This is a genomic window from Paenarthrobacter ureafaciens, assembly GCF_004028095.1.
In the GTDB taxonomy this organism is placed as follows: Bacteria; Actinomycetota; Actinomycetes; order Actinomycetales; family Micrococcaceae; genus Arthrobacter; species Arthrobacter ureafaciens.
This window is the reverse complement of record NZ_SBHM01000007.1, coordinates 2219384-2275902: the sequence shown is the minus strand read 5'-3', so window position 1 is coordinate 2275902 and position 56519 is coordinate 2219384. Positions and strand designations below refer to the sequence as shown.

Annotated in this window: 60 protein-coding genes and 1 riboswitch (2 of these 61 running past the window's edge); of the genes, 11 read left to right on the top strand and 49 right to left on the bottom strand. The window is 63.0% G+C overall.

The window, feature by feature from the left end; all coding sequences use genetic code 11:
* Nucleotides 1-199, top strand: partial view of a WXG100 family type VII secretion target gene (locus tag AUR_RS14935; protein WP_021473671.1) — the 3' portion only. Its footprint begins 92 nt before the window's first position; the window shows 199 of its 291 coding nt (coding positions 93-291); the start codon falls outside the window, past its left edge; it ends in the stop codon at nt 197-199.
* Nucleotides 200-404: 205 nt separating this feature from the next.
* On the opposite strand, the gene AUR_RS14930 is transcribed toward AUR_RS14935, so the two are convergent.
* Together AUR_RS14930 and groL are read right to left on the bottom strand one after the other, a co-directional pair.
* Nucleotides 405-1445 (bottom strand): ribonuclease HI family protein, encoded by a 1041-nt coding sequence (locus AUR_RS14930; RefSeq protein ID WP_021473672.1) that lies wholly within the window; start codon nt 1443-1445, stop codon nt 405-407.
* 230 nt (nt 1446-1675) lie between these two features.
* Complete coding sequence (gene groL / locus AUR_RS14925; RefSeq protein WP_021473673.1) at nt 1676-3301, bottom strand: chaperonin GroEL; 1626 nt, start codon at nt 3299-3301, stop codon at nt 1676-1678.
* A gap of 408 nt (nt 3302-3709) precedes the next feature.
* Here groL and AUR_RS14920 point away from each other — a divergent pair, with 408 nt between their 5' ends.
* Complete coding sequence (locus AUR_RS14920; protein WP_062095396.1) at nt 3710-4687, top strand: IS481 family transposase; 978 nt, start codon at nt 3710-3712, stop codon at nt 4685-4687.
* Here AUR_RS14920 and AUR_RS14915 read toward each other — a convergent pair.
* From AUR_RS14915 to AUR_RS14905, 3 genes are all read right to left on the bottom strand, one after another.
* On the bottom strand, nt 4684-4887 hold the full coding sequence (locus AUR_RS14915) for a cold-shock protein (protein WP_031216907.1): 204 nt from the start codon (nt 4885-4887) through the stop codon (nt 4684-4686). The genes AUR_RS14920 and AUR_RS14915 overlap by 4 nt on opposite strands.
* Before the next feature lie 178 nt (nt 4888-5065).
* Nucleotides 5066-5686 carry a LytR C-terminal domain-containing protein gene (locus tag AUR_RS14910; protein WP_062095394.1) on the bottom strand — a complete coding sequence of 207 codons (621 nt, stop codon included), beginning with the start codon at nt 5684-5686 and terminating at the stop codon, nt 5066-5068.
* A 49-nt stretch (nt 5687-5735) separates the two neighbouring features.
* Nucleotides 5736-6071: a DUF3263 domain-containing protein gene (locus tag AUR_RS14905; RefSeq protein ID WP_021473676.1), complete on the bottom strand. Its 336-nt coding sequence runs from the start codon at nt 6069-6071 to the stop codon at nt 5736-5738.
* Nucleotides 6072-6179: 108 nt separating this feature from the next.
* Here AUR_RS14905 and AUR_RS14900 point away from each other — a divergent pair, with 108 nt between their 5' ends.
* Together AUR_RS14900 and AUR_RS14895 are read left to right on the top strand one after the other, a co-directional pair.
* Entirely contained in the window at nt 6180-6947 is a 768-nt protein-coding gene (locus AUR_RS14900; RefSeq protein ID WP_021473677.1) for a uracil-DNA glycosylase, read from the top strand.
* A 364-nt stretch (nt 6948-7311) separates the two neighbouring features.
* Nucleotides 7312-8154, top strand: coding sequence for a siderophore-interacting protein (locus AUR_RS14895; RefSeq protein WP_021473678.1), 843 nt, complete (start codon nt 7312-7314; stop codon nt 8152-8154).
* A 27-nt stretch (nt 8155-8181) separates the two neighbouring features.
* Here AUR_RS14895 and AUR_RS14890 read toward each other — a convergent pair whose 3' ends face one another.
* The 13 genes from AUR_RS14890 to AUR_RS14835 all read right to left on the bottom strand — a co-directional run bounded on the left by AUR_RS14890 (nt 8182) and on the right by AUR_RS14835 (nt 25056).
* Nucleotides 8182-9669 (bottom strand): threonine/serine exporter family protein, encoded by a 1488-nt coding sequence (locus AUR_RS14890; protein ID WP_062095392.1) that lies wholly within the window; start codon nt 9667-9669, stop codon nt 8182-8184.
* A 19-nt stretch (nt 9670-9688) separates the two neighbouring features.
* On the bottom strand, nt 9689-11008 hold the full coding sequence (locus AUR_RS14885; protein WP_021473680.1) for a peptidoglycan bridge formation glycyltransferase FemA/FemB family protein: 1320 nt from the start codon (nt 11006-11008) through the stop codon (nt 9689-9691).
* A 124-nt stretch (nt 11009-11132) separates the two neighbouring features.
* The gene (locus AUR_RS14880; protein WP_082694508.1) at nt 11133-12221 is read right to left on the bottom strand and encodes a lipid II:glycine glycyltransferase FemX; all 1089 of its coding nucleotides are present in this window, start codon (nt 12219-12221) and stop codon (nt 11133-11135) included.
* 213 nt (nt 12222-12434) lie between these two features.
* Nucleotides 12435-14342: an ABC transporter ATP-binding protein/permease gene (locus AUR_RS14875; protein ID WP_241650934.1), complete on the bottom strand. Its 1908-nt coding sequence runs from the start codon at nt 14340-14342 to the stop codon at nt 12435-12437.
* A gap of 92 nt (nt 14343-14434) precedes the next feature.
* A complete protein-coding gene (locus AUR_RS14870) occupies nt 14435-15454 on the bottom strand; it encodes a peptidoglycan-binding protein (protein WP_164888688.1) in 1020 nt (339 codons plus the stop codon).
* A gap of 119 nt (nt 15455-15573) precedes the next feature.
* Nucleotides 15574-16452: a hypothetical protein gene (locus tag AUR_RS20325; protein WP_062159995.1), complete on the bottom strand. Its 879-nt coding sequence runs from the start codon at nt 16450-16452 to the stop codon at nt 15574-15576.
* Between the two features lie 34 nt (nt 16453-16486).
* A complete protein-coding gene (locus AUR_RS14865) occupies nt 16487-16879 on the bottom strand; it encodes a hypothetical protein (protein WP_128397200.1) in 393 nt (130 codons plus the stop codon).
* Between the two features lie 274 nt (nt 16880-17153).
* Complete coding sequence (locus AUR_RS14860; RefSeq protein WP_062095382.1) at nt 17154-17975, bottom strand: DNA/RNA non-specific endonuclease; 822 nt, start codon at nt 17973-17975, stop codon at nt 17154-17156.
* Nucleotides 17976-18013: 38 nt separating this feature from the next.
* Nucleotides 18014-19426: an L-serine ammonia-lyase gene (locus AUR_RS14855; RefSeq protein WP_062095380.1), complete on the bottom strand. Its 1413-nt coding sequence runs from the start codon at nt 19424-19426 to the stop codon at nt 18014-18016.
* 310 nt (nt 19427-19736) lie between these two features.
* Entirely contained in the window at nt 19737-20123 is a 387-nt protein-coding gene (gene gcvH, locus AUR_RS14850; protein WP_021473686.1) for a glycine cleavage system protein GcvH, read from the bottom strand.
* 31 nt (nt 20124-20154) lie between these two features.
* Nucleotides 20155-21288 carry a glycine cleavage system aminomethyltransferase GcvT gene (gcvT, locus tag AUR_RS14845; protein WP_021473687.1) on the bottom strand — a complete coding sequence of 378 codons (1134 nt, stop codon included), beginning with the start codon at nt 21286-21288 and terminating at the stop codon, nt 20155-20157.
* A 13-nt stretch (nt 21289-21301) separates the two neighbouring features.
* Complete coding sequence (gene gcvP / locus AUR_RS14840; RefSeq protein WP_128397199.1) at nt 21302-24148, bottom strand: aminomethyl-transferring glycine dehydrogenase; 2847 nt, start codon at nt 24146-24148, stop codon at nt 21302-21304.
* A gap of 177 nt (nt 24149-24325) precedes the next feature.
* A riboswitch (glycine riboswitch) is annotated at nt 24326-24424 on the bottom strand.
* A 92-nt stretch (nt 24425-24516) separates the two neighbouring features.
* Nucleotides 24517-25056 carry a TetR/AcrR family transcriptional regulator gene (locus tag AUR_RS14835; protein ID WP_021473689.1) on the bottom strand — a complete coding sequence of 180 codons (540 nt, stop codon included), beginning with the start codon at nt 25054-25056 and terminating at the stop codon, nt 24517-24519.
* A gap of 73 nt (nt 25057-25129) precedes the next feature.
* Here AUR_RS14835 and AUR_RS14830 point away from each other — a divergent pair, with 73 nt between their 5' ends.
* Nucleotides 25130-26683, top strand: a complete 1554-nt coding sequence (locus AUR_RS14830) for an MFS transporter (RefSeq protein WP_021473690.1) — start codon at nt 25130-25132, stop codon at nt 26681-26683.
* 11 nt (nt 26684-26694) lie between these two features.
* Here AUR_RS14830 and AUR_RS14825 read toward each other — a convergent pair whose 3' ends face one another.
* Nucleotides 26695-27510: a sigma-70 family RNA polymerase sigma factor gene (locus AUR_RS14825; RefSeq protein WP_021473691.1), complete on the bottom strand. Its 816-nt coding sequence runs from the start codon at nt 27508-27510 to the stop codon at nt 26695-26697.
* Nucleotides 27511-27734: 224 nt separating this feature from the next.
* Between AUR_RS14825 and AUR_RS14820 the strand changes: the two genes are divergently transcribed.
* On the top strand, nt 27735-28232 hold the full coding sequence (locus AUR_RS14820) for a flagellar protein FlgN (protein WP_128397198.1): 498 nt from the start codon (nt 27735-27737) through the stop codon (nt 28230-28232).
* A gap of 50 nt (nt 28233-28282) precedes the next feature.
* Here AUR_RS14820 and csrA read toward each other — a convergent pair whose 3' ends face one another.
* The 13 genes from csrA to AUR_RS14755 all read right to left on the bottom strand — a co-directional run bounded on the left by csrA (nt 28283) and on the right by AUR_RS14755 (nt 38612).
* Entirely contained in the window at nt 28283-28525 is a 243-nt protein-coding gene (gene csrA, locus AUR_RS14815) for a carbon storage regulator CsrA (protein ID WP_021473693.1), read from the bottom strand.
* Between the two features lie 4 nt (nt 28526-28529).
* On the bottom strand, nt 28530-29510 hold the full coding sequence (locus tag AUR_RS14810; RefSeq protein ID WP_062095375.1) for a hypothetical protein: 981 nt from the start codon (nt 29508-29510) through the stop codon (nt 28530-28532).
* Nucleotides 29488-31536, bottom strand: a complete 2049-nt coding sequence (locus AUR_RS14805; protein ID WP_021473695.1) for a flagellar biosynthesis protein FlhA — start codon at nt 31534-31536, stop codon at nt 29488-29490. Before AUR_RS14805 ends, AUR_RS14810 begins: the two co-directional genes overlap by 23 nt.
* Nucleotides 31533-32618 (bottom strand): EscU/YscU/HrcU family type III secretion system export apparatus switch protein, encoded by a 1086-nt coding sequence (locus AUR_RS14800; protein WP_062095371.1) that lies wholly within the window; start codon nt 32616-32618, stop codon nt 31533-31535. Before AUR_RS14800 ends, AUR_RS14805 begins: the two co-directional genes overlap by 4 nt.
* Nucleotides 32618-33376 (bottom strand): flagellar biosynthetic protein FliR, encoded by a 759-nt coding sequence (locus AUR_RS14795; protein ID WP_031216913.1) that lies wholly within the window; start codon nt 33374-33376, stop codon nt 32618-32620. Before AUR_RS14795 ends, AUR_RS14800 begins: the two co-directional genes overlap by 1 nt.
* A 1-nt stretch (nt 33377) precedes the next feature.
* Nucleotides 33378-33653 carry a flagellar biosynthesis protein FliQ gene (gene fliQ / locus AUR_RS14790; RefSeq protein WP_021473698.1) on the bottom strand — a complete coding sequence of 92 codons (276 nt, stop codon included), beginning with the start codon at nt 33651-33653 and terminating at the stop codon, nt 33378-33380.
* Nucleotides 33653-34411 (bottom strand): flagellar type III secretion system pore protein FliP, encoded by a 759-nt coding sequence (gene fliP / locus AUR_RS14785; protein WP_079941265.1) that lies wholly within the window; start codon nt 34409-34411, stop codon nt 33653-33655. Before fliP ends, fliQ begins: the two co-directional genes overlap by 1 nt.
* A 98-nt stretch (nt 34412-34509) precedes the next feature.
* Nucleotides 34510-35013, bottom strand: a complete 504-nt coding sequence (gene fliO / locus AUR_RS14780; protein ID WP_062095369.1) for a flagellar biosynthetic protein FliO — start codon at nt 35011-35013, stop codon at nt 34510-34512.
* The gene (fliN, locus tag AUR_RS14775) at nt 35014-35721 is read right to left on the bottom strand and encodes a flagellar motor switch protein FliN (RefSeq protein WP_062095368.1); all 708 of its coding nucleotides are present in this window, start codon (nt 35719-35721) and stop codon (nt 35014-35016) included.
* Nucleotides 35718-36602 carry a flagellar motor switch protein FliM gene (locus AUR_RS14770; RefSeq protein WP_062095366.1) on the bottom strand — a complete coding sequence of 295 codons (885 nt, stop codon included), beginning with the start codon at nt 36600-36602 and terminating at the stop codon, nt 35718-35720. Before AUR_RS14770 ends, fliN begins: the two co-directional genes overlap by 4 nt.
* Nucleotides 36603-36668: 66 nt before the next feature.
* Nucleotides 36669-37487, bottom strand: a complete 819-nt coding sequence (locus AUR_RS14765) for an OmpA/MotB family protein (RefSeq protein ID WP_031216916.1) — start codon at nt 37485-37487, stop codon at nt 36669-36671.
* A complete protein-coding gene (locus AUR_RS14760; RefSeq protein ID WP_062099038.1) occupies nt 37484-38251 on the bottom strand; it encodes a motility protein A in 768 nt (255 codons plus the stop codon). The genes AUR_RS14765 and AUR_RS14760 overlap by 4 nt, the downstream gene beginning before the upstream one ends.
* Nucleotides 38252-38300: 49 nt before the next feature.
* On the bottom strand, nt 38301-38612 hold the full coding sequence (locus AUR_RS14755; RefSeq protein ID WP_082694511.1) for a flagellar FlbD family protein: 312 nt from the start codon (nt 38610-38612) through the stop codon (nt 38301-38303).
* Between the two features lie 207 nt (nt 38613-38819).
* Here AUR_RS14755 and AUR_RS14750 point away from each other — a divergent pair, with 207 nt between their 5' ends.
* Together AUR_RS14750 and AUR_RS14745 are read left to right on the top strand one after the other, a co-directional pair.
* Nucleotides 38820-39068, top strand: a complete 249-nt coding sequence (locus tag AUR_RS14750; protein WP_021473706.1) for a helix-turn-helix transcriptional regulator — start codon at nt 38820-38822, stop codon at nt 39066-39068.
* Nucleotides 39065-40339, top strand: coding sequence for a type II toxin-antitoxin system HipA family toxin (locus AUR_RS14745; RefSeq protein WP_062095364.1), 1275 nt, complete (start codon nt 39065-39067; stop codon nt 40337-40339). The genes AUR_RS14750 and AUR_RS14745 overlap by 4 nt, the downstream gene beginning before the upstream one ends.
* A 102-nt stretch (nt 40340-40441) precedes the next feature.
* On the opposite strand, the gene AUR_RS14740 is transcribed toward AUR_RS14745, so the two are convergent.
* The 13 genes from AUR_RS14740 to AUR_RS14680 all read right to left on the bottom strand — a co-directional run bounded on the left by AUR_RS14740 (nt 40442) and on the right by AUR_RS14680 (nt 50854).
* Nucleotides 40442-41614: a flagellar hook protein FlgE gene (locus AUR_RS14740; RefSeq protein ID WP_062095363.1), complete on the bottom strand. Its 1173-nt coding sequence runs from the start codon at nt 41612-41614 to the stop codon at nt 40442-40444.
* A gap of 39 nt (nt 41615-41653) precedes the next feature.
* Nucleotides 41654-42076, bottom strand: a complete 423-nt coding sequence (locus tag AUR_RS14735; RefSeq protein ID WP_021473709.1) for a flagellar hook assembly protein FlgD — start codon at nt 42074-42076, stop codon at nt 41654-41656.
* 18 nt (nt 42077-42094) lie between these two features.
* On the bottom strand, nt 42095-43264 hold the full coding sequence (locus AUR_RS14730; RefSeq protein WP_164888687.1) for a flagellar hook-length control protein FliK: 1170 nt from the start codon (nt 43262-43264) through the stop codon (nt 42095-42097).
* A gap of 110 nt (nt 43265-43374) precedes the next feature.
* The gene (locus AUR_RS20745; protein ID WP_062095361.1) at nt 43375-43998 is read right to left on the bottom strand and encodes a C40 family peptidase; all 624 of its coding nucleotides are present in this window, start codon (nt 43996-43998) and stop codon (nt 43375-43377) included.
* Nucleotides 43995-44420 (bottom strand): flagellar FliJ family protein, encoded by a 426-nt coding sequence (locus AUR_RS14720; RefSeq protein WP_062095360.1) that lies wholly within the window; start codon nt 44418-44420, stop codon nt 43995-43997. Before AUR_RS14720 ends, AUR_RS20745 begins: the two co-directional genes overlap by 4 nt.
* Entirely contained in the window at nt 44417-45730 is a 1314-nt protein-coding gene (locus AUR_RS14715; protein ID WP_062095359.1) for a FliI/YscN family ATPase, read from the bottom strand. Before AUR_RS14715 ends, AUR_RS14720 begins: the two co-directional genes overlap by 4 nt.
* Entirely contained in the window at nt 45727-46326 is a 600-nt protein-coding gene (locus tag AUR_RS14710; protein WP_062095358.1) for a FliH/SctL family protein, read from the bottom strand. Before AUR_RS14710 ends, AUR_RS14715 begins: the two co-directional genes overlap by 4 nt.
* Nucleotides 46316-47332: a flagellar motor switch protein FliG gene (gene fliG / locus AUR_RS14705; protein WP_276562218.1), complete on the bottom strand. Its 1017-nt coding sequence runs from the start codon at nt 47330-47332 to the stop codon at nt 46316-46318. Before fliG ends, AUR_RS14710 begins: the two co-directional genes overlap by 11 nt.
* Before the next feature lie 2 nt (nt 47333-47334).
* Complete coding sequence (fliF, locus tag AUR_RS14700) at nt 47335-48969, bottom strand: flagellar basal-body MS-ring/collar protein FliF (protein ID WP_062095357.1); 1635 nt, start codon at nt 48967-48969, stop codon at nt 47335-47337.
* Nucleotides 48969-49271, bottom strand: a complete 303-nt coding sequence (fliE, locus tag AUR_RS14695; protein ID WP_062095355.1) for a flagellar hook-basal body complex protein FliE — start codon at nt 49269-49271, stop codon at nt 48969-48971. The genes fliF and fliE overlap by 1 nt, the downstream gene beginning before the upstream one ends.
* Nucleotides 49271-49663: a flagellar basal body rod protein FlgC gene (locus tag AUR_RS14690; RefSeq protein ID WP_021473718.1), complete on the bottom strand. Its 393-nt coding sequence runs from the start codon at nt 49661-49663 to the stop codon at nt 49271-49273. Before AUR_RS14690 ends, fliE begins: the two co-directional genes overlap by 1 nt.
* Nucleotides 49663-50004: a flagellar basal body rod protein FlgB gene (flgB, locus tag AUR_RS14685; RefSeq protein WP_021473719.1), complete on the bottom strand. Its 342-nt coding sequence runs from the start codon at nt 50002-50004 to the stop codon at nt 49663-49665. The genes AUR_RS14690 and flgB overlap by 1 nt, the downstream gene beginning before the upstream one ends.
* Nucleotides 50005-50212: 208 nt before the next feature.
* Nucleotides 50213-50854 carry a cyclodeaminase/cyclohydrolase family protein gene (locus AUR_RS14680; protein WP_062095353.1) on the bottom strand — a complete coding sequence of 214 codons (642 nt, stop codon included), beginning with the start codon at nt 50852-50854 and terminating at the stop codon, nt 50213-50215.
* Between the two features lie 92 nt (nt 50855-50946).
* On the opposite strand from AUR_RS14680, the gene AUR_RS14675 reads away from it, so the two are divergent.
* Nucleotides 50947-52161 carry an amidohydrolase gene (locus AUR_RS14675; protein WP_206616257.1) on the top strand — a complete coding sequence of 405 codons (1215 nt, stop codon included), beginning with the start codon at nt 50947-50949 and terminating at the stop codon, nt 52159-52161.
* 92 nt (nt 52162-52253) lie between these two features.
* Here the strand turns inward: AUR_RS14675 and AUR_RS14670 are convergent, their stop codons facing one another.
* The 4 genes from AUR_RS14670 to AUR_RS14655 all read right to left on the bottom strand — a co-directional run bounded on the left by AUR_RS14670 (nt 52254) and on the right by AUR_RS14655 (nt 55301).
* Complete coding sequence (locus AUR_RS14670) at nt 52254-52538, bottom strand: hypothetical protein (protein WP_062095351.1); 285 nt, start codon at nt 52536-52538, stop codon at nt 52254-52256.
* On the bottom strand, nt 52525-52965 hold the full coding sequence (gene fliS, locus AUR_RS14665; RefSeq protein WP_021473723.1) for a flagellar export chaperone FliS: 441 nt from the start codon (nt 52963-52965) through the stop codon (nt 52525-52527). Before fliS ends, AUR_RS14670 begins: the two co-directional genes overlap by 14 nt.
* Nucleotides 52966-52967: 2 nt before the next feature.
* Nucleotides 52968-54350 (bottom strand): flagellar filament capping protein FliD, encoded by a 1383-nt coding sequence (gene fliD / locus AUR_RS14660; protein ID WP_128397196.1) that lies wholly within the window; start codon nt 54348-54350, stop codon nt 52968-52970.
* Nucleotides 54351-54464: 114 nt separating this feature from the next.
* Nucleotides 54465-55301, bottom strand: coding sequence for a flagellin N-terminal helical domain-containing protein (locus tag AUR_RS14655; RefSeq protein WP_276522952.1), 837 nt, complete (start codon nt 55299-55301; stop codon nt 54465-54467).
* 225 nt (nt 55302-55526) lie between these two features.
* Here AUR_RS14655 and AUR_RS14650 point away from each other — a divergent pair, with 225 nt between their 5' ends.
* Both AUR_RS14650 and flgK read left to right on the top strand, forming a co-directional pair.
* Nucleotides 55527-56009, top strand: a complete 483-nt coding sequence (locus AUR_RS14650; protein ID WP_062095344.1) for a flagellar protein FlgN — start codon at nt 55527-55529, stop codon at nt 56007-56009.
* A gap of 12 nt (nt 56010-56021) precedes the next feature.
* A protein-coding gene (flgK, locus tag AUR_RS14645) for a flagellar hook-associated protein FlgK (RefSeq protein ID WP_062095342.1) crosses the window boundary here: on the top strand, nt 56022-56519 show its beginning. 924 nt of this gene lie beyond the right edge of the window; 498 of the gene's 1422 nt are visible here — the first part of the coding sequence; its start codon is at nt 56022-56024; its stop codon lies beyond the right edge, outside the window.

The window sequence follows — 56519 nt, the reverse complement described above, 5'->3', positions numbered from 1 at the left end:
CATGAAGATGGGCCTTGAAGAGCTGCAAGCCACGTGGCGCGGTTCGGCTGCCAGCAACTTCCACGCACTCGTCCTTGAGTGGGCGTTGACCCAGGGCAAGGTGGAGGCATCCCTCGCATCCATCAACGTGGCCTTGGCTTCGGCGGCAACCAGCTATGCCGAGGTGGAACAGGGCAATACCCAGCGCTTCGCCTACTAGGAGCGCTCCTTCCACTGTGCCCGGATCCGTTATCCGGGACATGACCCCTGCGGGGCCGGCCGATGTCCCCCTTTCGGCCGGTCCCGCAGGCTACTTCCCCCAGGTTACTTTCCACGGTCTGCTTCTCGTCGCCTGTTCCCCTCCGGTTGCCCCCCGCAGGTTCCGCCGGAATATCTTCAGGGTTTGCAGCCAGCAACGGTACCGCTCAGCTCTCCGGCGTCCCCTGATGGAAGCGGAGCCTCCACTGTCCGCGTTCCAACAGCCAGACCGAGCTTCGGAGCGCCGAACCCGAGTGCGCGAGGCTCCTGTAGTTGAGCAGGATCGTGTTTTCACTCAGACGGTCCGCGCTGAGCAGTTCCAGTTCCACGTGCTCGCCGGGATCTTCCTCCAGTGCCACCATCATCGCGTCGCGGGTCCAGAACCTGCCTGACTGGCCGATCTCCGCGAAGTCCGGATGAAGCAGGACGCCTATCCGCCCGATGTCAGCACGCACATCAGGGCGGAGGAGCTCCCGTTCCAGTGCCACGACCAGTTCTTCCGGTGTCAGCTCCGGGGCAGCGGCATCTTCCAGCTCACTGAACAGGTCCGCTTGGCCGAAAATACCGGATTCACCGAACAAAGTGGGCTCCGAATGCAGCCGTGGAGCCCGGTCCAGCTTCGAGGCAGGCAGGGGGCTGGAGGGGGCAGGCGCCTTGGCGGCCGGGGCTGAAGCTGGAGCTGCGGCCGATGCTGCGGCTGGTGCCGCGTGCACAGGGACAGGCTCGGCAGCTGCTCCGGAGGCTCCGGAGAAACCGGGGCCGGTGGGCGCTGCCACGCCTTGCTGATAGGCGGTTGCAACGGCCCTGGCGCGTTCGTCCGCGGCCTCGTTGAGCTCATGGCCTGCATGGCCCTTGACCCATTCAAAGGTGTACTTGCGCCCTGCGATCGCGCGATCGATGTCCTTGAGGAGATCGACATTCAACACGGGCTTACCGTCGGCCTTGCGCCAACCCTTGCGTTTCCACCCCGGCATCCACTTGGTGATGCAGTTGATGACATATTGGCTGTCGCAGAGAATCCGCAGCTCTTCGTGCGGAATGTGGGCGGTGGAACGGAAGAGGTCCAGCACCGCCATTAGTTCGCCCATGTTGTTGGTTCCGTGGGGCCATCCACCGGCGCGCCAACAAGAGTCGTCAACATACCAGGCCCATCCGGCCGGCCCGGGATTACCGAGGGCAGAACCATCGGCGGCAGCAATAATCGTCATGCAATCAATCCTGCCAGACCTCACAGACACTGAAGCCGCGTCACTCCTCCATCGTGACCGCGGGAACCCTGCCAACTCGCCGCAATTTTCCCCACGAACCCGGCGCATTCGCGGCTTTTCGCCGATCCACGCGTCAAACGAGCCCTGGCAGGAAACGCCGACGGCGGCCCCCACCCGAAGGTGAGGACCGCCGTCGTCGTTGCTAAGCCTGATGCTGCAGGACAGGAGGCTTAGAAGCCGCCCATGCCGCCCATCTCGTCGCCGCCCGGAGCCGGAGCGTTCTTCTCCGGCTTGTCAGCAACAACAGCCTCGGTGGTCAGGAAGAGACCAGCGATGGAAGCTGCGTTCTGGAGGGCCGAACGGGTGACCTTTACGGGGTCGTTGACGCCGGCAGCCAGCAGGTCTTCGTAGACGCCGGAGGCAGCGTTCAAGCCGTGGCCGGAAGGCAGGCCGCGAACCTTGTCCACCACAACGCCCGGCTCCATGCCTGCGTTGAAAGCGATCTGCTTCAGCGGTGCGTCGATGGCAACCTTGACGATGTTGGCACCCGTTGCCTCGTCACCCTGCAGCGTGAGGTTGGCGAATGCCTTGGCGCCCGCCTGGATGAGGGCAACACCACCACCGGCAACGATGCCTTCTTCAACGGCAGCCTTCGCGTTGCGGACGGCGTCCTCAATACGGTGCTTGCGTTCCTTGAGCTCAACTTCGGTAGCGGCACCGGCCTTGATGACTGCAACGCCGCCGGCCAGCTTGGCCAGGCGTTCCTGCAGCTTCTCGCGGTCGTAGTCGGAATCGGAGTTCTCGATCTCGGCGCGGATCTGGGCAACACGGCCGGCGATCTGCTCGGCGTCGCCAGCACCTTCAACGATGGTGGTCTCGTCCTTGGTGACAACAACCTTGCGGGCGGTGCCGAGGAGTTCCAGTCCAGCGTTCTCCAGCTTGAGGCCTACCTCTTCGGAGATGACCTGGCCACCGGTGAGGATGGCGATGTCGGCCAGCTGGGCCTTGCGGCGGTCACCGAAGCCCGGAGCCTTGACGGCAACGGACTTGAAGGTGCCACGGATCTTGTTGACGATCAGGGTGGCCAGGGCCTCGCCCTCGATGTCTTCGGCGATGATCAGCAGCGGCTTGTTGGACTGCATGACCTTCTCCAGAACCGTGACGAGTTCCTTCACGTTGGAGATCTTGGAGTTGACGATCAGGATGTACGGGTCTTCGAGGACCGTTTCCTGGCGCTCAGCGTCGGTGACGAAGTAAGCGGAGATGTAACCCTTGTCGAAGCGCATGCCCTCGGTGAGTTCCAGCTCCAGGCCGAAGGTGTTGGATTCCTCGACCGTGATGACGCCTTCCTTGCCCACCTTGTCCAGGGCTTCGGCGATCAGTGCACCGATTTCCTGGTCACCGGCGGAGATGGAAGCCGTAGCTGCGATCTCTTCCTTGGTTTCGATTTCCTTGGCGGAAGCAAGCAGTTCGCTGATAACAGCGTCCACTGCCTTCTCGATGCCGCGCTTCAGGGACAGCGGGTCGGCGCCGGCAGCAACGTTGCGCAGGCCTTCCTTGACCAGGGCCTGTGCGAGGACAGTAGCGGTGGTGGTACCGTCGCCAGCGACGTCATCCGTCTTCTTGGCAACTTCCTTGACCAGCTCAGCACCGATCTTCTCGTAAGGATCGTCCAGCTCGATCTCCTTGGCGATGGAAACGCCATCGTTGGTGATCGTGGGAGCGCCCCACTTCTTTTCGAGGACGACGTTGCGTCCACGCGGGCCGAGGGTAACCTTGACGGCGTCAGCGAGGGTGTTCAGGCCCCGCTCGAGGCCGCGGCGTGCCTCTTCATCAAATGCAATGATCTTGGCCATAACGGCGGTAGTCCTTTCGGGACAGTCGTTAAGAAGGTACCTGTCAGATGGGATGCCCGCGACGGACGGCCCTTCGCTCGCGGCCTCTGTATGCCCCGCGCTCCGGACCTCACCCCATCAGGGTGTTTCTTGTTCCTCCTTGGCAGCGGCGGTAATCCCTGCTCCGCGGACGGGGCCGAAATTAGCAGTCGATGCTTAGGAGTGCTAAATCAATAATTAGCACTCGACCGTGGAGAGTGCAAGCAGGAAGGCCTCGCTGCTACCCACAGCGAGGCCCATTCAGCCGAAAGCTGAGCCGCTAGGTGTAGTTCCCATGGAGGTTGTGAACAGCGTGGCGTGATGTAAAAGGCGAAAGCCTCCGGTATCGATTTGGGTTACCACACTCATCTCGACGCCAGGAGGCTCTCGTTGTCCTACGTTACCCATGCCAACGCCGATCTGACACCTAAGGCCAGGGCGAAGCTGGCCCGTTTGGTCGTTGAGGAGGGCTGGACGTTGCGCCGGGCCGCGGAACGTTTTCAATGCTCACCAGCGACGGCCAAGAAGTGGGTGGACCGCTACAGGGTCCGTGGTGAGGACGGCATGGCTGACGCGTCCTCCCGCCCGCGGCGGAGCCCGAAACGCACCCCCGTACGCACCGAACGCCGCATTGTGGGGTTGAGGTTCAATCGGCGGTGGGGACCGCACCGGATAGCGGCCCACCTGGGCTTGGCCCGCTCCACCGTCGGCAAGGTCCTGACCCGGTACCGGATGCCCCGGCTGGCCTGCCTGGATCAGGGCACCGGTCTGCCCGTTCGCACACCTGCACCGCAGCGCTACGAGCACGAGAACCCCGGAGACCTGATCCACGTGGACATCAAGAAGCTTGGGCGCATCCCCGACGGCGGCGGACACCGCGCCCTCGGACGCGCCAAGGGGCAGCGGAACCGCCGTGCCGGGACCGGTTATGCCTACCTGCATCATGCCGTCGATGACCACACCCGGCTCGCGTACTCCGAAATCCTCAACGACGAAAAGAAGGAAACGGCCGCCGCCTTCTGGCTGCGAGCCGCCGCATTCTTCGCCGCCCACGGCATCACCGTCAAAGCGGTGCTCACGGACAACGGGTCCTGCTACCGCTCCCGGACCTTCGCAGCAGCCCTGAGACCGCACCTCAAACACCGGCGCACCCGCCCCTACCGACCCCAAACCAACGGCAAGGTGGAACGCTTCAACCGCACCCTCGCCACCGAATGGGCCTACGCCCGGCCCTACACCTCAGAAACCGAGCGCGCCGCCACCTACCCGGCATGGCTCCACCATTACAATCATCACCGAACCCATACCGGCATCGGAGGCAAAACCCCCATCAGCCGCGTTCACAACCTCAGTGGGAATTACAGCTAGGCTACACGCACGCTTTCAGCCTGCGGCCCCTTGAGGCCTTCGCCGAGTTCGAACTCCACGCGTTGCCCCTCTTCCAAGGCGCGGTAACCGTCCATCTGGATCGCCGACCAATGGACAAAAACGTCGTCGCCGGAATCATCCACAGTGATGAAGCCGTACCCTTTTTCGGCGTTGAACCACTTGACGGTCCCCAAAGCCATAATGCCCACACTTTCACAGAAGCTGTTGCCGGCAGCCGGGATCTCCGCGCCGGAATTCATCCACTGTAACCACTGTCACGGCCGCTTCGCTGCTCCCGGCCGGTGAGGGGCTGCTTTTGTTATTGAGGCTTAACCGAGTTCTGCCGGATGGACTCCGGATCCCTGTATTTTCGGCTGTTTACTGGTAGCCGGGTCCCACTACGACGACCAGGGGCTGCTGCACGTCCGGGGACTCCACAACGGTGGTGATGCCCAGCAGGGAAGCTACGGCATCGGCGTTCGCCTTCTGCTCCGGAGCGTTGTAGAAGACCACGGACGTCTGCTGCGGAAGTCCTCCCCAGTTTCCCACCGCGCCCAGAGCCCAGCCGTCTCCCTGAACCAACCCGGCGACGCGGCTGGCCAGCCCGGCGGTGGCAGTGCCGTTGTAAACAGCCACTGCGGTGGTCTTGTCCACAGGAGCCGGTGATGGCGTTGCAGACGGCGACTCCGAGGCAGTCGTGTCCGGAGTGGGTTCGCCCGAAGCGATAGGCGCGCTCTCCGACGTCGTGGGTGTTGCCGAAGGTGCCGCCTCGCTCTGCTGTGCGGCCGGCGTCGAGGTGCTGGAAGATGCCGAGGGCGCCACGATGCCCAGCCGCGGAAGGATCAGGAACGCCACCAGGCCAAGGACCAAGGCCACGGCGCCCACAGTGAGGACCGGCCACAGAGTAGGCCGCGGCGTTTCCGTGGCGTCCCTGTGCACACCCTGACGGGACGTGTTTTGCGGAACCCGGTCGAATTCATCCTTGGCATATTTGGTCATGGTGAAGCGTTGTCCTTGCTGGTTGCTGCTGACAGTTCAGCCGTGCGAATTATGCGTCGGACCCCAAGCGACGCGCTGTGCGCGCACGCTGGCGCGACGTACGTAGTCTACGCAGTCTCTTGACCAGCATGGGATCGTGGGCCAAGGCGTCCTCGGTATCGATCAGCGCATTCAGGATCTGGTAATAGTGCGTAGCGGAGAGATCAAACAGTTCGCGGATGGCCTGTTCCTTGGCCCCGGCGTACTTCCACCACTGCCGCTCCAGGGCCAGTATCTGCTGCTCGCGCTCACTCAACGGAGAATCTTCCCGAACACCTGCGGCCAGGTCTGCAAGGGCGAAACCGGTGCCCTGCTCCGCCATCGATTCCGGCGCGGGTTCGGCCACGGCACACTCCTCAAGACGCGGGTAAGGGGATTTCCTCCTCCCCATGTTACGGGCGAATAACACCACTGTCATTCGGAAGTGCCGCGCGTCACGGGAGACAATTGCCGGGTGACTGGTGAGGAAGCGCTCTTTGACTTGGAACCTGCAAGCCCCTCGGGTCAGGGCTTTGATGAACTGTTGGACACGCCGCTGGAGGACTTGATGGCGCCGGACTGGGCGCAGGCCCTGAGCCCGGTTGAGCCGCAGCTTCGCGCGGCACTGGGCTTCGTCGCTGCGCAGGCCGGGCTGGGAGCGCAGGTTCTTCCCGCCGCCGGCAATGTGCTGAGGGCTTTTCGTCAGCCGCTGGCCGACGTCAAGGTCCTGATACTGGGACAGGACCCGTACCCCACGCCGGGACACGCCGTCGGGCTTTCCTTCTCCGTCTCCCGGGAGACGCGGCCCATCCCCCGGAGCCTGGCCAATATCTACCGCGAACTCCACGACGACCTTGGGCTGCCGCCACGCGTCCACGGCGACCTCAGTGCCTGGGCGGGCCAGGGAGTGCTGCTGTTGAACCGCGTCCTCAGCGTGAATGCCGGGAACGCAGGCTCGCACCGCGGCAAGGGATGGGAAACCATCACGACGGCGGCCGTCAAGGCCGTGGTGAACCGCACCGACGCCGACGGGCAGCCTAAGCCGCTCGTGGCCGTTCTTTGGGGGAAGGACGCGGAGTCCGTGGGGCCACTGCTGAACGGGGCACCGTCTATTGTGTCCGCACATCCAAGTCCGTTGTCGGCGTCCCGCGGATTTTTTGGGTCCAAGCCCTTCAGCCGGACGAACGAGCTGCTGCGTGAACAGGGCGCCGAACCCGTCGACTGGGAACTCCCCGTCCTGTAACCCCACGCCTTTTCGCAGCTTCCTCTGGCACATCCCACCCCCTGCTGGGGATCCCTCTGGCACATCCCACCCGGTCGGGAATGGGCTCGGGGGCGGGCGGAGGCCTGCAGCGGCAGGAAAAGTACACACGGCAGGGACCGACGGCGGCACCCGGCCGATCGCCGTCGTCGAACTATCCGGCGGGGGACGTGAAAGAGCGACGCACAAAACGCGTCAGGACGTGAAAGAGCAACACAAAAAACGCGTCGGGATGTGAGAGAGCGACGCACAAAACGCGTCAGGACGTGAAAGAGCGACGCCGGGTGGTATGTAACGTTCCGCTCATCCCCAGCAAATGCACAGTGGATCAGCTTAGGCTTGCCTTATGAATGCCGCCCTTCCCGCCACTTCGTCCGCCGACCGCAAGACGCGCCCCCAAGTCAACCTGACGGTGCTGCGCAAGGAGCAGTTGTCACCGCACATGATCCGGATCATCGCGGGCGGCCCGGGATTCAAGGACTACGCGCACAACGAGTACGTGGACAGGTACGTCAAGATCGTTTTTCCGCAGCCGGGCGTCGACTACGAGCTGCCGCTGGACCTGTGGGCCATCCGGGAATCCATGCCCCGCGAGCAGTGGCCCCATACCCGGACCTACACCATCCGCTGGGTCAACCTTGAAGCGCAGGAACTTGCCATCGACTTTGTGGTCCACGGCGATGAAGGCCTCGCCGGCCCTTGGGCAGCGGCGGCTGAACCCGGTGACGCGCTGACCTTCACAGGGCCCGGGGGTGCCTACAATCCGGCACCCGACGCCGACTGGTACCTCTTTGCCGGGGATGACGCCGCGATTCCGGCGATCGCCGCGTCCATTGAGGCGCTGACACCGGAGGCGCGGGGCGTGGCGTTCCTGGAAGTAGACAGCGCCGACGACGTCCTTCAAATCACCGCCCCCGCCGGCGTCGAACTGCACTGGCTGCAGCGGAACGGGGTACTTGCCGGATCCAGCGAACTGCTGCTCGAATCCCTCCGGACCATGGAATGGCTTCCCGGACGAGTGGACGTCTTCGCTCACGGTGAGCGGGGCTACATGAAGGGCCTCCGCGAGATCTTCTTCGTGCAGCGCGGCCTGGAACGCTCCCAGGTCTCCCTGTCCGGCTATTGGGCCCAGGGTCGGGTAGAGGAAGTGTTCCAGGCCGAGAAGAAACTGCCTGTCGGCAAGATCTAGCCGACTTGCCGGCAGGACCAGCGCGACTTACCGGCGCCGCACCCTGCGCCGCTCGTTGCTGGACAGGCCCTTCGTCAAGGGTCGGGCCAGGTTGTCGCCAAGCACAATGCCGGCTGCGACGCCAAGGACAATCGCCGCCGCATTGAGCATGCCACCGGCACCCGCCAGGATGTCGCCGCCTTCGACTGTCAAGGCATACATTGACCGGAAGATCGTGAGGCCCGGCAGAAGGATCAACGCTGCCGGAACCGCGACCACCAGCTGCGGGGCGCCAAGCTTCAGGGCCACAACGCGGCCCAGCAAGCCAATGATCACCGCCGAAATGGCGGGCGACAAACGGTCGCCAAGACCGAGTTCGCCAACCCCCCACAAAACGAAGAAGCCCGCCAGCCCGACTGCCGCCGTCGGAAGTAACAGCCGCATCTGTGTCTGTTCGGTGACACCGATGGCCACCACGGCGATCGCAATGAGGATCGCCTGTCCCCACAACGGGTAGGCCGGCGGGAAAGTATTGGTGACGTCCAGGACCTGGCTGCCCATCAGGGTTCCAACCACCACAGCGACGCCGATGCCCGCCACGATCGCGCCGAAAGTCAGCAGGGTGGACAGGAAGCGGCCTGCTGCCGTGACCGGAAAGCCGTTAATCGCATCCTGTACCGACGAAACAAGCCTGCCCGTGGGGAGCAGCAGGAGGATGCCTCCGGCCACCACAATGGACGGAGCTACGTCCGCACCCGCCCAACGCAGCATCAAAGCAACAAAGGTGACCACAAAAGAACTGGCCATGGTGACGAAGAAGTCCGGAGTCCGCCAGCGAATCAGCTGGCGCGCCAGGAGGCTGATCAACATGTTGGAGGCAAAAGCCAGGGCTGAAGCTCCGGGACCACCGCCAAGCACCCCGACGAACACGGCGGCAAACACACCGAACGCCACAGTGACCATCCAGCGGGGGAAGGGCTTGGCGCTGCGCGTGATCTCGTTGAGCCGTCGAACGGCCTCGTCCCGTCCCACTCCCCCGGCGACAATATCCGAAACCAACTGGTGCACCTGGGCCAGACCCGCATAGTTATTGGTCCACGACCTCACCACACGCAACAGGGTGATGGGCGTTTGGTCCTTCGGCGCGTAGTTGATGGCCACCGACTGGTTGGTGATGTCCACCTCGACGTTCTTCAGCCCCAACGCCGCGGTCACCGCGATCATGCTCGTTTCGACCTCAAGCGCACCGGCCCCGTAACGGAACATTGCCTCGGCCAGGTGCAGTGCGAAGTCGATGGTCTTGCGCGCCGAGGCGTCGACGCCCACCACCTGGATGGTGGGGTTGGCGTAAGGGCTCCCGGCCAGGCGGTCCACGATGTTCATGGGCGCCGTTGGCGGGCTGTCACCTTGCACCAGGCGCATCAGCATCCGCTTGGCATACGCATTCTGCCGGACCTGCGAGGGCCGCAGCGGCTGGGTTTTCGGCAAGCCGTCCGTATGAGGCCTGCCGCCATTGCCCTCGGGGCGTTCAGTCATGCAGCATTCCTCCTTTGGCTTAGTTCTTCCTGAGGAACTTTCCGATCACCGGCAGTTTTGCCGGTTCCCGCAAGTTTCCCAAAACGGTCTGGGCGGCTCCTGCAAGCTTCCTGGCCACCCGGTAGGCGGTGTACTTGACCGGACTGACGGGAGCAACGAAGTCGCCGATGAGCTGGACCACCTCTCCGCCAAAGCCCTTCTTGAACTCGTACCCACCATGGCCCGATTCATCCTGCCCCTGGATGCCGAATGTGCCATAGAAGTTGTACCGCGAGTAGCCGTTGTTCAGGGCGTGAAGCATCATGCCCCAGTACAGGGACGTGGCACCGTTGAAGTAGATGTAATCCTGCACGGTGCCACCAATGACGCAGGTGAGTTCGTCCCCCGAGCAAGCGAAATGGATGGCCGCCACGGTGGCAACTCCCACGGAATCCGGGAAGCGCTCGATGTCCTTGAGGCTGCGCTCGTAGCTGTCCACCAGGTCTTGGACAACCTTGACCTTATTGGCCTTTTTCTTGCTGCCGGTCTCCTCCACTTCGCGTTTCAGGTCCGCGAGGTTCTTGGATTCCGCCTCGAGTCGCTCAGTGATGGAGGCGCGGTATTCCGGGATGTTGATCTTGGCCATCATGAGCTTGGTGAACTCATCGGAGGTGTTGCGCAGCAGTTGCTCGTAGTACTCGCGTTCGCGGTAGGTGAAGCCCTTCTCGTCGCCGGCGGTCTTCAGCGCGTTGTAGAAGTCGTCCAATGTTTCCAGCGTGGCCTGCTCCAGGTACACACCGTTTTTTTCGGCCTTCCGGATGGCCTTGCGGGTCCGGTAATTCATTCCCATGATGAGCTCTTCGGCGTCCGCGATGCCGTCCAGGGTCTTGATGAACATCCAGTTGATGTTGGCGAAGTTCATGTCGAAGCCCTGGTGTTTGAACCCGAAGCCCTCGAGTTCCTTCAGCAGCGGCCGGTTGTCTTCGACCTCGGGGTGCTCCGCGCCGTCTTCGTCCCGGGCGATGTATTTGACGTTGGGCGAGATACGCAGTTCCGCCGCCTTCTTCGAGGCGGCATGCTTCTTCAACTGCTCGACGACGAACCTCACCGCAGCGGCGTCGCTGTAGTCCATCAGTGGTCCCTTGGCGCAGTCCGCCACTTTGTAACCGATGCGGTTGGACGTGTAGACGAGCTTTCCGGCGGCGATGAGGCTCCCGCCCTGGGTGACGCCGAACAGTTCGACTTCCTGCCCGCGGGCACGCTGGAAGCGGGTGAGGTCCATGGATTGAATAAAACTTCCCTGGGGGTGCCCCTTGGCGAAGGTCTCAAATTCAGCGTCGCTGAGAAGAACGAATTCCATGGAGTTTCCAGCTTCAATCGGAGTCAAAGAAATTACCTCATCTAGTTGGATATGCACCGTTGGTGGCCGGGGCGGGCCTGGTCTGTTGGCTGACGCTTCGAGTTTTCGGTGCGTCAGGCGCCGGTCAGTAGAACTGACCACCCGTGCGCATGATCTCGAGCCGGCGGAGGACCTTCTCTCCGCCCTTGAGCCAGAGCTTGTACCGGAGAGGACTCAGGACGAGGTCATAACAGCCGACAAAGTCCGTGACGGTCTTGGTGAAGCTCGTCTTGAACAAGCCCATGCCGTACAGCGGGTGGGTTTTGTCTTTGATTCGAGCTGCGGACGGAGTGCCGCAGAAGTCGTATTCGACGCATCCGAGTTCCTGCATGCGCTGGATGGCCGCCCATTGTGTCAGGTGCGAATCCCCGTATCGCTTGCGGTTCTGGGTGGAGCCGCCGTCCTTATACGTAGCTTTGGATCCGTAGTTGATCACGAAGGCACCTACGCTAGGCTGGCCGTCCTCGTAGACGAAGAAGAAGTGCCCCTGCCCGCGGCTGCTGAACTCGTTCCAGAATTTGGCGTAGTAATCGTAGCTGCGCAACGGCATGGCACCCTTGGCGTTCACGGTGTTCTGCATGAGAGCGTACAGCTTCTTGTAGCTCTCTTCGCCGGCCTCTTCCTGGATGACTTCGCACCCCTCGCGCTCTGCCCTTCTTACAGCATTGCGGGCACGGGAAGAGATGCTGCGGAGGACCTCGTTGGAGGGCTTCCTGATATCCAGAATCGCGGTGGAGTCGTTGGACTGGATGTTGGGAGCCTTAACCAGCCCAGCCGCCTTTAGTTGCGCAGCCACCTCAGGTGACTCCACGACGTCGGGCTCTATCTTGACGGTGAAGACGTTCAGCTTCCGTTCCCTGGCCAGGGTTGCGACGGCGTCCAGCATCGGTTTGATGTCTTCGACGGACTCTGCGTCGGGGCCCTTGATCAGGTACCAAAGGCGTCCCAAGACAGGGAAATTTTTCTCCAGCAGCAGGTTGTAGCTGGAGTACTCAGCAGTCTCGATGACGAGCCGCCGGACCAGCCAGCCGTTACCGTCCTTAACCGCGGCATAAGCGTCCGACTGCAGCATGTTGCCGCCGTTCGGGTTGGCCGTGACGTGCTTGTCCCAGTTATCGGTTTCCTCGGCGGTGGCAAAGCGGGCGGTAAATTCTCGCAAGGTGGCCGTGTCCAATCTCAGGGTTCGGTGCAGTGTTCAAGCAGGGTTCAAAGCGTGGTGCGCATGCGGACATGCAGGACCAAGTCTATCGGGGACAGCTTGATTGGCGATTCCAGACCGGAACCAAACGACGCACCGGCACCCAGACGTGATGACCGTTGGAGACCGGATTCCGCATAAGCGGTCACGGCCGACCCAACTCTTAGGGAAAGACGGACCGTTCCGCGATCAGCCCCGAATAGCCTGTGCGGGGTCCGCCCGCGAAGCCGATATTGCAGGATATACAGATGCAAGAACCCCGGTTACTGCTCCGGCTATGACCCCCACCGTGACCGCTTCCAACGCCAGGACCGGGGTCCACCCTTGCTGCAGGCAAAACGCCAGAAGTGCCATCATCCCTGCCGCGCCTCCGGCCAATCCGCCGCCGGTTCCAACCAGCAGGCCCTCAAGTACAAACATCCGGCCAATACTCGCGCGGCCGGCCCCGATCGCCCGGCGAAGCGCAATTTCCGGCCTGCGCGTCTGGACCGTCAGGTACATGGAAGTCGCAGAACTAAGACAGGCTAACGCGAGCAGGACCCAGGAAAGAAGGCCGATGAACGCACTCAAATCAGTGGTTATACCTCTTCTCAATGACCGGAGATCTGCAACAGTACTCACCGTGAAGTACTCGGGATGAGCCGCGTTCAAAGCAAGCGGCACCGCATCGCGCAGCGGAGCGGGGAACCCGGGGACAGTACGCACAATGAACACTGATTTGGACAAGACAGGGTGGTCGAAGTCCCCTATGCCCAGGACGATGCTGTCGGAGAGCAACTGGTTCCGTCCGGGGCTTTCAATGACGCCAACTACTGGCACGGGCTGCCCGTCGACCCAAATCTTTTCATCTGGCCCTGCAGCTGAAACACCCCAGCGCGTGGCGGCTTCGCGTCCTAGAAGCGCTACGGGTTTCCCAAATGCCCCATCCAGGAGCGACAGCGCAGAACTGGGCTCAACAACGGCATCATTCAGCGCAAGATAATGCGAGTCCACAGCTAGCAGGGAACCTGCGAACGTTGGCTCTTGCAGTGCCAGGCCGGGCTGAAAACGGGACGGCTTTAGATCTTTCGAAGCCAGGTCGTAGCGCAAACCAACGTCTACAACCCCATCCAGTCCCTCTATCCTTTTCCTCTGCTCCGTAAACCCGATCCCACTGGCGTCATAGGCTTGTGCTCCTGACGCGCTCATTGACACTTGCAGTTCATCAAGCGCTGCCTGGGCCAGACGCTCCGAAACTTGGGAGGATGCAGTTTGGCTTAGTCCCACAGACAAAACAAGCCCGCCTGATCCCAGCATGAAGGCGAGGATGAGAAGCATTGTCCGTCCTGTCCGTGACGTCAGCGCTGTCAACGCGTCATATACGTCGTCGACCACCCCCTGCCAACGTGCCGGTTTCCGTCCAGAAGCCGGCGAAGCCGTCGTTTCAACTGCGCACGCCTTAGCAGCTCCGGTGTCCGTCGAGCTTGACGCCGGTGCTTCATGAGCATGAACGACTGATCCTTCCAAAGCGCCGTCCACGATTTTCACTTGCGATCGAGCTGCGGCCGCAACAGCGGGATCGTGCGTGATGACGACGATAGTCATCCCCTTTGCATTGAGGCTCCTGAGTTCCTCGATGACTCGTTCCGTGTTGGCGACGTCCAAGTTGCCTGTCGGTTCGTCGGCAAACAGAACTTTTGGGTTAGTCGCGAGGGCGCGCGCCAGTGCCAAACGCTGACGTTCACCTCCGGACAAATTTCTACCGAGCGCATCCTGACGGTGAAGAAGTCCCACCCGCTCGAGGGCAGGGCGGATACGCAATTCTCGTTCTCTGCGAGCACGGCGTTGAATACGAAGTCCAAGGGCAACGTTCCTGGCCGACGACTCTTCAGTCATCACATGCGATGCTTGAAAGACGAAGCCGAACATCTCCGACCTCAACGCATCTCGTTGCCGCTCACCCAACCCGGCCACATCGTGACCGTTGACGTGATAAGTGCCATCCGTCGGCCGGTCCAAGAGGGCAAGGACATTCAACAGCGTGGACTTTCCTGATCCGGACGGCCCGATAATTGCAAGGAAGTCGCCTTCGCATATCTGCAGATCTACGCCGAGCAAAGCTTGGGTCGCGGAGTCTCCCACATAGTAAGTTCGACCGACCCCCTTCATCGTCAAGAGTGGTCTCGCGTCACTTGCAGGAAGGTCGCCCGTCACGAGACGATCACCAATGTTCCGGGTTGTAGTAGCGAAGTCTCCTCGATAGCAACCCATCCGTCGCGCTGCTCGGTTACTGTAATGTCCACCCGTTCGGGCGTTGGGCTGCTTTGTCCCTGCCCCTGCGCCCCTGACAAGATCACGTAGGGGCCCCGGTCATCCTGCTTGACAGCGGTCAAAGGGACGGCCAAAGATTCAATGGCCGCTTCGTGGACCTTGATTGAAACCGACTGCCCTGGCTTTGGTGGCGTTCCCTCCACGGGAACAGTGGACACGACGTCCATGCCCGGAACGACACCCTTCTCGGGGTCTCCTTCGCTAAAAGAACCAATGCTTTGGATTGTTCCCTTTGCCAAGTACCCTTCAGCTTCGAGATCGACCTGCTTGCCCACAACGAGCGCATCGGCCTGGTCTATGGTGGCACGCCCAACCACCATGTCAGGGGCCGTCTGGACGATCCCCAAGCTCAAATCTTCCGCTAATACATCGCCGGGTCGTACCAAGGTCATGATCGTTCCCGTATTCCCCGGGATCTGCACGAACTCCCGCCAGCGAAAAACAACCTTCTTGTCTTCAGATGTCGGGGCCGTCAATTGGAGGTCGCGGTAGAAGTTCTTGACGGCGTTCTCCGTCCGTTGATCAAAAATCCCCGTGGCATCCGGCCAGTACCCCATGCCCTGAAGCCATTTCTGCAACCCCAGTACATCCGGGCCCCGGTTGCCCTCAAGTAGGTCCCGGTAGAGAGGTACGTCGGTAGACATGACAATAACGGGACGTCCTGAGACGGCCGCGATAAGCGACCCCGGGGCGACCGTTGCGCCCGTGTCGACATACACGGCCGTCACGACCGCCCGGTCGGCTCCCTTGGGGATAGATGCACGCAACGACACGGAGGGTCCGGCGGTCATCGTTGCAGAAACGACGATGGAAGCGGCCAGTGACTTCCTTTCTACAGCAGCGCTCACTTCAACTTTTTTATCTATGGAATCGATTGCTGAAGTTAGCGGTGTTCGCATTTTACTTCCGAGAAAGAACGAACCGGCTGTGCACGCGAGAACAACGCATAGAAAAACTACAGCACGTCTGATTCGTGGAACCCGCGGAAGCTTCACTACTGTAGGTTCACTGGCACCCATTAAAGCCCGCCATGTCCGTGTTGTCGAAGAATATCCTTCGCTTTGGCCAATGCAGCGGACTTTTCGTCTGCCAGTGTGTTCAATGCCCCTTGATGAGTCTCTATAAGGGCGGCCTGGTATTGGGCACGAATGTCCATCAAGCCCTGCATCATGTTTGTTTTGCTCTTGCATTCCGTGTCCTGGAGCGCAGTCCGTATCTCACCCTGCCTGTCGGCCGGGTAAGACGGAACCCAGGCGTCGGGTGAGTCCTGACGCATGGTGATGCCTGAATCCCCAAGGCACTTAATCCACGCCTCACGGATGCTCTTCCACATGGGATCACGTTCGGCCAAGGCGTTGGAGCCATTGACGATGGTTGTGAGCAGTGAATCCTGGCCCGCTACCCTACTTCGAAATGCAGGAATTTGGTCACCCGCCGTCGAGTTGTCACACTCAAAATACTTCTTCACGGCAGCTTGCGGAGAATCCCGGGTTCCCGAATCGTAGATTCCAGGAATGGTCCGGACGGTTGGTCTCACATATCCGTACTTGGCCGCATGCTTCGGAACCCAGACGCCGTAAGATTGATCCGCTTTCACGTCAAGATCGCCATGTTTCTCTGGCATCGTAATTCCGGCCTTCTTCATGCAGCCCTCGATAATGTACATATTCGCTGCTGTGATGATCATGGACTCATCCGCGTTTGCCTCATATGAATCCATTGGCATCCGGATCTCGGCAGTAGCGTGGTCCAGTTGTGCGTGCACTCCCGAATAAGCTGAACGGTCGATGGAGGGCAAGGGCCCGGCGTCGGACTGTGGTCCGGTTTGGTTCACGCTGCATCCTGCAAGCACGAAGAGCAGCACTGCTGGCATAAGCCGACGCCGGGTCATGGTCACCTTTCGACTCTTTTAATTTAGGAGATTCGCTGGATCAGTACGATTCATCGTGACTGGAAATTCGATTATCCCAATTCCCCCCGCCTGGATAAGCGATATCCGCAAGATAACTGATTGCCTGCCCTTCCTTCATGTAGAAGGAATTCCCACCGAAGTTTAGGTGTTCGAAGAATGTCACGTATCGGTAGGACGGATTGGTTGTGTACCCAACAATGTTTGATGTTGGATCATTTGCCCCGCTACCAACCCAGGTCGTCGCGTAGTTGTTCGAATACTTGGTCCCGTTCCACATGGAGCTTTGGAACAAGCAGACCTGCCCATTTCCACATGTTTGCTCTGCTCCTGCATGGGCCGCCCCAGCATTGGCGCCAATCATGATCGGTATTGCGACAACGCTGGCCGCACTGATGCTTAGGAATTTCTTCATTTCACCGTTCTCTCAGTAGGAGTGGAGTCGGGTGGTAACAGGCATTGAAAACGTCTAGTACTCCAACGTCAGTAGTTGTCCCCCCGTGGGCATGAAAATACCAACGCAGCATGAGGCGAATCAACAGAACAGCGAATTAAAGAATATTTCGGAGAAATATGGATCGTCAGAATGTAATATTCTCACCAGCGCGTCACGATTTGAACGATCCCTACACATACCTAGGGGAGCTGTGTCTTCAATCATTTACAGGCCGAGAGCTCGCAGGCTGCAATTAGAGCCGGACCTGCTCCATGCTCTCCAGCTGGATGGCCTTCGGCGCCTTCCCCAGTTCACGCGTCCCGCTGGTCAAGCGGTCGGCGTTGGTAAGCCGGCTTAGGCTCAGCCCGGTCAGCTCCGCAATCTCCCCGATGGGAACCTGGAAGGTGCGGAAAGGGCCCAGGGGTGGCGGTTCACCTTCCAGGAGCCGCTCAGTGATCGCCTTCTTCAGTTCCACCTTCCCCAGCAATGGAGACTGATCCAGCACGAAGCCTGCAGCACCGAGGGTTCCATCATTGGTCCAGGCCGCGATCTTCCAGAATTTCTTGGGAATCCTGACTCCCCGGTACTCAGAGTCGTCGTCAGCGAAAACCGGCCCGGTGAAGACGCTCAGCTTCGCGTCAAAGGCGTCCGCATGCTTGAGGACGTGATCCTCCAAGCCAACCCACAGCTCCTTGCCTTGGTTGAAGTCGTCCACTTGGGGTGCGGCGTTCGTGAAGGCGAAAGTGTCCTGGTTGGCTTTCTTGGCTGTGGCAGCATCGCCCCATACGGGGTCGAGCCGCCGGACCAAGTGCCCACGGTCGAACGCGTTGTTCTTGTAAACGTCCGGGCCGGCCTGTTGCTCGCGGGGAATCCGGTCGTCAAAGTGCCAGGTTCCCTCGCGGGCCAAAGGATTCAGTTCACCGCCGCTGATATTAACGCCAACGATCGCTGCGAGCTTCCGCGCAGCCCGGAAACGCACTGAGAAATGGGTGTAGTCCAGCAGAATCGTCGTCGCCGACGGACTGGGCAGCTCAAGGCGTGCCCGCAAGAAATCCCGGTCATATCCCCCGCTCATGCATACAGCATGGCACTAGGGACTGACAGGGAACAGACTCAGCATTCGACGACGTTGACGGCGAGGCCGCCCATCGCGGTTTCTTTGTATTTGTGGGACATGTCCTTACCCGTCTCACGCATGGTCACGATGACTTCATCAAGGGAAACCCGGTGCGTGCCATCACCCCACAACGCCATCTTCGCGGCATTGATCGCCTTCGCCGCCGCGATCGCGTTCCGCTCAATACACGGAATCTGCACCAACCCACCAATCGGATCACACGTCAACCCCAGATTATGCTCCATCGCGATCTCCGCAGCGTTCTCCACCTGAGCCGGGGAACCACCCATCACCTCAGCCAACCCCGCAGCAGCCATCGACGACGCCGAACCCACCTCACCCTGACACCCAACCTCCGCACCGGAAATCGAGGCCTGCTCCTTATACAACACACCCACCGCACCGGCAGCGAGCAAGAACCGCACCACCACATCATCCCGGTCCGCCTGCGTGGCCTGATCCATCCCCGGGGCATAATGCAACGCGTAATACAACACCGCAGGAATGATCCCGGCCGCACCATTGGTCGGAGCAGTGACCACCCGCCCACCGGAAGCGTTCTCCTCATTGACCGCCAACGCGATCAGGTTCACCCACTCCTGCCAGTACTTCGGATCGTTCCGGTCCTTGTCCTCCTTCAACAACCGCTCCAACCAATCAGGAGCACGACGGCGGACCCTCAGTCCCCCGGGCAGCACACCCTCGCGCTTGAGCGACGTTTCAACACAGGCCTCCATCACCGACCAGATATGCAGCAAACCCTCCCGGATCTCCTCCTCGGACCGGGACGCCCGCTCATTGACCAGCATGATGTCGCTGATCCCCAGACCCTTGGACGAGCACCGGCCCAGCAACTCCGCAGCGGTCCGGAACGGCAACGGCAACTCCGCCTTGGACTCCTCCAACTCAGCCCGCGCCGCGTCCTCCTCGCCCTCACGAACAATGAACCCGCCACCCACCGAGAAAAACGTCGCCTCCCTCAGCACGTTCCCCCCGGCATCGGTAACAGCGAACTTCATCCCGTTCGTATGCCGCGGCAACACCGTCAACGGATGCAACACCATATCCCCCACCGCATACGGCAACAGCACACCCTCACCCGAAGCCCCGGCCAGGTTCAGCATGCCCGTCTCCGCGATCGCAGCAAGACGCTCCTCCACCTCACCGGGCAGGATCAACTCCGGCTCAAACCCCTCCAAACCCAGCAACGTAGCCGTAAAGGTGCCATGACCCTTACCCGTCGCAGCCAAAGAACCATACAAATCCACCCTCAACCCCGCCACCGAAGACAGCACACCGGATTCACGAAGCTCCCGCGCAAACACCGCCCCCGCCCGCATCGGACCCACCGTATGCGAACTCGACGGACCAATACCCACGGAGAACAAATCGAAAACACCAACAGCCATAACCGGGATCCCTTTGTATACAGCATGAAACGGTCCGGCAGATGGTCCTGCCGGATGGCCCCCTCCCGCTCGTGGCAAAAAGGCGACCGAAATACGACGCCGGGCGGCCCCCTCAGGCGGCAACCCGGCGTCGCAAATTTATTCAGTTACTACAAGTCAACGCTACGCCAAAGCGCACTTGGCCAAAACGGGGCATCGCTGCGGAGTGTGCCGCGCGCACGGCACACTCCGCAGCTAAACCACGAATCGGAGGATGGCATGCCGAACCCGCCGGGCACGCCGGACCCGTCGGGCACGCGGACCGATCGGACTAGCCCAGGTCGCCGCCGTTCTTGGAGGCGTATTCCTGGGCGGAGAGCAGCGGGCCATCGGATTCAGCAGCGACCTTGAACAACCAGCCCTCACCGTAGGGGTCGTTGTTGATGAGTGCGGGGTCGGACACAACGGCGTCGTTGATCTCGGTGACCTCGCCGGTAACGGGTGAGTAGAGGTCTGAGACGGACTTGGTGGACTCGACCTCTCCACAGGTTTCGCCTGCGGTCACGGTGGAACCGACCTCGGGCAGGTCCACGTAGACGATGTCCCCCAGTGCGTCGGTGGCTACCTCGGAGATACCGACGGATACCGAGTTTCCCTCCCCACGCAAAACCCACTCGTGCTCGTCGGAGTACTGAAGTTCAGGCGCTACTTTGGGCATTCTGTTTTCCTAACTGTGGGTGATCAAAAACTTAGCGGGACCGTTTGTAGAACGGCAGGGCCACGACCTCGAACGGCTCTGCCTTGCCGCGCAGATCGACGTCAAGAGTGGTGCCAGGTTCAGCATAAGCAACGTCAACGTAGGCCATCACTACCGGGTACCCGAGCGTTGGGCTGGGCTGGCCGGAGGTCACTTCGCCAACAACGGCGCCGTCCTTCAAGACCGGGTAGTGCGAACGTCCGGCGCGGCGCCCGAGGCCCTTGAGGCCCACAAGCTTGCGACCAGTGGAGACACCTGCGCCGTCGGCCTTCAAAGCTGCCAAGGCTTCCTTGCCAACAAAGTCGCCTTCCTTGGACAAGGCCACTACAGGGCCGAGCCCGGCCGCGAAGGGATTGCCTTCACGGGACAGCTCATTGCCGTAGAGGGGCATGCCGGCTTCGAGACGCAGGGAGTCGCGGGAGGCCAGACCGGCCGGAACGAGCTCGCCTTCCTCGGCGACGGCGGAGATGGCCTGCCACAGCGCGGCGGCGGATTCGTTGGGCACGAAGATCTCGAACCCGTCCTCGCCGGTGTAACCGGTGCGTGCCAGGAGAAGATCCTGCCCACTCCCGGCCACCAGGAAGGTCACCTCGACTGCCGCGTAGTACTTCAGGTCCGTGACCAGCGAGTGCTGTCCGGCCGGGACCAAACGCAGCAGGATCGCTTCCGCAAGCGGCCCCTGAACGGCGATCAACGACGTCGACGATGAAGCATCCTCAACAAGCACGTCATAGCCCGCGGCGCGCTGCAGCAGCTCAGCAGCGACCACGAAGGCATTGCCTGCGTTCGGAACCACCAGGAACTTGTCGGCGCCGCGACGGTAGACGATCAGGTCATCGATGATGCCGCCATCTTCCTGGCAGATCAGCGAGTACTTGGCTTTGCCCTCGGCCATGGCGGAGATCTTGCCTACCAGCGCGTAGTCCAGGAACTCTGCTGCCTGCGGCCCGGTGACCCAGACTTCGCCCATGTGGGAGAGGTCGAACAGGCCGGCGGACTTCCGGACGGCGTGGTGTTCGGCGAGCTCGGAAGTGTATTTGAGCGGCATCTGCCAGCCACCGAAATCGGTGAAGGAGGCGCCGAGCTTCTTGTGCTCCTCGTAGAGGGCCGTGTGCTTCTCAGTCATTTTCCGGATCCCCTTAGTTCTCGAAGTCTTCGATCGGAGGGCATGAACAAACGAGGTTGCGGTCGCCTGCTGCGCCATCGATGCGGCCCACCGGCGGGAAGTACTTGTCCTGCTTCAAGTGGTGGACGGGGAAGGCGGCCTGCTCACGCGGGTAGGCGCGGTCCCAATCGGAGCTTACGACGGCGGCTGCCGTGTGGGGTGCCCGGCGAAGCGGGGAATCCTGCACGGAGAAGTCGCCATGTGCTACCTGATCGATTTCCTTGCGGATGGTGATCATGGCTTCGATGAAGCGGTCGATCTCCACGAGGTCCTCGGATTCGGTGGGCTCAACCATGAGGGTGCCGGCCACCGGGAACGCCAGGGTGGGTGCGTGGAAGCCGAAGTCGATGAGGCGCTTGGCCACGTCCTCGGCCGTAACCCCGGTCTTGGCCGTCAGCTCGCGGAGGTCCAGGATGCACTCGTGGGCGACCAAGCCTGCTTCGCCTGTGTAGAGCACCGGGAAGTAGTCGTTGAGGCGGGCTGCGATGTAGTTGGCAGCCAGCAGTGCGGACTTGGTTGCTTCGGTAAGGCCCTGCCCGCCCATGAGCTTCACGTAAGCCCAGGAGATGGGGAGCACGCCGGCCGAACCAAAGCGCGATGCCGAAATCGGAACGTCATTGCCTTCGGTCCATGATGCGGCGTTGCCGGGCATGAACGGGGCCAGGTGGGCCTTCGCGGCAACGGGGCCGACGCCGGGTCCGCCACCGCCGTGCGGGATGCAGAAGGTCTTGTGCAGGTTCAGGTGGGACACGTCGCCGCCGAACTTGCCCGGCTGCGCCAAACCGACCAGTGCATTGAGGTTTGCACCGTCGATGTAGACCTGGCCACCGGCTTCGTGGACAGCGTCGCAGACTTCCCGCACGTCGGCGTCGTAGACACCGTGGGTAGAGGGGTACGTGATCATGATGGCCGAGAGAACTTCGCGGTTGGCCTCGATCTTGGCCTTGAGATCCTCGTGGTCGATGGTTCCGTCAGCTGCAGTGGCTACAACAACGACCTTCATGCCGGCGAGCACGGCGGAAGCTGCGTTGGTGCCGTGTGCCGAGGCGGGGATGAGGCAGACGTTCCGCTGCTGGTCTCCGCGGGAGTGGTGGTAGCCGCGGATCGCCAGCAGGCCGGCAAGCTCGCCCTGGGACCCGGCGTTCGGCTGGATGGAGACCTGGTCGTAGCCCGTGATCTCGGTCAGCTGGGCTTCGAGGTCGGCGATGAGTTCACGCCAGCCCTCGGTCTGGGAATCAGGAGCGAAGGGGTGGATGGAGGCGAACTCGGGCCAGGAAATGGCTTCCATCTCCGCCGTGGCGTTCAGCTTCATGGTGCACGAACCCAGCGGAATCATGGTCCGGTCCAGCGCGAGGTCGCGATCGGAGAGCTTGCGGATGTAGCGCAGGAGCTGCGTTTCGGAGCGATGGGTGTTGAACACGGGGTGCTGCAGGTACTCACTGGAGCGCTCAACGGAAGCCTCCAGCGCAAAGCCCTCTGCGGACTCAACCACGGAGGCACCGAAAACTTCAAGGACACTGCCGACGATGTCAGTTGTTGTTGTCTCATCCACGGAGATACCCACGGTGTCCCCGTCGATTCCACGCAGGTTGATGCCACGCTCTTCGGCAGCAGCGACGAGCTCGGCGCCGCGGCCCGGAACGCGAACCGTGATGGTGTCGAAGAAGGACCCGTGCAGGACCTCGACGCCGGCAGCCTTCAGTGAGGCCGCAAGGGTGCGCGCGTGGTGGTGGGCGGTCTCGGCAATGGCCTTCAAGCCTTCGGGGCCGTGGTAAACGGCATACATCGAGGCGACGATGGCCAGGAGAGCCTGCGCCGTGCAGATGTTGGACGTGGCCTTTTCGCGGCGGATGTGCTGCTCGCGGGTCTGCAGCGCCAAGCGGTAGGCGGGGACGCCGGCGTCGTCCTTGGAAACGCCCACCAGACGGCCGGGCATGGAACGCTCCAGCCCCTTCTGGACTGCCATGTAAGCGGCGTGCGGGCCGCCGAAGAACAGCGGAACACCCAGTCGCTGGGCGGAGCCGACGGCGATGTCCGCACCCTGTTCACCCGGGGGCGTGATGAGCGTGAGGGAAAGAAGGTCGGCAGCAACCGTCACCAGCGCGCCCCGCTCTTTCGCCTCGGCGATGACGGCGGAGTGGTCGAAGACACGGCCGGAGACGCCGGGCTGCTGGAGGACGACGCCGTTGATGTCGCCGTCGGGCAGTCCCGCGGAGAGGTCCGCAACCTCCACCTCGAAGCCGAGCGCCTCAGCGCGGCCCTTCACGATCGCGATGGTCTGCGGCAGGCAGTCTGCGTCGAGGACGGTCTTGCCATCCTGGACGGCTTTGTTCTTGTTGGCACGGCGCATCATCAGCACGGCTTCAGCGACTGCGGTGGCTTCGTCAAGGAGCGAAGCATTGGCGATCGGAAGGCCAACGAGGTCCTGCACCATGGTCTGGAAGTTCAGCAGCGCTTCGAGGCGGCCCTGGGAAATTTCCGGCTGGTACGGAGTGTAGGCGGTGTACCAGGCCGGCGACTCGAGAATGTTGCGGCGGATAACCGGCGGCGTGATGGTGTCGTAGTAGCCCTGGCCGATCATCTGGACAGCAGTCTTGTTCTTGGAAGCAAGCTTGCGGAGTTCAGCAAGGACCTCCACCTCGCTCAGCGCGTTCTGCAGCGTCAGGGCAACGTCCTGGCGGATGTCGTTGGGAACCGCGGTGTCCACGAGGGAATCCACGGAGTCGTAACCGACTGACTTGAGCATGGTGCCGATGTCGGCCTGGCGGCGGGCACCGATGTGCCGATCGACGAAGGTGGTGGAGGCTGAACTAACCGTCACGAAGGAACTCCATTAGTTGGGCGGCGCTTGGGTACGCCGCAGTGGCTCGGGTTCCTCCCCGCTCTGTATTGGACCTGAGAGTTTCCGCGGGTTGCCTGCGCAACGCCGCTTGCACCGTCGGTGAACACAACAATCGTCACCACTGACGGCGGATTGCCTGCTGCTTTCCAGAGTTGCCTAGCCGCGGCGGTGCGTGGGCCTGAGAGATTCCTGGGGAGGATTTGCTCCTACGGCGCCTGCGTCACGTGCTTTGCAGGACTCTCCCGCCGCAGATCATAGGCTTATGCAGTTGTTCGCGGCCCGCTGCAAGGCGCACCACAATTGTTAATTGTCCTACGTGCCCGGCGTCGCGGCAAATAGGCGGAGCGCTACTTCCGCAGTCGCTCCAGAACCTCGAGCAGGATCCCGACGTCGGCCTCCCGCCCGGCGCTGCCGCCCGCCTGCCCGCCTTCGAACATGGCGTTGAAATAGAGTCCGTCACCCATGTAGCTGACGGCTTTGGCGACTTCCGGCCCAACGTCCTCGGCGAGCACGTCGAGCCAGCGTTGTTGGATGGCGGCAAACCTCCTCCGCGTCTCCTCGTGGGCTACCTCTGCCAAGCGGGTGGTCGCCACAAAAGCCCGGTCCATGGGCGTACCGGCCCACACTGAAGACCGGATGAAGTACGCAGCTGCGCCGTCCGGGGCCGCGATCATTTGTTCGGTGTCTTCCTCCGCCAAGCGGTCCAGGCGTTCCAGCAAAGCGCTGATGAGGGCCTCCTTGTTGGGGAAGTGATAGAGGAGCCCTCCCTTGGAGACTCCGGCGCGCTTCGCGACGGCGTCGAGCGTTGCTGCCCGCTCCCCCACCTCGATCAGGAGCGCCTCGAAGGCATCCAGGACGGCATCCTTGGCAACTGGTTTTCGCGGCATGTGTCCATCATTCCCTAAACAGGCGTGTTGAGCTCTTTTGAAACTATACCGTCTGGACGGTACAGTAATGTTCATGTTTTCGTCGTCCGCAACCAAAGCTCCCCGCACTTCCACCCGTCGCCTCCACGGCAGGACGGCAGCATGGCGCGACTGGACGGCCCTTGCCCTGCTCATGTTTCCGGTTCTCCTGGTGGCCGTGGACAACACCGCCCTCACCTTCGCTCTACCGGAGATCGCCCGCTCATTGGAAGTCGGGGGCATCCAGCTTCTGTGGATCGTTGACGCGTACCCGCTGGTCCTGGCTGCATTGCTGGTATCCATGGGCAACCTCGGCGACAGGATAGGACGACGGCGGCTGCTTCTGGCCGGCAGCACAGGCTTCGCTGCGGTGTCGGCTGCTACGGCGTTCGCGCCCTCGGCTGAATGGCTGATAGCCGGCCGCGCAGCCCTTGGAGTCTTCGGCGCCATGCTGATGCCCTCAACACTGTCCCTGATCAGGAACATCTTCACCGATCCGAACCGGCGCCGCCTCGCCATCGCCGTCTGGGCAGCCGGGTTCTCGGGCGGCGCAGCCCTCGGTCCCATCTTTGGGGGCTGGCTGGTGGAGCACTTCTGGTGGGGAGCTGTCTTCCTGGTGGCAACGTTCCTGCTCCTGCCCCTGCTTGCGTTCGGCAGGATCCTCATTCCGGAGTCGAAGGACGCCAACCCTGGCCGGGTGGACGTACCAAGCATCGTCCTGTCCGTCCTCACCATGGCTCCGTTCGTCTACGGCATCAAGGAATTCGCCGTGCACGGCTTCGGGCCAACCGCGGCTTTCTTCATGCTCTTCGGCGCGGTACTGGGCGTGCTCTTCGTGCGGCGGCAGCAGCAGTTGGCCAGCCCCATGCTGGACGTGCGCCTCTTCAGCAACAAAGTGTTCAGCACGGCCATCGTCGCCAACGTGCTGTCCCTGTTCTCCATGACCGGGTTCATCTACTTCTTCGCCCAGCACCTGCAACTCATCGAAGGCCAGTCGCCCATGGAGGCCGGCATTGCCATGATCCCGGCCCTCTTGGCCACCATCGTGGCAGGGCTGGTAGTGGTGCCGCTGGTGAAGCGGATCCGCCCCGGCTTCGTGGTGGCGGGCGGCCTGGTCCTCAACGCAGTGGGGTACCTGGCGGTTGTCGTGGGCGATCACGGAAGCGGCCCGGTGTTCCTGCTCTCAGCACTGACGGTGTTGGCAGTTGGTGTGGGTGCTGCGGAGACCATCTCCAACGACCTCATCCTGGGCTCGGTCCCGGCGGACAAGTCCGGCGCGGCATCCGCCATCTCGGAAACAGGCTACGAACTGGGATCGCTCCTGGGCACCGCCGTCCTGGGCTCCATCCTGACCGCGTCCTACCAGCACAACCTGGTGATACCGGACGGCGTATCCGCTGCCGCTGCGGGCCAGTCAGGGGAAACCTTGGCCGGAGCGGTTGATGCGGCGGCCGCACTGCCCGCGCCCTTGTCCGAGGCACTGACTGCGGCCGCAGGGGTGGCCTTCGAATCCGGAGTGCACGTCACCGCGGCGATCGGGCTGGTACTGATGGCCGGAGCGGCAGTGCTTGCCGCCGTCGTTCTTCGCCGGGTGCCGAAGGCGCAGTAGTCCGGTGCTTTCTAGACGGCTTGGTTGAGGGTTGAACCCAATCCCAGGCTCCGGGTGATTCCGCCGGTAGTGGCCGTGGCGAGGGCGGAAAGGTAATCGTTCCGACGCCGGGCGGTGATCCGGGACTCAGGTTCAAATGCCCGGTCCGGGTTATCTGAATAGTGGGCGGCCAGGCCGTCGCGCAAAAGCCGGATGCCTTCGGCCCGCTGCTGCGAAACTGCCGCGTGGGTGGAGCCCAGTTCCTCTGCGAGGTCTTTGACCGAACGGCCTGCCAAGTAGATCTCCCTGATGACGAACCGCATCTTCTCAGGCAAGGCATCGACGGCGGCCCGGAGGTACTTGATGCGCTCGTCGGCGAGCACGGAGTTCTCCGGTGACGGAGCTACCGATGCCACGGTATCCACCACGACCTCATCCAGCGACGTCAGGGTTCTGGCTGCATCGGCCAAGGCCGCCTCGACGTGGCTGCGCTCGACGCCAAGGGCAGAGGCCATCTCGGCAACGCTCGGACCGCGTCCCAGCACACCCGTAAGGGTTTCCTGGACGGCGAGGGTTTCCTTGATGCGCTTGCGGGCCGAACGGGTAGCCCAGTCTCCCGCGCGCATTTCGTCCGCGAAAGCCCCAATGATTCGACGGCGTGCGAAAGCCCCGAAAGGAACACCCAGGTCCGGGTCGAAGGAATCTGCCGAACTGATGAGGGCGAGGGAACCAACCGAGGCAAAATCATCGCGCGACAAATGAGATGCGCGCGCACAAAGGTCAGAGACCAAGTAACCAACGAGCGGGAGGTGTTGCAACACCAGCTCGTTGCGCTGTTCGCGATTCAAAAGATAGTCCCCCCATGAGACCGGAATATTGAGTTTGCCATGCCCTTGATCCGCATTCCGGACGGCGCTTGGAGACCAATCACAGCGCCGTAGTGGGACTTTGTCTCAGGTACGTGTTCAGTGAACATACCACCTGCAAACCCCTAAACGTGTACGCTCGACACAAGAAATTCAAAACCCTGCTGAAACCTGCTTTCCGCCGGGCAAATAAGGATTGAGGAACCGTGGGGGCGGACGAGCTATCGGCAACGTTGTGGCGGGAGAGAAGGCAACTCGATTTCTTGCTTTTCCTCCTCGAAACGCAACTCCTGCATCTGCGGGCAGGCAACTGGCACCGCCTCGAATACACCGCGTCCGAGCTCGAAAAAGTGGTGGAAAGCCTACGCTTCGAGTCATTGGCCCGCGGCGTGGAAGCGGCTGCCCTGGCCGCGGAATGGAAAGCGCCGGATCAGACTTCGTTGCCTTCACTGGCAGGAATGGCGCCGGCCGGAATTTGGCCTGATCTATTGAAAGAACACCACCGCGCATTGGTTATTCTCTTGGAATCCATAGATGCCGTGGCAGCTGATAACCTCTCCGCGCTCGAGCAGGAACCGGAACCCGCGGACGCTGAGCCGGACGATCTCGCCATAATGACCCTGGACGTCAACGTTCAACGTGCGCGTGCGGCGGTGACCAGCGCCGCCCTCCCCTCTTTGCGTGATTTCCTCGGCACCACCTGACGGGATGTGAAAGAGGACCTGAAGAAAACCCGACGGGATGTGAGAGAGGATCAGTTGTTGGTGGGGGCCGGCGGGCGGAGGTTCGCCAGGAGTTCCTCGGCGTCGGGGCCGGCTTGGGCGGCTGCGAGGTTTGCGGCGGCGATCGCCTCAACTACTTCGCTGCGCTGGATGGAAACACCCCGCGGGGCTTCAATTCCGATCCGCACCCCGTCACCGCGGCCCTCCATGACGGTAATGACAATATCGTCACCAATCATGATCTTCTCGCCCGGTTTGCGCGTCAGTACCAGCATGCTTTCAATGTACCTTTCCGAGCGAGGTCCTTCGTGCCGGTTTGCCATCCACCCAGCCCACCGGGATACCCAGCCCGTCCACGGTTTCCGGGCTGGCAGTTTCCGATGCACCGATGACGGCCAGTGCGGAGACACCAACCGGTTCCGTTGAGAGCAGTGTTTGCAGGGCACGCACCCACGCGGCCGTGTCCCCGGCTTTCCGGCGTGCGTCGGCCACCACCCATACCTGGTCGGCGGACAGGCCGGCGATGGCGTGCGCCTGCTCCGGAATGTCTGATGCCTTACCCAGCCCGTAGGCGACCACCACGTTCTGGCCGGTCAGTACTGCTTGGGCGCGCGCAGCCATCGCGCTTTGACGGCCCGAGACATGCAGGTGGCCGAACGCTGTCAGCTCTCCGGCGGTACGGACGTCCGAGCCCCCGGCGGCGATCGACATTTCCAGGGCCGGCCCCAAGGCGTCGTCACCGAGGCCCACAAGGAGGATCACGTTGCCGTTACCCTCCAGCGGCGCAGGAACCTTTTCGTTCGGAGCGTCCGACGGCGGTAGTGACGGCTCAGGCACCGTGTGCAGAGCCGGCCTCGCCTCAAGTTCCTTGCCCAGGTGTTCCAGCAGCCCGGCGAAATCGGGTGAGGCCGTCGAAACGGGATCGGGCCGGTGCATCTCCCGCTCCGCTGCGTCGGCCCGCTCCAGCAGTGCGGCAATGGCAGGACCCTGCAAATCGTGGCCGGCAATCGGGTTCGCGGCGGTCTTTCCGGTTGAGGCGCGTGGAGCGGCAGGACCGGATGCCAGGGCCGCTGGGGCAATGCCAGCCGCTTCGCCCACCTCTACCGTCGCTTCAAACCGGGCAGCTGCGAACAGGCCCACGATGCCTGGATTGATGACCTTCTCGGCAGCCACAATCCGGGCCTGCGGACCATACTGCGTCAGCGCCTTCTCGCGGATAGCGTCGAGGGACGCTCCCCTAAGCTTGTAGCGCTTCGGCATGGCGAACCACCCCCACTGTTTCTATGCGTATGTTGGCCGATGTCACTTCGCGGTACGACAAGACGGGGACACCGCCGTCGGGAGCGGCCACAAGCCGTCGAATCGCGGGTCGCAGGGCGGGGGCGCAAACGAGGACCGCTTGACGTCCCGTGGCCGCGGCTCCCTCTACCGCGGATTTAAGTGAGGAGAGCACAGAATCGAGCTTGGCTTGGCCCATCACGATCTGTGTACCGCCCTCGCCCGGGCGCATGTCCTCAAGCATCGACTGCTCCAGCAGGGGATCGATCATCACCACCGGAAGAACGTCGCCGTCCAAATACTTGTCGGCCAGGACAGGCCCCAGAGCTTGCCGCGCCGATTCAATAAGGGCTTCCGGGTCCGTAGATACCTTCGCCCGCAAGGACAGTGCCTCGTAGATGCGCGGGAGGTCGTTGATGGGGACCTGCTCCTCGAGGAGGCCCTCAAGGACGCGTTGGATCTCTGCGAGCGTCAGCAACCCGGGAGTAAGCTCCTCCACTGCGGAAGGGCTCTGCTTGCGGACCCCCTCGGTGAGGACGCGAACGTCTTCGCGAGTGAGGAGCCTTGCTGCGTTGGCGGTGATGATCGAGGACAAATGCGTCACCAGGACAGACACCCTGTCGATCACCGTGGCGCCTGTCATTTCTGCGCTGTGGCGCATTTCCGTGGGCACCCATTTGCCGTTTAAACCGAAGACAGGTTCCACGGTGGCCGTACCCGGGAGGGCGTCCAGGAACTCGCCCAGGGCCAGGAGCTTGCCCGACGGCGCCACTCCCCTTCCGGCCTCGACACCGGCGATGCGGATGGCATAGGTGGAGGGCGGGAGATCCATGGCATCCCTGGTGCGGACGGGCGGGACAACCAAGCCCAGCTCCATGGCGATCTTTTGCCGAAGCGACCTCACCCTCGCAAGAAGGTCGTCGGAAGCTCCGGAAACGATGTCCACCAGGTCCGGAGCCAACAGAATCTCCACCGGGTGGACCCGCATGTCTTCCATGAGCCGCTCGTTTGGATCTTCCTCCGAGGCCACCGCGGCGTTGCCTGCTGCCTCCGCCGCGGCAGCAGCTTTTTGCTGCGCTGCCACGCGTCGCGACGCGATCACCAACAAGGCACCCACCACAAGGAAGGGCAGGACAGGCATCCCTGGAATCAACGCCATGCTTGCCGCTGCAAGGCCTGCGATCAACAGCGCATTGGGTGACTGCATGAGCTGCGAGGATGCGGTGCGGCCCATGTCCTCCTCGGCATTGGACCGGGTGACGATCATGCCTGTGGAGACGGCCATGAGGAGGGCCGGGATCTGGGTGACCAAGCCGTCGCCCATGGTCAGCAGGCCATACGTGTTCAGGGCGTCAACGGCGTCCATGCCGCGCTGCAGCACGCCGATCGCGATGCCGCCCACAAAGTTGATGATGATAATGATGATGCCCGCGATCGCGTCGCCTTTGACGAACTTTGAGGCACCGTCCATGGCGCCGTAGAAGTCGGCTTCGGCAGAGACTTCGGCGCGGCGCTTCCGGGCTTCGGCGTCCGTGATGAGTCCGGCATTGAGGTCGGCGTCGATGGCCATTTGCTTACCCGGCATGGCGTCGAGGGTGAAGCGTGCGCCCACTTCGGCCACGCGCTCGGCACCCTTGGTGACCACCACGAACTGGATGACCACCAGGATCAGGAACACCACGGCACCGATGATCAAGGAACCGCCCACCGTGACCTTGCCGAACGCCTCGATCACCTGCCCGGCAAAGCCTTGTCCCAGCACCAACCGGGTGGACGCCACATTGAGTCCCAGCCGGAACAGCGTGGCCACCAGCAGCAGCGACGGGAACACGGAGAAGTCCAGGGGTTTCTTCACGAACATGCTGGTGAGCAGGATCAGGAGTGCCAGCAGGATGTTGCAGACAATCAGGAAGTCGAGCAGCGGAGCAGGCAGCGGGACCACCAGAAGCAGGACAATCCCCACGATGCCCACCGGGACCGACAGCCGGGCGAACTTGCTGTTCTTCATGCCAGCAAACCTTCCTTCATGCGATGGATTCCACGGGCAGCGCCGCGCGTCTTGAGGGACATGACGAAAGCCAGGACAGCGGCCACCGAGCGGTACAGCTCCACGGGGATCTCCTGCCCCAGCTCACACGCCGAATGCAAGGCACGGGCCAAGCGAATGTCCTGGACCATGGGCACCCCTTTGCCCTCGGCCTCCTCCCTGATGCGGGCCGCTATGACCCCTGCCCCCTTCGCCACGACGCGAGGTGCCGATTTGCCGGCGTCGTACTTCAACGCGACTGCCACGTGCGTCGGGTTGACCAACACGACGTCGGCATCCCCGATCGCGGCGATCATGCGGTTCCGGCTCATGCTCAGCTGGCGCGAACGCCGGTGTGACTTGACCAGCGGATCTCCGTCGGTGTTCTTGTTCTCGTCCTGGACTTCCTTTTTGGACATCCGGGTCTTCTTCCGGTTGCGGCGCATCACGACGAACATGTCGGCGGCTGCCAACACGAGCCCGGCCGCGACCGCGAACTGGATGAGCGTCCCGACGCCCCCTGCGGCGGCCGCGAGCACACCGGCCACAGGCAAGCCCCCGGCGGTGAGGAGAACGGGCATCAAGCCTTGGATCACGGTGTAGAGGACAAGACCCACGACGGCGGTCTTCAGTAGCGCTTTGGCCCCGCCCCACAGCGCCTGGGCACCGAACATCCTCTTGAAACCGGCCAGCAGGTTGAAGTGTTCGAACTCGGGCCGGAACTTCTTGAAGGGGATACCGCCCTGCAAGGCAGACCCTGCCAGCACCACCACGGTAACCACCAGGAACAGTGGTCCCAGGATTCCCGCCAGAGAGGCGAGCCCGTCCTCCAAGGCCGCCACAGCTTTGGCGGGATCCGGATGGTTGATGATGCCCTTGACCGTGAAGAGTTGGTCCACGGCCGCGTTGGAGGCATGGTCGATGGTGGCCGGAAGCATTGCGGCGGCACCGCCCACCGCCAGCCAGGCCATGAGGTCCTGGGATCTGGAGAGCTGGCCCTTTTCACGGACCTCACGCATACGTTTGTCCGTGGCTTGTTCGGTCTTTTCCTGTGAGTCCGCCACTAGCCCACCCCCAGGACTGTCCGTGCGGCCAACTCGGCCAGGGAAGCGACCAGGCGAGGCAGGGCAAGGAAAAGGAAGCCTGCCAAAGCCAGAGTGATGAAGATCTTGAGGGGGAAGCCCAGGGAAAATGCATTCAGTGCCGGGGCCACGCGCGTGAGGAGACCGAGTCCGACGTCGGCCAGCACCAAAACCACCAGCAGCGGACCGGCTATTTGGACCGCGGAGATGAACATGCCGGTGACAGCGCCCACCATGGCATCCACGGGTTTGCTGAGGTCCAGGCCGCCGGCGAGGGGCAAGGCACTGAAGCTGCCCGTCAGGCCCCCGATCACCAGCTGATAGCCGTCCGAGGCGAAGAGCAGCGCGAGTGCCGCCATCTGGAACAAGCGCGTGAACTGGGCGCCGTTGACCATCATCTGGGGATCGAAGGCCTGCGCCATCTGGAACCCGCTGAAGAGATCGATCAGGCTGCCGGCCGACTGGATCGCCGCGAACACAGCCATCACCAGGAACCCCAGCACCAGGCCCGTTGCCAGTTCCAGGACGACGCCGGTGATGAATCCCGCGGTGTCCTTGGGCACGGCGTCCGCGGACAGCCGCTGGGACACTGCCAGGCCAAGGCCGATACCCAGCATGGCTTTGATCCTCGCCGGAATGGCATGATGCGCAAAGGGTGGTGCCACCACCAGGAAGGCCGTCATGCGGACCGAGGCCAACAAGAGAACCTGGATCCATGACTGGTCGATGGGAATGTCCACCTCACGCGCCACCGATCAATCCGGGGATGCGCAGGAAGAGTTCATTGGTGAACGTGACCATTTCCGAGATCATCCAGTGCCCGCACACCGCCAGCGCTATGGCTACGGCAACGGCCTTGGGGACGAAGCTCAGTGTGGGCTCCTGAAGCTGCGTGATGGACTGCAACAGGGAAATGCCCAGGCCAACCACCAAGGCAGTGAGAAGGGTGGGAGCTGCCAGTTTGGCCGCGACCATCATGGCCTGCAGGCAAATGTCCAGGACTGCGTTGGTATCCATCAGCCGCCCGAATAACTCTGGATCAGGGACGTGATCACCAGGCCCCAACCATCAACCAGGACAAACAGCAGGATCTTGAACGGCAAGGAAATCATCACCGGCGGGAGCATCATCATGCCCATGGACATCAGTGCGGCGGACACCACGAGGTCGATGACCAGGAACGGTATGAAGATCACGAAGCCAATGATGAACGCCGCCCGGAGTTCGGAAACCATGAAGGCCGGCACCAAAGTCTGCAGAGGGACGGATTCCGGGTTCTCCGGGTTATCCATTCCGGCCGCGCGCGTCATGAGCGCGATATCTTCCTCACGGGTATGGGCGAGCATGAAGTGCTGCAACGGAGTCCAGCCGGCGGACATTGCGCCGTTGAAGTCGAGCCCGCCGTTCAAGTAGGGCTGCACCGCCACGGTGTTGATGTCCGACACCACAGGCCACATCACGAACAACGACAGGAAGAGTGCCAGGCCGGCGAGGACTTGGTTGGGCGGGATGGCCGGAAGGGACAGGGCGTTGCGGGTCATCGCCAGCACAACGAAGATCTTTGTGAACGAGGTCATCATGAGCAGCAAGGCAGGCGCCACGGACAGCAACGTGATCCCGATCAAGGTCACTACAGCCGTGGACGGGGTCCCGTCCAAACCATTGATGTCGATGCTCACATTGCCTCCGGACCCCGGGGCTGCCGGAGGCGTCGGTGGTGTGGGCGGCGTGGGATCGATCGGCGAGGCATGGCCAACAGCGGTTCCAGCCCACATCAAGACCGCCGTGAGCAGAAGGGCCCACAGCGCTACGAACCACACCCGGTACAGCCGGGAGGAGGGCAGTCCCGGCAAGCCGGAACCAGCGGAACGAATCAATTGCGGCGTCCCCTGAAGGCATCGGAGGCCTGGCGCCACGTGGAAGCGGAAAGGATGGAGCCGTGCAGGGGGTGCGCCGGGGTGGCCGCCCGCCGGTGCAGGTCCGCCCGACGCCGGACCACGGGAACCTGCCCGGTGACCAGTTCAGTGCGGGGCACCTGTTCCCCGGATGCCTGCCGGAACAACTGAGCGAAACTCTGTTCCTCAACCATCGGCCGGGGCACCGAATCCATCACCTCAGCTGCAAGCACCGGTGCGTCACTGCTGTGCAGGACCGTGACATTGTGCTCCGTGACACCCAGCAGAAAGCGCTTGTCACCGGCATCGACCACCACCACGGAGGCCTTCTGCCCCACGGCCTGGCGACTCACCACGCTCAGCGTGGAATCGGCACGACGACGTCCCTTGCCTTTGCCGAGTCGGCGCTGGAGTAGCCAGATTGCGGCCAGCACGGCGCCGAGGGCAACGACGACGCGCAGCCCGAGGAGGAAGGAATCCATTTACAACGTTCCCTCTACCCCGTCCAGGACACGGGTGATGCGCACGGCGTAGTCCTGGTCCACCACCACAACTTCGCCGTGGGCTATCAGGCGTCCGTTCAGCAGCACGTCAGCGGGGGCACCGGCCGAACGGTCGAGTTCAATGACTTTCCCCGGTTCAAGTGCCAAGGCGTCGCGGACGGACATTCGAGTACGGCCAATCTCCACCGTCAACGCCATCTCCACGCTGCTGATGAGGCCAAGCCGGGCCGTGAGATCGGAATCGCGGCCGTTGCGGGAAGGCCCGGAGTCATTGTTCCGCACCCGGACAGCGAACCATCCGAAAGGCACTGTGCCGTCGTGAAGTTCAAAAACAACCGTCGCAGGGTCCTGCAGCAGTCCTGTTGCATCTTCCTCGCGCAACTCCCCCAACACCCCGGCGTCGAACGCTGATGCAGCCTGCTCCAAGGCGGGACGAAGGACGTCACTTGCGGAGAAGGGCGCCCCGGTGGAGGCACCGCCGGCAGCGGCGAGAAACGAGGTGTCCACCAGCAGCAGGGCGAAGTCAGTCGTCGACGCACCTACAAATGTGGCAGTGACAGCCGGAGAGGCATAAGCTGCCGCGGACTCCGCGGGGACGATCCCGGCAACCGTCAGCAGTGAGGACGCTGGAAGGTGCTGTGCCAGGCGTTCGGCTGCCGCTTCCTGCACGGTAAGGGTGATGCTCATCGCTGGTGCTCCTCGGTAGTGACAATGACGGCGGCGGCCCTCGAACCGTTCCGTGCGGCGGCGGCTGTGGCCAGCCGGGTGCCGTTGATGGTGACGTCAAACGGCCGGTTCTCCAGGTGGGGCAACGGAAGGACGTCCCCGACGCCGAGTGCCAGGATCTGCGCCGGCGTCACCTGGGCGGGGGTTAGTTGGACAGCCACCTCAACGGGTACTTGGGCCAACTGTGTCCTGACAAGGGCTTCGTTGTCCACGCTATGGACTGTTGGGTTCACCTCTCCCAATCCGCTGAGCAGGACATCGGCCGGAATGGCCAGAGTTGCAGCACACTGGGTCTCACCCACGTTCACACTGAAGGCGGCCACCACCATCAGCTCAGAGGGCGCAGCGGCCTGGGCGAACTGGGAGTTGTATTGGATCCCGTCCATGGTGACGGACTGTGTCAACAGGTTGCCCAGGGAGTACTTCAGGTCCTCAAGGACTTCCTCCACCATGCGGCTGATCAACGAGTGCTCAATCTGCGTGAACTTGCGTTCCGGCACGGCGGTATCTGCTGATCCCCCCAGCATCCGGCTGAGCCAGGACAGCGCCGCCGTGGCGGGGAACTGGACCACCAGCCTGGACTCGCAGTCCTCGATCCGGCACAGGATCATCGACGTCACCGAAGGCAAGGAAGCAGAGTATTCGTCGTAGCTCTGCATGCTCAACTGTTCAAGTGTCGCCGTGGACTTCAGCCGGACTTTCGCGGTGAGCTGCGTGCCCCATTGCCGGGCGAAGGTTTCGAAGGCAACTTCCAGGACACGGCTGTGCTGGCGCGGCAAGGTGGTAGGCCGGCGGAAGTCATAGACGTCCACTATGCGCCGGCGGCCTTCCTGTTCTCCCACGGACGGGACTATCGACCAAGATGAAGCGGGCGTAAGGCTGTTTTACTCTCCGTTATCCGGCGTTGGCTACTTCGCCTTGGCCGCAGCAGCGGTGTCCTGGGTTTGGGCTTCGATTGCCTGCGGAATGAGGGAACGGATGTCTTCCGGCCGGTCGGAAACCAGCACTACGTCCACCCGCCGGTTGAGTTCCATCAGTTCCTCCGTGGAATCATCCGTGACCTGCCGGGCGGCGCCAAAGGCCACGGCACCTATCCGGCCGGGCGGCATACCGGATTGGTCCACGAAGTACCTCAAGACGTTGACCGACCTTGCTGCGGACAGTTCCCACGTCGAAGCGTAAGCGGTATAGCCCTTGGCTGCGTGGCCCTCAACCATCACCTCAAGGCCTGAGCCAACCACGGTGGGAGCGATGGCGTTGAGGATCTTCAGCGCTTTGGGGGTGAGGTCCGGCATGTCAGGTTGGAAGAAGGTCTGGGAACCAACCAGCTTCACGGTCAGGCCCCGCTCCCCCACCACGAACTCCACATTCTGGTCCAGGCCTTGCGCTTGCAGCTGGTTCTGCATGGCGCCCTGCAGGGCAGTGAGCTTATTGACTTCCTCCGTGGCCAGGTCAAGGGGTGAGAAACCTTCACCGTTGGCCGTGGCCAATTCGCCCGGCACCACCACTCCACTGGCGGTATCCACCTTCTGGCTGATCTCGGTTCCGAAACCCGTGGCCAGCGAATTGCGAAGCTTCTCGAATTTGATCTGGTCTACCGATGACATGGCGAAGAGCACGATGAACATGCACATGAGTACTGTGACCATGTCCATGTAGGAGGCCATCCAGCGTTCGTCCACATGATGCTCTTCAGGCTGAGCACCGCGTTTCCTGCGGGACCTCATGCGGCCCTGGACGTCGTCAGCTTGCCGGCCCTGCCGCCGTCGTCCGCCTTGTTCCTGGCGTTCTTGGCCTTGGGATCGGCCGGGACCATGGCCCGCAGCCGCTCCGCCAGGAGCAACGGCTGGGTCCCGCTTTGTACTGCGAGCAAGCCCTCCATCACGAGGTTCATCCGTTCCACTTCCAGCTCAGAAAGACGCTTGAGCTTGGCGCTGATCGGGAGCCAGATGAAGTTCGCCGACAGCAGGCCCCAGAGGGTGGCAACGAAGGCCGCGGCGATCATTGGACCCAGATGGTCCGGGGAGGACAGGTTCTCCAGCACGTGGGTCAGCGAGACCACAGTGCCGATGATGCCGATCGTAGGTGCGTATCCGCCCAAGGCAGCGAAGAACTTGGAGGCCACATGGTCCGCGCGCATCCGGGTATCGATTTCGTCCTCCATGAGGAACCGAAGCTCATCGGCGTCCGTTCCGTCGGCGATGTTCTGGAGGGAACGGGCCAGGAACGGATCCTTGGCGTTGTTGGCTTCTTCCTCCAAGGACAACAAGCCGTCGCTCCGGGCTTTCTCCGCCAACCGGACCAACTCGTCGATGCTCGCACTGGCCTTGGCCGGCTTGCCCATGAAGACTTTGGGCACCTGCTTGAACGAGCTGATGACATCCGGGAGCGTATTGCCGGCCAGGCCCACGGCGATGGTCGCACCAAAGACCAAAACCATGGGTGCGGGAAGGAGCAATGACGTCAGGTTTGCGTGCTCCAAGGTGACCATGACCACCACTGAGGCAAAGGCGAGCAGCAGGCCGATGATAGTCACGGGGCTACCTTCCGTTTCGGGGGTGGTTGGGGTGTTCCGGTTCTTCTGCTTCGTCCGACTCGTCCGCGTCGTCCGCTTTGGGCGGCGGCACCAGGCTCAACGGGTAGCCTGTCACCCGCGGAAGGTCCTGCGCCCGGCGCAGCACGGTCGCCCGGTATTCCGCGATCAGCTCCACCACTTCGACCAGCGATTCCCGCACAACGTAGGCGGCGCCGTCGAGAGTCACCAAATGAGTGTCCGGACTCTCGTGGATCCGTTCAAGAATGTCCGGATTCACGGCGAAGCGGGTGCCGTTGAGGCGGGTCACGACGATCATGTGCTGTTCTGCTTTGGCTTGGGGTGGTTGTACCTCCTACTGTCGGCCGGGACCGGCGTGGCGTTAGGGGTCCCAGCTAAACCTGCCCTGTCTGTTGGATGAAGGACGGACGCGGGCCGACGTGTGCCATATTTGGCACAATCGTGCCTCTTTGAGAAATGTGCCATATCTGGCGCAAATTAGGGACTTGGTGCGTATGATCAATATATGTCGCAAACTCCGTTTTACCGGGCCGTTGATGCCGCCTCGCTGGGGCGGGCTATCAGCGGTGCCCGAAGGGAGGCGGGCATTACCCAGCAGGAGCTTGCGGATCGTCTGGGAACTGCGCGGCGCACCATTGTGAGGCTTGAGCACGGCGAAGCAGTCTCGGTCGTCCTCGCTATGGAAGCCATCCGCGTACTGGGCCGCGATGTCGCTTTGGTCCCCCGGTTCTCGAAGCTGCAGGTTAAGCCGTGAGCCCGCGGAACACGAGCCTGGAAGTACTCCTGCACGGAAGGCACATCGGCGTCCTCACCGGGTCTGGCCTGAGGATGTCATTCCGCTACGATCCGGACGTCATTGCCGAGTACGGCGCCGCCTCTATTCTGCTTTCATTGTCGCTGCCGATAGACCGCAAGAAGATCGACGGGCCCGCGGTATACAACTACTTTGACGGGCTCTTGCCGGAGGGGCAGGTCCGTTCGCATATCGCTGCGCAGAACGGATTGTCGACCCCGGACGTCCTGGGGCTGCTCGCCATTCTGGGTGCCGATTGCGCCGGTGCAGTCCAAGCACTCCCATCGGGTATGACCCCGGACGCCCCCGTTGACTCCCAACTGATGTCCGCCGATGAGGTCGTCCGCGTCGTTGAGGCACTGCCTACTTGGGACCTGCCCGAAGACTTCGCGATCACCGCTTCGCTGGGAGGTATTCAGTCCAAGGTGCTGCTGAGCCGGCGCGGGAACGGCTGGGCATGGCCGGCCCGCGGGACCGTATCCACCCACATCATCAAGCCGGAACCGCTGGATTCCCCTGTTCCGCATCTGATAGCCGCCGAGGACTGGGCTTTGAAGGTTGCGGCTGCGGCGGGCTTGCCGGCCGCAAAGGCTCATGTGGAGACGTTCGGATCCCGCGAGGCAATCGTCGTAACCCGGTACGACCGCACTCCGGACGGCGATCGGCTGCACCAGGAAGATTTCACCCAGGCGTTGGCCCTGGCCAGCACCTCCAAGTACGAAACCTCCACCGCACCGCCGTCCCGACTGACCCAGCTCGCGAAGGCTGCGGGACCGCACACCCGCGACGACCGGGAATTCCGGCGCACGCTGCTGCGGTCCGTTACTTTCAATCTCGTAATCGGCAATGGGGACGCGCACTCCAAGAACTATTCGATGCTCATCAGGGATGGAGGCGAACTGGAGCTGGCCCCGCTGTACGACCTTGCCCCCACTTTGCTCCTCTATGCCCCGAGCAATAACGCGGGCCACGTTGTGGGTGGTCAGTCCAGGCTCAACCACCTCACGTTGGAGCATGTGGTACGCGAAGGTGTGGCGTGGGGCATGGAGGCGGGAGATGCGCAGGCGACGGCGATCGCCGTGCTGGAGTCGGTCGAAAGAGCTGCTGCCACGGTGCCCGCCCGGGAAGAGATCGGGTTCCTGGGAGAACTCGTTACAGCACGAGCCGGTGACTTGCTAAACGGCGGAACGGCCCGCCGCGCCATTGCCGGCCAAGCGCCGGTCACCCCCTGACGTATGCCGGCGAAGCAGCCGATGCTAAAGGGACGGCCCGGGCTCCGATGGTCTTTGCAGCCCGGGCGGCCTCTCTCTTCTTCAGGAGACGTCTCCGGGCAATCAGCGCTTGAGGTTGCCCAGTTCCTGCAGGACCTCATCCGAGGTGGTGATGATGCGGGCATTCGCTTGGAAGCCGCGCTGGGCCACGATCAGGTTGGTGAATTCCTGGGACAGATCCACGTTGGACATCTCGAGGGAACCGGAGCTCAGCGAACCCAGTCCCGCATCACCCGGGACGCCGAGCTGTGCAGCCCCCGAGTTGGCCGTTGCGACGTACGTTGAGCCGCCGGCCTTCTCCAGGCCCTCGGCATTGGTGAACTTGGCAAGGGCCACCTGGGCGAGGACCTGGGTGCTGCCGTTGCTGAACGCGCCCACCACAGAGCCGTCAGCGGCCAGGGTGAAGGACTCCAGCTTTCCCGCTTCGGCACCGTTCTGGCCGGTGACGGTGACCGTGTCCATCTGAGCGAAGCCGGTGACGGCGCCAAGGTCCACGGTAATCCCGCCAACGTTGAGTGTTCCGCCCGAGGTCAGTGTTCCATTCGCGAACGTGAGCGCGCCCGAGCCGTTGGCTCCGTTGGCGTCCGCTCCGGCTACGCTCCACCCGGTGTTCGTGCGGCTGAAGGTGATGTTGAGCGCCCGTTCTGCCCCGTTGCCGTCGAACACCCTGATCTGGCGCTCCACAGCGGTACCCACGGCTGCATCAGATGGCAGGTTTCCAGCAAGCGCTGCGCGGGTTGTTGCCACAGCCGCAGCGGTAGCGTTCGGAGCCAGGGTAATGGGCCCCGTGGCAGCGCCCAGGTTCACCGCTCCGTTGGTGGCGGACCAGCCTTGGAGGATGCCGCCGTCGGGACTCACCAAGCGGCCCCCGGCGTCGAGCTGGAAGTTGCCCGCACGCGTGTAGAACTGCCGGGTCCCTTTCTCCGTGACGAAGAAACCCTCGCCCGAAATCATCAGGTCGGTGCCGCGGCCGGTGCTCTGCGATGAACCCTGGCCGAAGTTGGTGCTTACGCCGGCAACCCTGACGCCGAGCCCCACCTGGGCAGGATTGGAGCCACCGCTGTCCCCCTGTGGAGCAGCCGCGCCCTGGGCCATCTGTGAAAGGGTGTCCTGGAACTGGGCCGAGGAAGACTTGAACCCCGTGGTGTTGACGTTGGCGATGTTGTTGCCGGTGACGTCGAGCATGGTCTGGTGGGCACGGAGGCCGGAAATTCCGGAGTACAGCGAACGGAGCATGGTGTTGCCTTTCTTCGGTGGTCTGTTTGTTGTGTGCGCTTACGCGGCTGATGGTCCGGTGGTAATGCCTGTGATGCTGTCCAGCGGGACTTTCCTGTCGCCGATGCTGACCAGTGGGATGCCCTCGGCAAAGGACACGGACGTGGCCGTGCCGGAGCCCTTGGTTCCGTCGGCGAGCGCGTAATCCACGGTGGTTCCGATGATCTGGGCAGCAGCCGTGCGCATCTGCAACGAGAAGCTCTCCTTGGAACCGGCAGTAAGTTCCGTCATCTTCTCCATCATGGACAGCTGCACCGACTGGCTCATCATCTGGTTGGTGTCCATGGGCGCGCTGGGATCCTGATACCTCAACTGCGTCACGAGCAGTTGCATGAAGACCTCGGAATCCATGGTCTGGACGGGCTTGCGTACGGTTTGGCCTGGGCTGGCTTGGGCCGCGCCGGGTATGGCTTGGATGGTCACGCTGTTCTCTCCTTCACGTCAGACGAGGACGTCGAGGCGGGTTTGTTGTGGTCCACGATTGCGGGAAGCATCCAGGGCCGGCTCTCGTGGGCCCTGCGGGACCGGAGCCCGGAGTTCTGTATTTCCACTGGCTGGCCCTTCACCGGTCGGGACATGGCGGGGGTTGTCATGGGGATGATGTTGCCCCTGGGAGTTGTCGTGGGGACGGCGGTCCGTCTGGGGGCTGTCATCCGACGACAGGCTCAGGCTCGCTCCCATCTCCTCCAGCCCCCGCCTCAGCTCAGGGAGCACGTGGCGCACAGCTTCACGTCCCGCATCACCCGCGGCGAACAGTTCGATCCTCACACCCCCGCCGTCGATGTGCGCCCGCACAGTCAGCGGGCCCAGGTCCTCCGGCGACACCCTCAGCGTCATGACGTGCTCGCCTGGCTTGGCCGTGGCCAGCGTGAACAGGGGTTGGGTGAGCTGGTGCGCAAGGGGCTGGTTCGTTGCTTGGTGCTGGGTTGCGGATTGGGTCGGCGCCGGTTGGAGCTGGGCGGGTTGCGCCTGCGGCTGCACCTGCGCGTGATGAACGACGGCGGCGGGCGTCGCGGTCGCTGCCTGCCCTGGAACTCCCTCCGATTCGATGCCTCGCTGCGGGTCATGCCGTGCGCTCGGCACACTGCGCAGCGAACCCACGAATCGGGCCATGTCCCGCATCTCGCCGTGACTCCCCGCCGGCCTACCCTCCACCGAAGCAACGGGTACCCCACCGCCCACTCCCAGCCCTGACGACGAAGCGGCATGCGGCACAGGAATCACCGCAGAACTCCCTGCTTCGACGGATCGCTGCCCACTGGACGGCAGGAACCGTCTAACAGGCAGGGAGTCGTCCAAAGGAGGCTGGCTTGAGACGTCAGCTACTCCGGACAAGGGGGTCCCGGGCACAGGAGTCCCCTCCACTTCGATGCCTCGCTGCGGGGTGTGCCGTGCGCCCGGCACACTACGCAGCGAACCCACGAATCGGGCTTGCAGGTCCTGAGCCGAAGCCACGGATCCGTCGTCGGACAACTCCGTACCGTCCGCATCGGCGGGGCCGAGCAACCGCTCGAGGATGTCGCCAAAAGCCCCCGGACCTCCCGCTCCTTCGGCAGCGGGGAGGCTCATTGCCACCGACGAACCCCCTGCAACAACGGAACCAAGGGCCAACGGCGGCCCCTCCTGCACGGAAACCGACGACCCCTCCTGCGCAGAACCGGAAGCACCACCCGGCCTAACAACTCCGGACGGGCTGCCCGAAAAAAGGAACCCCACCTGCATCAGTCACCCCCGGACGGAACAATCCGGCGGATGGAGGTCAGGTTGGAATACTTCTCCCACGCATCCCGGATCTGGATAGTCTGGCCCGGCACAGGAGCATCAATGGCCTTGCCATTGCCCAGATAGATGGAAATGTGCTCGCCGCCATAGCTCACCAGGAGATCCCCGGCCCTGGCTTCAGCGAGCGAGGGTACGGGACTGCCTTTGTGCATTTGGTCGCTCACCACGCGGGGCAAGTCAACACCCAGGTCCTTAAACACGCGCTGCACGAATCCTGAGCAGTCCATGCCGACGGCCGGGTTGGTCCCTCCCCACACGTACGGCACTCCGATGTACTTCTTGGCTGCAGCAACCACGGCGTCCCCTGTGGCTCCCCCGCCCGTGGCAACGGGTGCGGCGGGGGCCGTTGCCGACGTCGTACTACCTACGGCGGCGAGCATCCGGGACATATCCGCAGGGGCGGAAGCGTCGGCAGTTCCCAGGGCCGAATTCAATGCCGAGGCGAAGGAGGAAGAAGAAACGGGCGTGACCGGACCAGAGGAGGCAGGAACAGGCCGCTCAGCCAACTGCTGCAGCGATGCTTCGATGCTCTGGATCCTGCCCAGCGCCTCAACCATGCTCATGAGCCGGCCTTCCTGTGCCATGCCGCTGAGGCAATCTCATCCAGGGCGCCCTGTTCGGCGAGGAGTTCGGAAGCAGCGAAAGCTGCATCGTGCCGGTTCTCCAGTTTCTCGAGGCCGACCGCGCGGCGCCGCGCCTCTGTGTACTCAGCCTGCGCGGCGGCAGCCTCCTCAGCGGCAACGGCTGCCAACGCATCAAGCTCTGCGAGCATGCTCTGCGAGGATGCCCGGGCAGCCGCGATGGCCAGCAAGGTAGCGGAATCTCCGGCGGTTCCGGCCGACTCCGCGAGGGCGGCGCGGGCCTCGGCGCGTCGGGCACGGACGGAGGAGGAACGGGCATTGGCTGAAGCCAGCCCCGTTTCGGCGGTTTTTTGCTCGGCCTGTCGCAGCCTCAGCAATCCTGCGAGGGAGAACTGTCGGTTCACGCGGCTCCTTCCACGTCAAAGCGGGTGGACAGTCTGGAAAGCCAGGCCCACGATTCGGCCATAGCGGAGGGCTCGCCCATGCCCTGGCGCAGGAACTGGTTGATGGCAGCCTCGTTGTCCAAGGCGGCGTCCACCAACGGGTTGCTCCCCCGGCGGTATGCGCCGACGTCGATCAGGTCCTGGGCTGCACGGCGGGCAGCCAGTACCCTCCGCAACTGCACGGCGCACGCGGTATGGACGGGGTCTGTTACTTTCGAGGCCACCCGGGACACGGATCCGAGAACATCGACGGACGGAAAGTGGCCTGTCACGGCGAGCTTCCGGTCCAGGACCACGTGCCCGTCCAGGATGGAGCGTGCGGCATCGGCAATGGGTTCGTTGTGGTCATCGCCGTCCACCAGGACTGTGTAGATACCCGTGATGGAGCCGGTTTCGGCGGTTCCGGCCCGTTCCAGGAGCCTGGCTAAAACAGAAAAGGTCGACGGCGGGTAGCCCCGTGTTGCGGGCGGTTCACCTGCGGAGAGGCCGATTTCGCGTTGAGCCATGGCTACACGGGTCAGGGAGTCCATCATGAGGACTACGTCCTGTCCGGATTCACGGAATGACTCCGCGATCCGTGTTGCGGTGACGGCTGCGCGGAGGCGCATCAGGGCCGGTTCGTCCGAGGTGGCAACCACCACCACGGATCTGGCCAAGCCTTCGGGACCAAGATCGTCCTCAAGGAACTCGCGTACTTCGCGGCCACGTTCGCCCACCAGCGCGATCACGGAAACTTGGGCGTCGGTGCCGCGGGCCACCATGGACAGCAGCGAGGACTTGCCCACCCCGGAGCCGGCAAAAAGGCCGATTCGCTGGCCCCGGCCGAGGGTGGTCAGGGTGTCCAGCAACCGGACCCCTGTCTGAAGGGGTGTGTCGATGCGCGCACGGAGCATGGGGTTCGGCGCTTCCTGGTCCAGCGGCACAAAGTGTGAACAGTCCAGCGGCCCCTTGCCATCAAGGGGCCGCCCCATCCCGTCCAGCACACGTCCGAACAGACCGGCCCCGGTGGGTACCATCACGGGACGTCCGGATGCGCGTGCCGGCGCCCCCGCGGCAATACCCGTGAGCCGGCCCAGGGGCATGCACCGCACTCCCCCGAGTACCGACGCCACCACCTCGGCGTCGAGCGCTTCCGCGCCGGATCCCACGGTCAGCAACTCGCCCACCGCGCAATCCAGCCCCGCTACCTCGAGTCCCAGCCCGAGGACGGAGGTCACGGTGCCCACCCGTTGCGGAGCGGCGGCGGCCACGGCGGCTGCGAGGCCCTTCATGCGTGGCTTCCAAGCAACGCCTGCCGGGCACGCTCCAATGCTGAGCCCAACCGCGCGTCAATCCACCCTTGAGGGTGTTCGGCGACGGCGTCGCCCGGGTTGAGCGCGGCGTCGGCCTTGAGCTCAACACCGGCGGGGAGCACGACGCCGGAAGCCTCCAAGGCGGCCAGGTCTCCCGGGTGCAGGCGAACCGTGGTGAGGGTTCCGTCGGAGTCCTTGAGCGCCCGGTCCACTGCAGCCCGGGCCGTCCGTTCACCGTGCGCCAGTTCGTAGCCAAGAATGGCCTCGGCGAGCTCCAGGGCAGTGGCGGCGAGCACGTCCTCGATCTCGGCAACCGTTGCCTCCCTGCGGCGCTGCGCGGCCGAAGCTGCTGCCTCCAGCACGGTGACGGCACGCGCAACAGCCAAGCGGCCGGCGTCGAGCCCTTCCGCCTGCTCAGCCAGCTGCTTTTCCCGCAAGCGGCGTAGCTCTTCTGCCGCTGCGCGCATGCCCGCTGCGTATCCGGCCGCGTGGCCCTGGGTGAACCCGCGGTCAGTGGCGGGAGCCTCGGAGCTGAGGACGGGGAACGTAACGCGGGTGTAGGGCTCAGTAGACAAAGTCGTCCTCGTCCCCGCGCCGGACAACAATAGCGCCCGCCGCTTCGAGCTCACGGATGGACCTGACGATGTCCGCGCGGGCTTCCTCTACCTGCGAGGCACGGACAGGACCTGATGCGGCCGTTTCCGATTCGAGAATTTCCAGGTTCCTGCCGGACATGTTGGCCCTGATGGTTTCCAGGACAACTTGCGGGGCGCCCTTCATGGCGATGGCCAAAACGCTGGCGCTGACACCGCGAAGAATTTGCTGGATATCGCGCGGTTCCAGTTTGACGATGTCCACAAACGTGAGCATTCGCGCCCGAACCTCGGTGGCGAGGTCCGGGTCCACACTGCCGAGTCCGTCCAACACCGAGCGCTCCGTGCTGACGTCGGAACGGTTGATGATATCCACCAGCGGCTGGATGCCGCCAACGACCTCGTTGGATTTGCGTTGGGACATCACCGCCCCGGCTCGGACCTTGAGTGTTTCGGCAACGATGCTGACGGCTTCGGGAGACGCCGAGCCCATGGTCGCGATGCACCGGGCCACATCGATGCGTTGGGCATCTTCCAAACCGGACATGACAGCGGAGGCTTTGCCGGGCCGGAGATGGGCCAGGATCAGCGCGATGGTTTGCGGCAATTCCCCGTCGATCAGGGCAAGGATCTGCCCGGGGTCCATCATTTCCAGGAATTCGAAGGACTTTCCGGCCATGGTTGAGGCGAGGCGGTCCATGAAGCCGGCGGCTTTGTCGGCACCGAAGGATGCTTCAAGAAGTCCGACGGCGAATTCCTGGCCCCCGCGGGCGGAACGGCGGCCGCTGACGGCCAGTCCATGGAACTCGTTGATGACGTGATCTGCGACGGTGGACGGAACGCGGCGGAGACGAACAATTTCCGCGGCGATGTCCTCTGCCTCGGATTCGGAAAACTGGGCCATGACTGCAGCGGCACTGGCAGGGGTCATCTGCATGAGGACCACAGCCACCTTCTGGACCCCGCTCAGGGCCGGTGCTTCGGGCAGGCTCACACCGACTGCCTTTCATCCATGAGGCCGCGCAGGTATTCGGCGGTCCGTGCCGGGTTATCGGCAACCATCGCTTCGATCTGCGCACGTTTGAGTTCGCCGTCGAGGGCATCCGAATCGGGCAACGGCAGGGCGGGGGTGGGCTCCAACGGTGCAGCGGGCTGGATGGATGTCAGTTCGATGGCCGTGGTGGGCGGACCTGCTATGGCAGGGGTTGGGATGGCTTCAGGCAAAGCGTCGTACTCCACGCGTTCTCCGAGGTCCACCGGTTCCCGGCGCTGGCGGCGCTTGAGGATAATCAAGACGGTCACAATCAGGGCGATTGCGGCCAGCAAGATGCTGCCGGCCATGATCAGTGTGTTCATGAGCGCTGCTTCTTTGGCTGCCTCGGCATCGGCCTGGGCAGATCCGAGTGCTTCAGCGGCCTTGTCTGCGGCGGCGGTGCTGAAGGGCAGGACCTCCACTGTGACTACGTCGCCGCGTGCAGTATTGATGCCGGCAGCGGCGGTCACCAGTGATCGGACGGAGTCGATGTTCACGCCCCCGGCAGCTGACTGGTTGATGGCAACGGAGATGGTCTGCCTTTTTACGGCTCCCTGAGGGATGGTCCGGTCTTCGGTGACCTTGTTGACGGCGTTGTTCTTGGTGGTATCGCTGGAGTCGTAGCTGCCGTTCGCCGAGGTTCCGCCGGGAACGGCAATGTTGTCCGGACCCAGGACGCCTGCTGCTCCGCCGCCCGTTCCGGTGTATTTCTCGGTCTTCGTGGACTCACTGAGTGCCGGCGTGTTGCTGGCAGGGCTAAATGTTTCGCTGCGTTGCTGGGCCGATTCGGCCGTGACATCGGCGGCCACTGCAACGGTCGAGTTCCCGGGGCCCACTACGCTGTCCAGCACTGTCCGGACCGCATCCGAGGTGCGCTGTTGGTAATCCGAGGCTTGCTTGGACGATGACCCGGTAGCTCCTCCGCCCACTGTGGACAGGACGTTGCCTTGCGAATCGACCACCGAGACGTTGGTTGGCTTCAAGTTCTCGATCGCCGCGGAGGTCAGGTGCACTATCGCCTGGACCTTGTCCGAGGACAAGGTCGTGCCCGGCTGCGTTTCCACGAACACCGAGGCGGTGGCTTCGGGGGTGGTGGCCACGAAGACCGACTTCTCCGGGATGGCGAGTTGCACGGCCGCGGACTTTACGCCGTCCATCGCCTGGATGGTGGTGCTGAGTTCCCCTTCCAAGGCCCGTTTATACGTGACGGACTGCTGGAACTCAGAGGAAGTGACGCCCAGCTTGTCCAGCAACGAATAGCCGGTGGCCGCGGCGGTAGGCAATCCTGCGGCCGCCGCTTTCAAGCGCTCGTCGTACACCTTGTCCTCGGGGACCAGGATGGTGGACCCGCCGTTGCTGAGCTCGTAAGGGATGTTGTCCTTGCGGAGCTGCTCCACGATGCTGTTCGCGTCGGTGTCCTTCAGCCCGGAAAACAGTGGTGAGTAGGCGGGCTTCCCCAGCCACGCAGTCAGGGCGACGCCGCCGAGCACAATCACGGCCACGCCCAGAATGGCGAGTGTGCGCTGGGCAGGGCTGAACGCCTGCATGCCGGTGCCAAGCTTGCGGAAGAACTGGGAAATCGCCGGTGGCATCAGGCCTGCATCCTCATGATTTCGTTGAACGCGTCAATGCCCTTGTTCCGCACCGCGGCAACAAGCTCGAACGTCACCTGCGCGCGCGTGGCAGCGAGGGTTGCCTTGTGGATATCGTCGAGGTTGCCTGTCACCGCGGACACAGCAAGTTCCTTTGACGTGGACTGCAGGGACTGCAAATCGTCGACGGCGCCGGTCAGTGCGGTGCCGAACCCACCCCCGGTGCTGCCGGGGGCCTTGGTGCTCCCGACATACCCCGTTCCGCTGACGCCCTGGACGCTCTCGATGGGACTCAGGGACATCAGGATTTTCCGATCTCGAGTGCTGCCAGGTACGTTTCGCGGGCCCGGTCAACTACTTGTGCGTTGGCCTGGTAGCCGCGCTGGGCGATGATCAAAGTTCCCATTTGTTCGGCAAGATCTATGTCCGGGTACTTCACGTTGCCGTCGGCATCGGCCAAAGGGTGGTCCGGCTGGTATACGATCCTGCCGGTCGCGTCGCCCAGCGGAGTGCTCTTGACGTAGACACCTTGCCCGTCGTTTCCCTCGGCTGCCTCGATGTACCGGGCCCGGAAGACCTCTCCGTCGGTGCTGGAGGCGTTGTTCATATTGGCCAGGTTGTCTGACACCGCGTCCAGCCATTTGCGGTGGACGGTGAGTGCGGAGCCTGCGATTCCGATCGCATCGAATGTCATCAGGAGCTCCTCAACGCAGTGCGGAGGGAGGTGAATTCTCCAGCAGCTGCGCGGGCCGCAAACTGGTACCGCAGGACAGTGTCGATATTGGACAACGTCTCCGTGTCCAGGTTGACGTTGTTTCCGTCGGTACGTGTTGGCTCTTCCGACGGGGATACCGTGGCGTTCACCTCTCCATCGCCCGCACGAACTGAGGCCGCCAACTGATCCTCGAAGGAAACCCTTTTGGCGGTGTAGTTGGGCGTGTTGATGTTTGCGATGTTGTTGGCAATGGTCCGCTGGCGCAAGGCGAGCGCATCCATGGCGCTGGCCAGTGCGGCGGATGTCACGGATTCAAGCACAAGTCCTCACCTGGTGGTGTTCCTAAGGCCAATCCGTGGCCACGCATCGAGCGATCCCTGCTCAGCAGCAGTTATCGACACTGTTCAGGCCGCCGTTAGCGGAATTCGCCAGCAAATTTTGTAAATACCGGGCGTGCTTCCATCACCGAGCCTGCCCGGCGTTCAATGCCGGCGTTCCATGCCGGCGACATGAGTGGCAATGAAGCCCTCACACGGCGTCGGTCGGAGCCGCCTTGTTGTCCACTTCCGCGGTCAGGGCATCTATCCGATCCAAGGCACCGCTGAGCCGGCCAACCGTTTCCCACAGTTCGGGGTGTTGGGAGCGAACCTCCTCCAACGGTGTGCCGCCTTTGGCAAGCGCAGCGAGATCGAAGCTGACGTTGGTCCGTGCACCGGCAATCGCAGCCCGGAGCGCCCCGAAGGCCACCACGACGTCGGCGATCAGGGCAGGATTTCCGTTCGCAGCCAGCCATTCCAGGTCTTCGATGGCCTCAATGGCGTGATCCCCCAACACCGCGGAGGCTTTGGCCGCTTCCACGGATGCTTCGCGGATGGCCTTCTCACGTTCCGGACCGGGGTCCAGCCGGAACGCTGCCCCGAAAGCTTTGGAGGCTACGGCGTCCTCGTCTGCCAGGCGAAGGGCCGTCTCCCGCAAGGCGCGCGCCCGGCCCAGCAAGTCCTCCCCCGCGTTCTCCGAGTAGCCGGCCACCATTGAGGTCAACGATGCGGCGATGCCAAGCATCACCCCGGTCCCGGCCCCTCCGCCAGGTGAACCGCTGGACTCCGCCAGGGCCTTGGTCCATTCCTCGACCGTGGAGTGTTGGGTATTGATCTCTTCTGAATCAGCCATGCAGCCCAGTCTCGCATTCCAAGACCTGACCAACACCACTGTCCCCCCGATACACTGGCCATCCCGGCGTCGAAACTGTGAGGGGCATCCCTGTGGGCATTGACCTTGAAGAACTGTACAAAGACCTGCACGCTCACCCGGAGCTGTCGTTCCAGGAGGTGCGAACGGCTGGAATCGTGGCCGGACACCTTGACGGTCTGGGCCTCCAAGTCCACCGGAACATCGGAAAGACCGGCGTAGTGGGTGTTCTCCGGAACGGGGAGGGCCCCATTGTGATGCTGCGTGCTGACATGGATGCACTGCCCGTCAAGGAAGCCACCGGGCTGGACTACGCAAGCACTGCCATGGGTGTGGACCACCAGGGCCTTGAGGTACCTGTCATGCACGCCTGCGGGCACGACGTCCACGTCACCTGCCTGATTGGCGCCGTGGCGGAACTCGTCCGGACACAGCAGGAGTGGCATGGCACACTGATCGCGATCTTCCAGCCGGCCGAAGAGTTCGGTGGCGGGGCGGACACCATGGTCAAGGACGGCCTCTACGACCGCATCCCCAAGCCCGAGGTGGTCCTTGGTCAACACGTGGCGCCTGTCCCCGCAGGCTGGTTCGGACTTCGCTCCGGTGTTGCCATGGCATCTGCCGATTCGCTCAACATCACCCTGCACGGTCGCGGCGGGCACGGTTCCCGCCCTGAAACCACCGTGGACCCGGTCCTCATGGCCGCGGCTGCCACGGTCCGGCTCCAAGGGGTAGTGGCCCGCGAAATCGCCGCCAGTGATTCGGCCGTGGTGACTGTTGGGCAACTGCACGCAGGCACTAAAAACAACATCATTCCGGAAACGGCCACCCTCGGCCTCAGCATCAGGTCCTTCAGCGAGCCCACGCGCGAAAAGGTGCTTGCCGCCGTCGAACGTATTGTGCGGAGCGAAGCGGCCGCATCCGGTGCCGCGCGGGAGCCCGATTTCAACTACGAGGAACGTTTTCCCCTCACCGTGAATGATGATGCAGCCGCGCAAAGGGTGGATGCGGCCTTCCGGCAAAAGTTCGGCGCCGGGCAGGTCATGGACCCAGGCCCCGTTTCCGGCAGCGAGGACGTGGGCATGCTCGCCACGGCAGCCGGCGCGCCGTTGGTGTTCTGGTTCCTGGGCGGCATCGAGCCGCACTACGCCAAGGAGTTCGCGGAAAGTGGGCGGCTTCCTGAGGACGTTCCTTCCAATCATTCCCCGTACTTTGCACCGGTCATCCAGCCCACTCTCACCCTCGGGACGGAAGCACTGGTCACCGCCGCCCGCGAGTTCCTCGCCTGACGCTCATAGCACCCAAGTAAGTCGCAGTAGCGCGCGTTTTGGGCGCTCAAAACGCGCAGTAATGCGACTCAGTTGGGAGGGCGCAGCGGACGTCAGCCGCGGATATCCAGCAACAGCGGCCGCTCAAAAACGGGGCCGGCAGGGACAGCAGCCAAGGCACCGAGTTGCGTCCCGGCGTCGTGCTTCATGCGGGCCAGGAGATCCATGGCGTCGGCCTGCGCCTCCAGGACCCGCCGCGCCTGTGGCGCCAGCTCAGCGGGCAATGGTCCTGCATCCAAGGGCGGTTCCCACGCAGGCGGGAACCCTCCGGAAACAGCCAAGGCTATGTCCGCTTCAAACCTGTCGAGGATGCCGGTCCAGATCTCAAGCGACGCCAAGCGCCCGCCCGGGGACGGAACCGGAAACCGCAGGCGACTCAGTCGTCAACAGCGCCGAGGCCTCATGCCAGCCCTGCCGCAAGGGCTCCAAAAGTTCAATGCATTCCTTGGTGCGCTCCACATCCCGGTAGATGTTTGCACCGATCAAGGCTTGCATGGCGTACTCGTAAATGCTCGCCAGGGAGGCCGCACCGTCCCAGAGGTCCACCCGTAGCGTGGACTGAAGTTCGGCCACGATCGCCTGGGCGTGGAGCAGGTTCTCGCGGGCGGAATCCCAATTGGTGTTCTCCTGTGCCAACCGGGCCCGCTTCAGGTCCAGGAGCAGCCGGTCGTAGAGCATGGTGAGCAGGCGCGCCGGAGGTGCGGAAAGAACGGCGTCGTCGTTGTAACGCGAGACTTGCTGGGCGCGGAGTGCACTGTAGGTCATGGCTATTCTCCTGTGGACTGCTGGGGGAGGCAGGAAATCTGCCCGGACAACCAGGTTGACTGCGATTGGAGGCCGCCGAGCAGGACCTCCATGTTGGTATAGACGGCTTGGAGGGTAGCTCGGCGCGTGGCGAGCCGCTGGTCCCAATCGGCAATCCGGTTCCCCAGATCCCGGGTTTCGGATTCCCTGCCTTTGATAAGGCTGGAAACGGAGCCGGTGTAGGGATCGGCTCCGGCGGTGGCGGCGTCAGCCACCCGGGCGGCGAGGGCCTGGACGGCGGACTGCGCGGCTGCGGGATCCGCCGTCAGAGCTGCGGAGAACTTTGCGGAATCAAAAGTGAAGCTTCCGTCCTTGGTGATGTTGATTCCGTACTCGGCCGGCGATTTTCCGTCGATGGGCCGGGAGAGCGCTGCGAGGACCTGGTCGTTGACTGCCCGCACGGTGCTGTTCCCGGTCAGGATCCCGGCCTTGGGTACGGACGCGCCACTGGAGTTGGTGCCTTTGGACACCGCGCTGTACATGGAGACGAAGCTGAGGACGTCGTTAACGGAGGTCACCAAATCTTCGGCTTTCTTGGTGATCCCGGGAACGTCGCTGGCCACAGTAATTGTCACCGGACCCGCGGTAACCGCCGTTGCCGTCACGGAAACACCCGGCAGGACGTCGGCGAAAATGTTGCTCCCGGAAGTCAGGATCTGGGCGGCCGCGGTGCCGGCGTACAGTGTCGCTTTGGCATCCTGGGCGGTACGTACGATGGCGGCTGTCGGATCCGCCATGAGGTCGATCGCAGTGCCGCCCGCGACGTGGGCGGCTGTGCCTTGGTAGACAGTGAAGGCTCCGGCCGCACCGGACTGCGAAGCCGTGAGTTGCAGACGGTAGGTGCCGTTGCCGGCCGGAACCTTCACCGCTTGTGCGCCACCGGATGCTGCGTTGATGGCTGAGACCACGTCATCCAAAGAAGTGCCCGCGGGCGCAATTTCGGTCGTCTTACCCGTGGAATCCACGATCGTCAGCTTGGCGGGCGCACCGCCGTCCGTGGGCCATGACGCCATGGCCGCGGTGACGTTTACCTGCGTCTGCGCCAACTGCGTAACGGTCAGGTCAATCGATCCCGCAGTGGCCGCCGTCGTGGTTTTTGCCGTGACGGAAGCGGCACTGCTGGTGGCAGTGAACAGATTCAGCGCACCCGTGGCGGAACCTGCAAGGGACAGGTCCTTCAAGGACGTGAGCTTGGTGTTGAGGGACTGCAGGGTTGAGATCAGCGTCTGGTTGGAGGCCAGCTTGGTCTTGAGCTGGGTCTGCGGCAGCGCCTCAACGGACATCAGCGAATTGATGATCGCCGTGGTGTTCAGTCCGCTCGCGAGGCCGTCGATGGCGGTTGTCACAGGTCTCCTCCCGGTTCCGATCAGTTAGATGCCGACGGCGGCCGGCCAGGATGGGGCCTGGCCGGACGCCGTTTCACGCCGGTTTTAGCGCAGGAGCGCTAAAACAGGGAGTCCTTAGCGAAGGAGCGAAAGAACGCCCTGGCCGGACTGGTTGGCCTGTGCCAGCATGGCGGTACCTGCCTGGGACAGGATGTTGGCCTTGGTGTATTTGACCATTTCCGCAGCCATGTCCGTGTCCGCAATGCGGGACTGGGCAGCCTGCAGGTTTTCACCGGCAACGTTCAGGGACTTGATGGCGTGGTCCAAGCGGTTCTGGCTTGCGCCGAGGTCCGAACGCTGGGTGGATACTGCCTTGATGGCGGTGTCGATTGCCGTGATGGTGGTCTGGGCGGTGGCGTTGTCCGTCACTACGAAGTCCGTGGAGCCGGTCGCCGAGGACAGTGCCCCCACCGCGGTTGCCACATCGCCGAGGTTGACGGCGATGACATCGTTCGCCGAGCCTGCGGTGCCCACCTGGATGTTCTTGGAGCCGCCCTTGAGGAGGTCGATTCCGTTGAAGTTGGTGGATTCGGTGATGCGGTTCAGTTCCTTACCGAGCGAGTCAGCTTCCTTCTTGATTGCTGCGCGCGCATCGGCGTTGTTGGTGTCCGATGCACCCTGTACTGCGAGGTCGCGCATGCGCTGCAGGACGGAGTGGACTTCGGTCAGGGCACCTTCCGTGGTCTGGATGATGCTGATGCCGTCCTGGGCGTTCCGCGCGGCAACTGCCGAGCCGGTGACCTGGGACTTGAGGCCTTCCGAGATGGCAAGGCCGGCAGCGTCATCTGCGGCCCGGTTGATGCGCAACCCGCTGGAGAGCTTCTCCATCGACTTGGACAGGGTGTCCTGCGTGGCGTTCAAGCTGCGGTAAGCGTTGTTTGCCATCAGGTTGTTGTTGATCTGCATGCCCATGATTTTTCCTCCGTGATCTGGACTTACTGTGTGGCAGCCCATCCGTGGGCCGTCACAGCGCACTATCGGCGCGCGGCGCGGATGACGTTAGTTAAAAGTTGCTGGAGGTTTTTCACCGGATGGCCGCCTAACGCCGGACCGCTGCCGGCCGATAGTTATTGGCGAGTTGGCGGACAGGGTTCCGCCCCGCATCCCCATCCCAAACCAGAACTGGAGTCGACCGCAGTGGCCATCCATGAACTGTCAGCCCTGCTGTGGCGCGAACGTGAGCTTCTGGATCTTCTGACTTTCAAGCTCGAAGAGGAGCAGTTATTGCTGACGGCCGGCAAGTCCAGGTGGCTGCCGCATGGGACCCGGGAGGTGGAACAGGTTCTTGAACGCGTCTCCCAGGCAGGCCTCACCCGGGCGGTGGAGATTGCCGCCGTCGCGGAGCAGTGGGGCCTGTCTGCGGATTGCTCGCTGGCCGAACTCGCTGCGGGGGCGCCGGATCCCGCATGGGCAGACGTACTCGAATCCCACCTCACGGCCATGCGGCAGCAAACAGCAACCATCAAGGAACTTCGCGATGCCAACGAACAGTTCCTGCGCGCTGCCGTTCGTTCCACCCAGGAAACCCTGGCGGACCTGAAACCGGCAGCCGGCACCTATGACTCCCACGGCAGGACGGGCGACTCCTCGCCTGCCCATCTTGTTGACCGGAAACTCTAAGAAGGCAACCCTGTGAGCACATTCGGCGGACTCAACACGGCCTACCGTGGCCTCACCGCGGCCCAGCAGGCCATCAACCTGGCAGGCCAAAACATCGCCAACTCCGCTACGCCGGGCTACACGCGGCAGCGGATCGAGCAGTCGGCCATCGGAGCGCCGGGCCGGACCGGCGTGCACCCGGGTGACGCTCAGGCGGGCCAAGGCGTTTCCGTGGATGGCATTGCGCGGTTGGGCAACACCTTCCTCGACGCCGGCGTCCGGAACACGGCCGCTGCTTCCGGGTACGCCACGGTCCGATCGACGGAAATGCAGCGCCTTGAGGACTCACTCCAAGAGCCCGGTGAGCACGGGATTTCGACGGCGTTGCACAGCTTTTGGGCTTCCTGGCAGGGAGTTGCCAACCACCCTGGCGAGTCCGCTCCGGCGTCGGTCCTGCTGGAAGCCGCAGCCACGCTGTCGGAGACAGTATCGGCAGGCTACGGGGCGTTGGATGCCCAGTGGAGCAGGGTG

Excerpts from the sequence above, each read along its gene's own strand:
- AUR_RS14930 (WP_021473672.1), bottom strand. The coding sequence starts at position 1,445 with ATGACGATTATTGCTGCCGCCGATGGTTCTGCCCTCGGTAATCCCGGG.
- groL (WP_021473673.1), bottom strand. The coding sequence starts at position 3,301 with ATGGCCAAGATCATTGCATTTGATGAAGAGGCACGCCGCGGCCTCGAG.
- AUR_RS14915 (WP_031216907.1), bottom strand. The coding sequence starts at position 4,887 with ATGGCTTTGGGGACCGTCAAGTGGTTCAACGCCGAAAAAGGGTACGGC.
- AUR_RS14910 (WP_062095394.1), bottom strand. The coding sequence starts at position 5,686 with ATGACCAAATATGCCAAGGATGAATTCGACCGGGTTCCGCAAAACACG.
- AUR_RS14895 (WP_021473678.1), top strand. The coding sequence starts at position 7,312 with ATGAATGCCGCCCTTCCCGCCACTTCGTCCGCCGACCGCAAGACGCGC.
- AUR_RS14890 (WP_062095392.1), bottom strand. The coding sequence starts at position 9,669 with ATGACTGAACGCCCCGAGGGCAATGGCGGCAGGCCTCATACGGACGGC.
- AUR_RS14885 (WP_021473680.1), bottom strand. The coding sequence starts at position 11,008 with ATGGAATTCGTTCTTCTCAGCGACGCTGAATTTGAGACCTTCGCCAAG.
- AUR_RS14870 (WP_164888688.1), bottom strand. The coding sequence starts at position 15,454 with ATGCGAACACCGCTAACTTCAGCAATCGATTCCATAGATAAAAAAGTT.
- AUR_RS14865 (WP_128397200.1), bottom strand. The coding sequence starts at position 16,879 with ATGAAGAAATTCCTAAGCATCAGTGCGGCCAGCGTTGTCGCAATACCG.
- AUR_RS14860 (WP_062095382.1), bottom strand. The coding sequence starts at position 17,975 with ATGAGCGGGGGATATGACCGGGATTTCTTGCGGGCACGCCTTGAGCTG.
- AUR_RS14855 (WP_062095380.1), bottom strand. The coding sequence starts at position 19,426 with ATGGCTGTTGGTGTTTTCGATTTGTTCTCCGTGGGTATTGGTCCGTCG.
- gcvH (WP_021473686.1), bottom strand. The coding sequence starts at position 20,123 with ATGCCCAAAGTAGCGCCTGAACTTCAGTACTCCGACGAGCACGAGTGG.
- gcvT (WP_021473687.1), bottom strand. The coding sequence starts at position 21,288 with ATGACTGAGAAGCACACGGCCCTCTACGAGGAGCACAAGAAGCTCGGC.
- AUR_RS14835 (WP_021473689.1), bottom strand. The coding sequence starts at position 25,056 with ATGCCGCGAAAACCAGTTGCCAAGGATGCCGTCCTGGATGCCTTCGAG.
- AUR_RS14830 (WP_021473690.1), top strand. The coding sequence starts at position 25,130 with ATGTTTTCGTCGTCCGCAACCAAAGCTCCCCGCACTTCCACCCGTCGC.
- csrA (WP_021473693.1), bottom strand. The coding sequence starts at position 28,525 with ATGCTGGTACTGACGCGCAAACCGGGCGAGAAGATCATGATTGGTGAC.
- AUR_RS14810 (WP_062095375.1), bottom strand. The coding sequence starts at position 29,510 with ATGCCGAAGCGCTACAAGCTTAGGGGAGCGTCCCTCGACGCTATCCGC.
- AUR_RS14805 (WP_021473695.1), bottom strand. The coding sequence starts at position 31,536 with ATGAAGAACAGCAAGTTCGCCCGGCTGTCGGTCCCGGTGGGCATCGTG.
- fliQ (WP_021473698.1), bottom strand. The coding sequence starts at position 33,653 with ATGGATACCAACGCAGTCCTGGACATTTGCCTGCAGGCCATGATGGTC.
- fliP (WP_079941265.1), bottom strand. The coding sequence starts at position 34,411 with ATGTGGGCTGGAACCGCTGTTGGCCATGCCTCGCCGATCGATCCCACG.
- fliO (WP_062095369.1), bottom strand. The coding sequence starts at position 35,013 with ATGGATTCCTTCCTCCTCGGGCTGCGCGTCGTCGTTGCCCTCGGCGCC.
- fliN (WP_062095368.1), bottom strand. The coding sequence starts at position 35,721 with ATGAGCATCACCCTTACCGTGCAGGAAGCGGCAGCCGAACGCCTGGCA.
- AUR_RS14765 (WP_031216916.1), bottom strand. The coding sequence starts at position 37,487 with ATGAGGTCCCGCAGGAAACGCGGTGCTCAGCCTGAAGAGCATCATGTG.
- AUR_RS14760 (WP_062099038.1), bottom strand. The coding sequence starts at position 38,251 with ATGGTCACCTTGGAGCACGCAAACCTGACGTCATTGCTCCTTCCCGCA.
- AUR_RS14755 (WP_082694511.1), bottom strand. The coding sequence starts at position 38,612 with ATGATCGTCGTGACCCGCCTCAACGGCACCCGCTTCGCCGTGAATCCG.
- AUR_RS14750 (WP_021473706.1), top strand. The coding sequence starts at position 38,820 with ATGTCGCAAACTCCGTTTTACCGGGCCGTTGATGCCGCCTCGCTGGGG.
- AUR_RS14740 (WP_062095363.1), bottom strand. The coding sequence starts at position 41,614 with ATGCTCCGTTCGCTGTACTCCGGAATTTCCGGCCTCCGTGCCCACCAG.
- AUR_RS20745 (WP_062095361.1), bottom strand. The coding sequence starts at position 43,998 with ATGAGCATGGTTGAGGCGCTGGGCAGGATCCAGAGCATCGAAGCATCG.
- AUR_RS14715 (WP_062095359.1), bottom strand. The coding sequence starts at position 45,730 with ATGAAGGGCCTCGCAGCCGCCGTGGCCGCCGCCGCTCCGCAACGGGTG.
- fliF (WP_062095357.1), bottom strand. The coding sequence starts at position 48,969 with ATGCCACCGGCGATTTCCCAGTTCTTCCGCAAGCTTGGCACCGGCATG.
- fliE (WP_062095355.1), bottom strand. The coding sequence starts at position 49,271 with ATGTCCCTGAGTCCCATCGAGAGCGTCCAGGGCGTCAGCGGAACGGGG.
- AUR_RS14690 (WP_021473718.1), bottom strand. The coding sequence starts at position 49,663 with ATGACATTCGATGCGATCGGAATCGCAGGCTCCGCACTCACCGTCCAC.
- AUR_RS14680 (WP_062095353.1), bottom strand. The coding sequence starts at position 50,854 with ATGGCTGATTCAGAAGAGATCAATACCCAACACTCCACGGTCGAGGAA.
- fliS (WP_021473723.1), bottom strand. The coding sequence starts at position 52,965 with ATGACCTACAGTGCACTCCGCGCCCAGCAAGTCTCGCGTTACAACGAC.
- AUR_RS14655 (WP_276522952.1), bottom strand. The coding sequence starts at position 55,301 with ATGGGCATGCAGATCAACAACAACCTGATGGCAAACAACGCTTACCGC.